Origin of the sequence: Micromonospora sp. NPDC006431 (assembly GCF_042870725.1) — a bacterium.
Lineage (GTDB): Bacteria > Actinomycetota > Actinomycetes > Mycobacteriales > Micromonosporaceae > Micromonospora.
This window is the reverse complement of sequence record NZ_JBIAHQ010000014.1, coordinates 1-57,671: the sequence shown is the minus strand read 5'-3', so window position 1 is coordinate 57,671 and position 57,671 is coordinate 1. Positions and strand designations below refer to the sequence as shown.

The following is a 57,671-nucleotide window of genomic DNA, read 5'->3' as shown; positions in this document are numbered from 1 at the left end:
TGCTCGTTAAGTGCGTTCTGCTGCCCTCGATAGTGGTCCATCAGCCACAGGAGGCGTTGACCCACCGAAGCCGGTTCCTCTCGCATGCCGGCGACGCTACCGCAGCAAGCGCGTGGTTACGAGTGTCCGGTAGATACTTCAACAGTCTCCGCAAACACTCCTTGACACGAGTTTCGGGGAGCCCGAATAATCGGCGGCGGACGCGGGCGGTGCACGCCGTACCGGTCCGCCGGGAGGCCCCTATGACAGCCGTTCGCGCGCCACGGGTCAGCTTCGACGTCTCGGACCCGCGGCTGCTGGCCGACCCGTTCCCGACGTACGAGCGGCTGCGCCGCACCGGTGCCGTGCTGAGCAACGGGCCGGGGCAGTGGGTGGTCCCCGGCTACCGCGAGGTGGCCGCCCTGCTCAGGGACCAGCGGCTGACCAAGACCCTGCCGGAGCAGTACTACCGCTTCACCGTCGGGGACCCGGACCTGAGCGGCTTCTTGTCCGGGCAGAACCTCGGCCAACGCAACCGGCTCGCCAGCCGGGTCCTGGTCAGCTCGTTCAGCCCCGGCCTGGTCCGGCGGCTCGGCGAACGCATGACCTCCCTCGTGGACGACCTGCTCGAACCCGTTCTGGCGACCGGCCGGATGGACCTGGTCGCCGACCTCGCGCTGCCCTTCCCACTGATGGTCATCTGCGATCTGCTCGGGGTGCCGGCGGCCGACCGGGCCCTGCTGTGGCCGCACGCGGCGCAGCTGGTCAGGGCCTTCAGCGACGTGGCGTTCCGCAGCGACCGCGACGTCGGCGAGGCGGTTCGCTCGCTGCGCTGGCTGCGCGCGTACCTCGGCGACCTCGTCGAGGACGGCCCCGGCGGCGACAACCTGCTGACCCGGATGGCCATGACCGAGTCGGACGGGCAGCGGCTGCGCCGCGAGGAGATCGTCGACAACGCCATCACGGTCTTCTACGCCGGCTTCGAGACGTCGATGGGCATGATCTCCAACGGCATGGTCGCCCTGCTGGAGCACCGCGACCAGCTTGCCCGGCTACGGGCGGGTGCCGCCAGCACCGCCACCGCGGTCGAGGAGATGCTGCGCTACGAGGCGCCGATCCAAGTGACCATGCGCAGCCCGGTGGAGCCGGTGGAGGTCGCCGGCCGGACGGTCCGCCCCGGCCGGGTCCTCTACCTCCTGGTCGGGTCGGCCAACCGGGACCCGGAGCAGTTCGGCGAGCCGGACCGCTTCGATGTCGGCCGCCGGCCCAACCAGCACCTCAGCTTCGGGGCCGGCGTCTACCACTGCCTGGGCGCCGCGCTGGCCCGCGCCGAGGGCGTCGCCGTGTTCGACCGGCTGCTGCGCCGCACCAGCGCCATCGAGTTCGACGGCGAGCCGGCACGCCGGCCCCGCTTCAACTTCCGCACGTACGACCACGTGCCGCTCGCGGTGCGCGCGGCGTGACGGTGACCAGCCCGCGGCGCCCGAACCCGGCCGCCAGGAAGCGAGGACGGCGTTGAACCTGCACGACGACCCGGCCGAGGCCGCGTTCCGCGCCGGGCTGCGCGAGTGGCTACGGTCCCGCCTGCCGGACGACGACCCGTCCCGTACCTGGAGCACCGCGCAGCTGCGCGAGTGGAGCCACGACCTGTCCGAGGCCGGCTACGCCGGCATCACCTGGCCGAAAGAATATGGCGGCCAGGGCCTGACCGCCGCCCACCAGGCCATCTTCGCCGAGGAGACCGCCCGCGCCGGCGCGCCGGACCACATCAACATCATCGGAATGAACATGGTCGGCCCGACGCTCATCGCGCACGGCACCGACGAGCAGAAGGCGCGCTACCTGCCCGGCATCCTGTCCGGTCGTACCCTGTTCTGCCAGGGGTTCTCGGAGCCGGAGGCCGGCTCGGACCTGGCCGCGGTGCGCACCACCGCCCGGCGGGCGGAGCCGGACGGCTACCTGCTCGACGGCGAGAAGGTCTGGTCCTCCTACGCCCACCTGGCCGACCACTGCCTGCTGCTGGCCCGCACCGGCCCCGCCGAGCCGAAGCACCAAGGGCTGACGTGCTTCCTGCTGGACATGCGGGCGCCGGGGGTGAAGGTGTCGCCCCTGCGGCAGCTCAACGGCGACACCGACTTCAACCAGATCATCCTGACCGATGCCCCGGTCGGTGACGCCGACGTCGTGGGCGAGGTCGGCAGGGGCTGGTCGGTGGCGCTGTCCACGCTGGCCCACGAGAGGGGAACGTTCGGCGTCACCCTCACCGCCCGGTTGGTCGCGCAGTTCGACCGGTTGCTGCGGCTGGTGCGAGAGGTCGGCGCCGACGGCGACCCGGCCGTCCGCCGCGAGCTGGCCACGCTGCACGCACGGTTGCAGGGGCTGCGGTACACGGGCTACCGGTCGCTGGCCGCGCTGCGCCGCTCCGGCGAGCCCGGCGCGGAGGCGTCCATCCTCAAGCTCGAATGGTCGCTGCTGCACCAGCGGGTCTGCGCGCTCGCGCTGCGCGTACAGGGCCCGGCGGCGCTGCTCGACAGCGGTGACGCCGCCTGGCACGGGTACTGGCAGCGGCAGCGGCTCCGCAGCCGGGCGAACACGATCGAGGGCGGCACCTCCGAGATCCTGCGCGGGATCGTCGCCGAACGCGTGCTGGACCTGCCCAGATCCCGCCAGTGACCACCGGCCGGCGACGACACGGAGAAGACCATGGATTTTGCCCTCACCGATGAGCAGCGGGAGATCCGCCGGGCCGCCCGCGACCACCTGGCGCGACGCTACCCGGCGACGCGGGTGTGCGCGCTGGCGGAGGGCCCCGGCGGGAGCGAGGCGGGTGCCTGGCCCGAGCTGATCCGGCAGGGCTGGCTGGACGACGACCTGGGCATGGTCGAGCTGGCGCTGCTGGCCGAGGAGAGCGGGCGGTGCCTGCACCCGACGCCGTGGTGGACGACGGTCGCTCTGGCCGCGCCGTACGCGCGGGCCGCCGGGGAGCCCCTGACCGTGCCGGCGACGTTCGCCGACGGCGCCCCGGACGGCGCCGCGCCCGCCGGCGCCGGGACCGTGCGGGCCACCCGCTCGCGTCGGGGCTGGTCCCTGACCGGGCAGGTGCCGGCGGTGCCGCAGGCGGGCGCGGTGCGCTGCGTCGTGGTACGGGCCCGCACCGAGGAGGGGCCGGCCGTGTTCGCCTGCGACACCGGGTCCCCCGGGCTGGTCGTGGAGGAGCTGTCGACGCTGGACACGCTGCGCCGGATGGCCCGGCTCCGGTGGGACGGCACGCCGGCGCGGCTGCTCACCGAGCCGGCCCGCACGCCGGAGGTGGCGCGGCTGGCCCGGCTGCGTGGCGGCGCGCTGCTGGCCGCCGAGGCGGTCGGGGTCGCGGCGGGCGCGCTGGACATGGCCGTCACCCACGCCCGCCAGCGGGAGCAGTTCGGGCGGCCGATCGGCAGCTTCCAGGCCGTGGCGCACCAGCTGACCGACGCGTACGTCGGCACCGAGCTGGCCCGGTCGCTGGCGTACCGGGCCGCTTGGCTGGTGCAGCACGATCCCGAGGGGTCACTGGCGTGTGCGCAGGCGGTGGACGAGGCGGTGCTGGTGGCGCGCGACGCGGCGGTGCGCACCTGCGAGACCGCCGTGCAGACCACGGGCGGGATGGGGGTGACGTGGGAGTACCCGCTGCACCGGTGGCTGCGCCGGGCGCTGTGGCTGGACGCCTTCCCGGGGTCCGGCGACGATCCGCACGGTCGGGTGGCCGAGCGGCTGCTGCGGCGCGGCGAGGCGGGCGGGATCACCCCGACCACGCTGGACGAGCGTTAGCGTGAAGCCGTCCGTCGACAACCGAGGAGGTCGGAGTGGTCAGCCCCGAAACCGTCAGCAGCATCGCCCTGTCGCTTCCCGGAGCGCACCAGTCTGCGCACTTCGACGTGACCGACTTCCGCGTCGGCAACAAGATCTTCTGCACCCTTCCCAAGCCCGGGGTGATGGGGATGCGCATCGACGTCGCCGAGCAGGCGGCGCTCATCAGCGAGGACCCGGCGACCTTCTCGGCGCCGGACAACAGGTACGGGCAGAACGGCTGGACGTTCGTCCAACTGGCGACGGTCGACCCGGCGCAGCTGCGAGAACTGATCACCGATGCGTGGCGCCGGCTGGCGTCCAAGAAGTTGCAGGCCGAGTTGGACGAGGCTGGCGCTTCCTGACGCCCCGCCACGCGACTCCGGTGGCCCGGGGCCGCCGGAGCATCACGCGAAGGGACGGAGACACCCTTGGGCACCAGGCGCACCATTGACGCCGAGTCGATCTTCAAGCTCCTCGAACTCGGTGACTACCTCCTGCCGTACACCATCCGGGCAGTCTGCCTGCTCGGCGTGGCCGACCACCTGGTGGACGGGCCGGTGCCGATGTCCCGGCTGGCCCGGGCGACCGGGACCCACGAGCCCACCCTCCGCAAGACGCTGGAGTACCTGGCGACCCGGGAGCTGTTCGAGCTGGTGGAGCCGGATGGCGTGGCGCTGACCCCGCTGTCGGACCTGCTGCGCGAGGGGCACCCGTACTCGGCGCGTGACATCTTCCTGTCCCCCGTGGCGTGTACCCGGGCGATGGAGGGGCTCGCCGAGTCGATCCGCACCGGCGGCCCCGCGTTCGACGTGGTGCACGGCCGGTCCATGTGGGAGCACCTGAGCGCCCAACCCGAGGACGGGGAAGCGTTCGACAAGGTGATGAGCGGGGTCACCGGGATGGAGCTGCTGGCGGTGCTGCGGGCCTGCGACTGGCGGCGCTTCGCCAGCATCGTGGACGTGGGCGGCGGCAACGGCGGTTTCCTGGCCAGCCTGCTGCGCCGGGTCCGGGGCGCCCGGGGCGTGCTGTTCGACCTGCCAGGCGTCGTGGCCAACGCCCCCGAGGTCCTGGCCGCCGCAGGGGTCGCCGACCGGGTGGAGGTGGTGCCGGGCAGCTTCCTGGAGGGGCCGATTCCGCCCGGCGGCGACGCGTACGTGCTCAAGCGCATCCTCTACAGCTGGACCGACGACGAGGTGGTGGGCATTCTCGGCCGGGTCCGGGCCGCGATGACGCCGCACAGCCGGCTGTTCGTCATGGAGGCCGGACGGCAGGACGCCGAGGTGCCGACCCTGGCGCGTCGCATGGACCTGCTCATGCACACCCTCACCGCGGGCGGCGCGCGGACCCTCGAGCAGCAGGGCGAGCTGCTGGGCCGGGCCGGGCTACGGCTGGTCCGCAACGTCTCCACCCCCATGTTCCCGATCATCGAGGCGGCGCCCGCGTGACCGGCCCGCTCGGCTGGCTGGACCGGCCCGACGAGCGTCGCGGCATCCGGTTCGCCGAGCCCGACGGGTCGTGGCGGCTGTGGTCGTACGCCGAGCTGGCGGACCTCGTGCGCCGGTACGCGGGGGTGTTGCGCGACGCCGGGGTGGGCGCGGGCGACGTGGTGTCGATCGTGGAGACCACCGGCCCCCGGTTCGTGGGGCTGCTGTTCGGCACCATGCTGGCTGGCGCCGCCGCCTCGCCGGTGGCGCCACCGCCGCCCTTTGGGGACCGGGCGCGCTGGGCCGAGCACCTGCGCGGCGTGCTGGGGGCCAGCACGCCGCGACTGGTCGTGCACGACCCCGCGCTGTCCCTGGTGGCCGACGTGTGCGCCGGGGCGGGCGTGCCCGCGCACGACGGCGAGGGGTTGCTCGCCGCCGCCGACGGCCGCTGGGCGCCGGCGCCCGGGCCGGCCGGGCTGGCGCTGGTGCAGTTCACCTCGGGCAGCAGCGGCCGGGTGCGCGGGGTGCGCGTGCCCCATCCGGCGCTGGCGGCCACCGTCGCCGGCATCCAGCGGTGGCTGCGGATGACGCCCGACGACCCGACCGCCTCCTGGCTGCCGGTGCACCACGACATGGGCCTGGTGGGCTGCCTGCTGGCGCCCGTGGCCACGGGGTCGGACCTGTGGCTGATGTCGCCGGGCGACTTCGTCCGCCGGCCGCTGCGCTACCTGGAGTGCTTCGGCCGGCGGGGCGCCCGGCTGACCGCGATGCCGGCCTTCGGACTGGACCACATCGTCCGGCGGGTGCCCCGCGAGGCGCTGGCCGGGATGGACTTCTCGGCGTGGCGGGCGGTGATCGTCGGCGCGGAGCGGATCCCGCCGGCGCTGCTGGCGGAGTTCGCCCGCTTCGCCGCTCCGCACGGGCTGCGCCGCGAGGCGCTGCTGCCCGCGTATGGGCTGGCCGAGGCGACGTTGTCGGTGACTGGCGTGCCGCTGGACACCGGCTGGCGCACCGCCACCGTCGACCGGGGCGAGGTCGTGGGCTGCGGACGCCCGCTCGCCGGCGCCCGGGTGACGGTGGTGGACGACGACGGCCGAGCCGTTCCCGACGGCGTGGTCGGCGAGATCGTGGTGCGCGGCCCGTCCGTGGCGGCAGGCTACCTGCCGGCGGTCGCGGACCGCACCGTCAGCGGCACCCGGCTGCTCGATGGCGAGGTGCGCACCGGCGATGCGGGTTTCCTCGCCAGCGGGGACCTGTTCGTGCTGGGCCGCCTCGGCGACGGCGTCAAGGTGCGCGGCCGGATGCTGCTCGCCGAGGACGTCGAGGCGGCGGCGGTTTCGGCCTGCGGGGCGCCGGCCGGGCGGATCACGGCCCTGCTCGGGCAGGTCGGCGACGCGCCTCGGGTGGTCCTGCTGCTGGCCCGGCCCGAGCCGGGCTGGCTGCCGGCGGCGTGCGACGCGGCCACGGCCGCCGCGGACGGGCTGCCGGTGGAGCCGGTGGTCGTGCCGGTGGGCGCGGTGGCGCGCACGAGCAGCGGCAAGCCGCGCCGCCGGCTCATGTGGCAGGACTACCTCGCCGGCCGGCTCGACCTCGGCGCGCCGGCGACGGACCACCGACCGGCGGGGGTGCCGGCGGCGACGTGACCTGCGGTCAGCGGGGCTGGCCGGCGGGCAGCCCGAGCGCCTCGCTGACGTGGTCGAGCACCTCGGCCTGCCGGTCGATCAGGTAGAAGTGGTGCCCGGGGAGCACCCGGAGCTGGAATTCCCCGGTGGTGCAGCGCCGCCAGTCGGCGACCTCGGGCACGTGCGCCTCCGGGTCGTCGTCGCCGGTGATCGCGGTGACCGGCACCGACAGCGGCGCGCCGAGGGTGGGCCGGTATGTCTCGACGAGGCGGTAGTCGGCCCGCAGCGTGGGCAGCAGTGCGTTGCGCAACTCCGGGTGCGCCAGCGCCTCGTCGGTGGTGCCGCCGAGGCGGCGCAGCTCGTCCCACAGTTCCTGGTCGCTGCCGAGGTGCTTGACGCCCGGCCGGTGGTGCTGCGGGGCCGGGCGGCCGGAGACGACCAGCCGGCGCGGCGAAACGCCGAGGCCGTGTTCGAGCCGGTGCGCCACCTCGTACGCGACGGCGGCGCCCATGCTGTGGCCGAACAGGGCGAAGTCGGTGTGCAGCAGCGGTTGCAGCGCGGCGACGATCCCGTCGACCATGGTGGCCATGTCCCGCACGCACGGCTCGTGGATACGGTCCAGCCGGCCGGGATACTGCACCGCGACGACCTCGACCTCGGGGGACAGCCGCACGGCCCACTGCCGATAGAAGGTCGCGTTGCCGCTGGCGTACGGGAAGCAGACCAGGCGCCGGGTCGCGGCCGGACGCGGCCGGTAGCGGCGCAGCCAGGACACGGCCGCCACGGTCGCCCTCACGGCCGCGCCGCCTCGTCACCAGCGGCGGCGATGGCCTTGAGGTCGTCGTCGGTCAGCGGCCGGGGCGGGGTGGACGACAGCAGCTCCGGCGGCCCGAGCCGCAGCGTCAGGTCCTGCCACAGCTTGCACAGCGACAGGTGGTACTGGCCGCGGCGCAGCGGGTCCTGCCGTTCCCGGACGGCCTGGTACAGCTCGGTGAGGGCGTGCGCGATGCCGGCCGGCCACAGGCTGCGGAAGATGTGCCGGTACGACGGCACGGTGCCCGGTCCGAGCACGACGGCGCTGGGCGCCTGCGCGTCGTCCGGCATGGTGGCGTAGTGGGGGTCGGCGTTCGGGTCGGCGACCTCGCGGGGGAAGTCGGGGCGGGCGGACCAGACGACCGGCCCGTGGGTGTTGACCAGGGTCAGGTTGCCGGCCTCCGTGCCGATGCTGATCCGGTGCATCAGGTGGGCGTAGTTGTCCGGGTCGGCGGGGTCCATCTGGTTCTGAATACGCAGGGTGGCGGGTACCCCGGCCAGCACCCCGTCGAGGCTGCGGAACGGGATGTCCAGGGTGGTCGCGGCGCGCACCGGGGGGGCCGACTCGGGCAGGTCGCCGAAGGCGAACGGCCGCACCCCGCCGAGGGCCTGCCCGAGGATGTCCAGCAGGGAGTAGGCGAGCTGGAATCCGGCCGCCGCATCGACGTGGAGCGGGCGCTGCCGCCGCGTCAGCTCCTGCGCCGCCGCCACGAACCGGCGTACGGGGGCGACATGGGTATAGAACGGGTTCAGGTGGTAGACGACGCCGTGCCGGCGGGCGGCCCGCAGGTTCTCCGCCAGCTCGTCGTGGTGCAGGGGGTGTTCCTGCAGCACGTGGATGCCGCGGGCCATGAGCGCGCGGGCCAGTTCCGAACCCCGGCCGCCGAGCAGGCCGCCCCGGATCACCACGCACGCCATGTCGATGTCGTCGGGCAACTGCTCCGGGTCGGTGTACAGCGGCGCGTCGTAGCGGCGGGCGCAGGCGCGGGAGCGTTCGCTGCCGGCGCCGAGCACTCCGGCCAACTCGAAGGGCAGGTCGGGGTTGCGGAACGCCTCCAGGTAGACCTGGCCGAATCGGGCGCCGCAGACGACGACCCGGGGACGCTGCGTCAAAGTGCCTCCTCCACGTGGCCGCCGGCGTGGGCGGCTTCGCCGTCGAACACCGTCAGGCCGCTCACCGCGGCCGAGCCGGCAAGCAGGTCTACCGCGAGCTGCGGGTCGAGCGCCTCCCCCGCGTGGTGCAGGCCGGCGGCCAGGGCCCCCTCGGTGAGCGCCGCCACGGCGACGGCCGCGAACGCGCCAGTGAGCGAGCTGGCGCTGTCGCCGCGCAGCACGAGGGTGTGAGCGGCACCGGCGACGGTGGTCAGCTCCACGACGATCAGCTGGTAGGTTGCGCGCCCGAAGGCGTCCAGCTCGGCGGCGCGGCGCAGTGCCTCGGGGGCGTTCCCGCCGGCCGGGGGCTGCCGCAGCACCTGCGCGACGTGCGGTCCGGCGAAGACGGAGTGCCAGGTGGCGTCGGCGATGCCCAGGACCCGGGCCACCCGTTCCAGCTCGGTGCTCAGATACGGCACGGCCGTGGCCGGCTCCGGGAAGAACGGCAGCTCGACGTCGGTGCGGGTGGGCAGCGGGTGCCGCGCTCGCACGCCCCCGGCCAGCGCCGCCCCCGCCTGGCCGAACCCCTCTCCCACGCGCAGGTAGTCGGCCGCAGCGGTGGCGGTGAACCGGTCGCGACCGCCGAGGTAGCCGAGCAGCGCGCGCGGCGGGTCCAGCAGGGTGGCGGCGAGATAGCGGGGTAGCAGTGCGCTCAGGCCGGGCATCATGCCGGCGGAGATCACGGCGGTCCGCCCCGGCGCCCGCGCCAACAGGGCCCGCGCCTGCTCCCACAGAACGTCGTCGCCAGCGGCGTCGACGTAGTCCGCGCCGGCGGCAAGCGCCGCCCGCGCCACCCGGTCCTCGACGAGGTACGCCGGGCCGGCGCAGTTGAGCACGACGTCGCAGCCCGCGCAGTAGCGGTGCAGCGCGTCGGTGTCGGCGATGTCGAGGACCTCGGCGGTGGGCGGGGAACCGCCGGTGGCGGCGAGCCCGTGGCACAGCGCGTCGAGGGGGGCGCGGCGGCGGCCGGCGAGGCGCAGCGCGTACCGGCCCCGACGGTGCAGCTCGGCCACGGCGGCGGCGCCGACCGCGCCGGCCGCGCCGACGACGCCCACCACGGGGGCCGGCCCGGTCACCGGGAGCCCTCGCCGACCGCGCCCACCACGGGGGCCGGCCCGGTCACCGGGAGCCCTCGCCGACCGCGCCCGGTGTTGTGGAACCGCCGGGCCCCCGGGGCGGCCCTTGGGGGCCGCGGGGCACCGGGCAGCTCATCGTGCCGGGTCCAACGCGGCGGCCAGGACGGCGGGCTCCGCCGACCAGCGCAGCCGCTCCGCCGGCAGATCCGTGTCGACCACGTCGACGCTGCCGAGGCACAGGTCCTCCCAGAACTCGATCTCCGCGTCCCGCGCCGGCTGCACCAGGGTGATGTCCCCGGCGTAGATGGCTGGCTCGTGGCGCGCGAGGGCGTCGCGCACCGGGGTGGCGGGGTCGTCCGCGGTGCCGGGGTCGGGCCGGTGGCCGGCGACCAGGCGCAGCCCCTCGACGAGCACCCCTCGTTCGGTCAGGTTGCGTGCCACCTCGACGGCGAGGACCGCCATCGGTCCGTGGGCGAGCAATTCCACCTGGGCCAGGTCGGCGTCGACGACCGCCTGGGCGTACGCGGCGGCGACGTTGTCCACCGAGGGCAGCAGCTCCAGCCCCGCACCGGTGAACACCCAGGCGGGGGCGGCGGGGCGCAGCGCCGCGGCGAGCGGCGCGACCCCGTCGAGCGACCCCGACTCGTCGGGCAGGAAGATCCGGGGTACGCCGGTGCCCTCGGCGTGCACGGCGACGAGCAGCTCGGCCGGCCGCTCCTGGCCCGTCTCGTGCGGCTGCTCCCCGGCCTCCGCGGCGGTGGTCAACCACTGCGCGAGCCGGGCGACGGTGGCCAGTTCGAGCAGGTTGCGCAGCACCTCGTCGAAGAACAGCGTGCGGGCCGGCGGCAGTTCCTCGATGATGCGCCCGGCCAGCTGGGCGGCGACCAGCGAGTCCCCGCCCAGCTCGAACAGGTTGCCGTCGCGCCCGACCGGCGTGCCCAGGGCCTCGCTCCACAACGCGACGAGGTTCCGTTCGAGCTCGGTCTCGGGTGCCGCGCCGGGCAGTCCGGCCCGCGTCCCGCCGTGCCGGCGGCCCAGCCCTCCCGCGAGGGACCGGCGGTCGATCTTGCCGTTGTCGGTGACCGGTAGCTCGTCGAGGATTTCCACGGTGCCGGGCACCATGTACTCGGGCAGCCGGGCGCGCAGGTGATCGGTGAGGGCCCGGGGGTGCGCGGGTGCGCGGTCGGCCTTGAACCGGGCGGCGAGCACGCACATGCCCATCCGCCCGACGAAGGTGCCTTCCGCCGGCAGGCAGACGCTGGTGTCGGCGCCCGCCCGGTCGAGGATGTCCCGCCACCGGTCGCGGGCGAGGAAAACCGTCCCGGTCCCGGCGCGGTCGTCGGTGAAGTCTCCGGTGGCGTCGTCGAGCCGGACCAGCAGCTCCAACGACGTCATGATCTGGTAGTGGTCCCGGGTCATCTCCAGGGCCACCAGCCATCCGCCGGGGGCGAGCAGCCCGCGCAGCCGTTCCAGGACCCGGTCGACGTCGGCGGTGGCGTGCAGCACGTCCCCGGCGACGACCAGGTCGAAGGAGTTGGGCGTGAGGCCCTGCTCAGTGGGGTCGGCGTCCAGGTCGTACAGGCCGAACCGGACGCCGGGCACGTCGGCGAAGCGGGCCTGCGACTGCCCCGCGAAGTAGGGCGACAGGTCGGTGCACAGATAGTCGATGTCCTGCCCGGCGAGCGCGTCGAGCACCGCGGCGGTGGTGCCGCCGCCACCCGCGCCGACCTCCAGCACGCGCAGCGGCCCGGGGTGCCGGCGGCGGGCGCCGAGGTCCGCCACGACGGCACCGGCAGCCCGGTTGGCCCAGCGGTTGAACACCGCCTCCTCGTAGAGTTGCTGGGAGACGTCCAGCCGGCCCTCGGGGAAGAGCAGCCGGAGCGGGTCCTCGTCGCCGCGTAGCAGGGCTGGCAGGTGGCGGATGCTGGCCCGGAAGTAGTCCAGCAGGCGCTCCTCGCTCGGCAGCGCCGCCGCCTCCACCGCGGCCCATGCAGCGTCGAGCGCGTCGGGTCTGACGGCGCCGGCCAGCCGGTAGCGGTCGCCGTCGATGGCCAGCAGTCCCTCGGCGACCAGGGCGGCGAGCCAGCGGCGCAGCAGCCGGTGGTGCCGGGGCGCGGCGTCGGTGGCGGCCACGATCTCGGCGGCGGTGTGGCGGTCGTCGGGCGAGGCGAACATTCCGGCGCGGCGGAAGGTGTCCAGCATGGCGGGCAGGGCCACCTGGTCGAGCCGGTGGGCGTACTCCAGGTAGCGGTCCGGGTCGACGCCGGCGAGCGCGGCGTCGCCGGCCCGGGCCGCGACTGCCGCCAGGTCGGCCACGTCGCCGGCCGGCGGCATCGCGGCGGCGGGCTGCGCGAAGGCGACGAGCGTGCGCTCCAGCGGCTGGTCGCCCGCGACCAGCACCGCCGCCGCGGCGACGTCCGGATGGCTCTGCAGGGCCGTCTCGATCTCGGCCAGTTCGATCCGGTGGCCGCGGATCTTGACCTGCTGGTCCTCCCGGCCAAGGAACTCGATGTCGCCGTCGGGCAGGTACCGGCCCAGGTCGCCCGTGTGGTACAGGCGTTCGCCGGTGACGGGGTGCACGATGAACCGCTCCGCCGTGCGCTCGGGGTCGTGCAGGTACCCGCGCGCGAGGCCGACGCCGCCGATGTACAGCTCTCCGGTCACCCAGTCGGGGCAGGGCCGCAGCAGCGGGTCTAGTACGTGGAAGGTCTGGTTGGCCAGCGGCCGACCGTACGGGATGCTGGCCCAGTCCGCGCCGACCGCCCCGACGGGGTAGTGGATCGACCAGATGGACGCCTCGGTCGCCCCGCCGAGGCTCACCACGCGGAGGCCGGGCACCTGGGCGCGGATCTGCTCGGGCAGGGCCACCGGGATCCAGTCGCCGGAGAGCATCGCCAGCCGCAGGGTGGGCAGCGCGGTGCCGGCCACCCCGAGGTAACCGGAGAGCATCTGGAGCTGGGCGGGAACGGAGTTCCACACGGTCACCCCGTGGGTGGCCACCAGGTCGGCCCAGTGCGACGGGTCCGCACGCCGCTCGGCGTCGGGGACGACCAAGGCCCCACCGACGGACAACGGGCCGAAGATGTCGTAGACCGACAGGTCGAAGCCGAGCTGGGACAGGCCGAGCACCCGGTCTCGCTCGCCGACGGCGAACCGGGCGTTGATGTCGAGAACGGTGTTCAGCGCCGCCTCATGGGTGATCATGACCCCCTTCGGCGTCCCGGTGGAGCCCGAGGTGTGGATGACGTACGCCAGGTCCTCGGGCCGCGCCCCGCCCGGTTCGCGGGGCGGGTCGGCCGGCGGCACCTCCTCCAGCGCCACGACGACGACCCCGGGCGGCCAGGGCCCGGCGGCCAGCTCGCCGGAGGTCAGCACGTACCGCACGCCCGCACCGGTGAGGATCGTCTCGCGCCGGGCCGCGGGTTGCACGGTGTCCACCGGCACGTACACCGCGCTGGCGAGCAGCGCGCCGAGGACGGCCACGACCTGCCCAGAGCCGCGTTCCAGGGTCACCCCGACGAGGTCGCCGGGTACGCAGCCCGACTCGACGAGCCGGGCGGCGACGCCGGTGGCGCGGGCGGCCAGGTCGGCGTAGCTGAGCGTGGTCGTGCCGTGGATGACCGCCGGGGCGTCCGGGGTCCGTCGGGCCTGGGCGAAAACCGCGTCGTGCAGGCGGGCGCGGGTCAGCGGGGTGGCGGTGGCGTTGACCTCCTCGCGGCGGCGCCGCTGCCGCTGCGGCAGCAGGCTCGACGGAACCCGCTGCCACGCCTGGTCATCGGTGGCGAGCTGGCGCAGCAGCTGCTCGAACGCGGCGAACATGTCCTCGGCGACTCCGTCGGGCAGCACGCCATCGCGCACGTCCCAGTTGGTCGACAGCCCGCCGTCGCGCTCGGAGTTCTGGCAGTCGATGACGACCTGCGGGGTCTGGCTGATGCCGTAGCCGAGCCGCCCGTGCGACGCCGCTGCCGGGGCGCCGGCTTCGCCCAGGCCGATCGCGCTGGTGAAGACGACGGGGAACAGCGCCGCGTCGGCACCGCGTCGGCGGGTGATCTCCCGCATCACCTCGATGCCGGAGAACGCCCGGTGGTCCATGTCCTGCCAGAGCTGGGCCTGTACGGCCCGGGCCCAGCTGTCGAAGGTGTCCGCCCCGCTCTGGCCGACCGCGAGCAGTTCCACCCCGGTGAAGTCGCCGACGACGGCGGGCACCTGGGGGTGCAGGGGCAGCCGGTTGAGCAGCGTGACGTTCAGGGTGAACGTGGGGCGGCGGCTCCACGCGGCGATGACGTGCGCGTACGCGGCGAGCACCGCGCAGGACGCGCTCACGTCGTGCTGGCCGGCGTGCTTGCGCAGCCCCTCCCACAGCTCGGGTTCCAGCGTGGCGGCCAGCCGGCGGAACCGGCCGTCGGTCTGCCGGGCGCGGCTGGTCAGCGGCAGCTCCGGGCCGGGCGGCAGGTCGTCCACGCGGCGCAGCCAGTAGTCGCGGTCGGCCTCTCGGTGGCTCGCCGTCCAGTTCCGCTCGGCCTGCAGGTAGTCCCGGAAGCCGATCTCCAGTGCGGGCAGCTGCTCGTTGCCGTGGTAGAGGTGGTGCAGCTCGTCGAGGATGATCTGGATGCTGACGAAGTCGGCGATGAGGAAGTCCACCGAGACGTGCAGCACGGCCTCGTCGTCGCCGCGGGTCACGCGTGCCTCGAACAGTGGCCACGCGTCGGGCCGGAACACCCGGTGGTCCATCTCGGCCCGCACCTCGGCCACCCCGCGGTCGAACTCGTCGCGTTCGCGCCCGCGCAGGTCGTGTACGGCGACGTGGTAGTCGTCGACGTGCGGCAGCACCCGTTGAGAACCGTCGATGTCGATCACCGCTCGGAGCATGTCGTGCCGGGCGATGAGCGCCCGCCAGGCGCGGGTCATCCGCTCCGGGTCCAGGTCCGGGTAGTGCAGCTCGCCGTAGCCGTGGCAGGCGACGCCGCCGTAGGCGAAGGTGGATCCGCGGCCCAGCAGGTACGCCGACTGCACCTCCGTCACCGGGAACGGGTCGTGGCGGTGCTCCGGATCCGGCACGACCCGCGGCAGCCGGCCGTTGGCCAGGTGGGCGAGAATCTCGTCGCGGCGGGACCGCAGTTGCGCGCGCCGCTCGTCGGTCATGAAGCCGGCGGGCGCGCGGAACTTCAGCGTGCCGTCCTCGGCCCACAGCCGCAGTCCGGCCCGTTCGAGGTCGGTGACCAGCCGCTCGACGGGGATGCGGGGGTCGTTGCTCATATGACACCTTCCTCGACGTCGTCGTTGGCCGACGCACGGAGCTGCTCGTCGACGGCGGCCGCGAGCTGGGCGAGCGCGGGCACGGCGAACAGTTGTCGCAAGGTCATGTCCACGCCGAGCCGCTGGCGCAGCGCCTCGAGCAGGCGGGTGGCCAGCAGGCTGTCTCCGCCCAGGGCGAAGAAGCTGTGCCGGCGGTCGACGACCGGCTGGTCGAGCAGCTGCGACCAGAGCCCGGCGAGGAGTTCCTCGGTGGGCCCCTTGGGCGGCTCGGCCGTGTCGTCGAGCGGGTCGGCGCGCAGCAGCGTCGCGAGCCGCTGGCGGTCGACCTTGCCGTTGGCGGTCAGCGGCAGCCGCTCCAGCGTCACGACGTATTCGGGCACCATGTACGCGGGCAGTCGCTCGGCCAGCCAGCCGGCCAGGTCCGGCTCCGTACCTTCGGTGGCGGGTACGACGGCGAGGCCGATGTGCTGTGCCGGCGCCTGGCCGACGACCAGCGCCACCGCCCGCCCGACGAGCGGGTGGGCCTCCGCGTTGGCCTCGATCTCGCCCAGCTCGATGCGGTGCCCGCGCACCTTGACCTGGAAGTCGACCCGGCCGAGGAACTCCAGCGTCCCGTCCGGCCAGTACCGGCCGAGGTCGCCGGTGCGGTACCAGCGCCGGCCCTCGTCGTCGACGCCGAACTGCCGGGCGGTCAGCTCGGGGGCGTTGCGGTAGCCCAGCGCCACCCCGGCGCCGCCGATGCGCAGCTCCCCAGGCACCCAGTCCGGGCAGTCCCGGCCGCGCGAGTCGGTCACTCGGTAGCGCTGGTTGCGCAGCGGACGGCCGTACGGGATGGAGCGCCAGTGCTCCGGCACCGCCGCGACCTCGCACGCGTTGGACCAGATCGCGGCCTCGGTGGCGCCGCCGAGGGCGACGAACCGGGCGTGCGGGGCGAGGCGTGCCAGCCGGCCCGGCAGGTCGAGGCCCACCCAGTCACCGGAGACCAGGGCCAGCCGCAGGCCGGCCGGCGGGTGCTCGCCGGCCGCCACGAGCAGCATGTCCAACAGCGCGGGCACCGAGTTCCAGACGGTCACCCCCCACCGGTGGGCCAGCCACGCCCAGCGGCGGGCCTCCCGGCGGTCCTCCTCGGCCAGCACGACCAGCGCCCCACCGGCGGCCAGCAGCCCGAACACGTCGTAGACGGACAGGTCGAAGTCCAGCGCGGAGACCGCCAGCACGCGGTCCTCCGGGCCGACCCCGTACCGGGAGTTGACGTCGGTCACCGTGTTGACGGCCGCCCGGTGGGTGATCTCCACCCCCTTGGGCTCCCCGGTGGAGCCGGAGGTGAAGATCGTGTAGGCCAGTGCGTTCGCGGCGACCGTCACCGGCCCGCGCAGCGGGGGCCCGTCCACGTCGGGGGCCACTGTGGGCAGGTGGTGCGCGCCGGGGCGGCCCACCACGGCGGTCACCTGCGCCTTGGCGTAGATCCGATCGCGGCGGGCGGCGGGCTGGTCGACACTGACGGGCACGTACGACGCGCCGGCGGCCAGCACGCCGAGCACCGCAGCGACCTGTTCCGGCCCGCGGGGCAGGGTGACGGCGACCGCGTCGCCCGGTTCCACCCCGGCGCGTAGCAGCGCCCCGGCGATCCGCAGCGCCCGTGCGGCCAGCTCGCCGTAGCTGATCGACGTCTCACCGTACGCGACCGCGAGCCGGTCGGGGTCGCGGGCGGCGTGGGCGAAGAACGGCTCGTGCAGGGTGTGCCCGGGCGCCGGGGCGTCGGTGGCGTTGACGGCGGCCCGGACGGCACGCTGCCCCGGCGGCAGCATGTCCGGCAGCGGCCGGTCCCACTCGCCCTCGGCGAGCCAGCACAGCAGCCGGTGGTAGGCGTCGAACATGGCGTCGAGCAGCCCGTCGGGGAACAGCTCGTCGACGCTGTCCCAGTTGAAGGTCAGCCCGCCGTCGCGTTCCATGACCTGGTTGTCCAGCCACACCTGTGGGGTCTGCGAGATGCCCCAGGTCAGCTCGCCGAACGGGAACCGCATGTTGACCAGGTCCGCGGCCACGCCGAGCGCGCTGGTGAACACGATCGGCATGCTGACCGTGCCGCTGTTGCGCCGGCGCGCCAACTCCCGCAGCACCCACAGGGCGGAGACGTCGTTGTGTTCCAGCCCGGCCCACAGGTCCTGCTGGAACCGGTGGGCGGTCTCCCGCCATGGCTCTCCCGCGCCCCCCCGGTAGCCGACCAGGACCAGCGAGGTGAAATCGCCGAGGATCGCGCCGATGTCCGGGTGCACGTCGTGGCGCTGGAACATGGTCAGGTTCAACGTCAGCTCGTCCTGCCCGCTGTACGCGCTGAGCACCTCGGCGTACGCGGTGGCGAGGACCGCGGCCGGGGTGAGCCGGTGGTCCCGGGCGCGGCGGGTGATCGCCGCCCACTGCTCGGGGGTGAGGCTGCGCTCGCGGCGGACAAACCGCGGGGCGACCAGGGTGTCGGGGTCGACGGCCAGCGGCAGCGCGGCGGCCGGGGCGATGTCGTCCAGGCGCCCGCGCCAGTACGCCCCCGCCCGGTCCACCGCCTCCGGCGGTGGCGCCGCGCCGAGCACGTAGTCGCGGAACGACACACCCAGCGGGCGCAGTTCGGCGCCGGGGTCGCGGTAGAGGGTGGACAGCTCGGCGAAGAAGATGACGATGCTCAGCGCGTCGAGCACGATGTAGTCGAAGCTGAACGCGACGCGGGTGCCGCCGGGGTGACGCACGGCCTGGATGTCGATCAGCGGCCACCGGGACGGGTCGGGGACGCGGTGGGACAGCCGCTCGCGCAGCGTCGTCAGGTGCTCCTGCCCCTCGTGCACGGTGATGGTGAACGGCGGCACCTCCGGCAGGATCCGCTGGTCGCCGTTGTCGTCGAAGACGGCGCGGAGCATCTCGTGCCGGGCGATGAGCGTGTCGACCGCCTCTCGCAGCCGGTCGAGGTCGACGTCCCGACCGTCGAACTCCCAGTACCAGTGGGAGCCGACCCCGCCGAGCGCGAAGTCGTCGGCGCGCCCCAGCCAGTACGCGCGCTGCACGTCCGTGGGCGGGAACGGCTCGTGCCGGTGGGCCGGGTTGGCGGTCAGCTCACGCCGCTCGGTGGGCGTGCCCGCGTCGCCGGCCGTACCCTCGGTGCGCAGCCGCGCCGCGAAGCCGGCCAGGTCGCGGGCGTGGAACAGGTGGTGCAGCTCGGCGCGGGCGATGCCGGCCTCGCGCAGCCGGGCCAGCAGCCGGGTGGCGACCAGACTGTCGCCGCCGAGGGCGAAGAAGTTGTCCTCCCGGCATACCTCGGGCACGCCGAGCAGCTCCGACCACAGGGCGGCCACGGCGGTCTCGACGCCGCCGCGGGGCGCGGTGCCGGTGGCCGCGGGTCGTGCGGCGAGCAGCTCGGGCAGCCGGGCGCGGTCGATCTTGCCGTTGGCCGACAGCGGGAACGCATCGAGGACCACCACGACGGCCGGCACCATGTACGGCGGAAGCTGTTCGGCGGCGCGCTGGCGGATCGACTGGGGGTCGGCCCCGATCCGGGTGACGGTGACGGCGGCGGCGAGGGTGTCCCGCTCGACGACCTGGGCGACCGCCCGGGAGACGTCCGGGTCGCGTTCCAGCGCGGCTTCGATCTCGCCCAGCTCGATCCGGTGTCCCCGAATCTTGACCTGGAAGTCGGTGCGCCCGAGGAAGTCCACTGTGCCGTCGGGCCAGTACCGGGCCAGGTCGCCCGTGCGGTACCAGCGCTGCCCGGCGTGCGCTACGAACCGGTCGGCGGTCCGCTGCGGGTCGCCCGCGTAGCCGGCGGCGACCGATCGCCCACCGATCCAGAGCTCGCCGGGAACCCAGTCCGGCCGGTCCCGGCCGTGCTCGTCGACGACCCGCATGAGCTGGTTGCGCAACGGCACGCCGTAGGGCACCGACCGCCAGTGCGGCGGCGGGTCGACGGGGGCGGGCTGCACGGTGGAGTGGATCGCCGTCTCGGTGGTGCCGCCGAGGCCGTACAGCCGGCTGGCCGGGGCCAGCCTGGCCAGCCGGCCGGCCAGGTCGAGGCCGACCCGGTCGCCGCCGAGCACGGCGAGCCGCAGCGGCAGCGGGCTCTCCCCGGTCGCGCCCGACGCCTCGGTCTCGGCCTGGGTCAGCAGCAGGTCGAGCACGGCCGGGACGGACTGCCAGACCGTCACCCGGTGCTCGTGGACCAGGCGCAGCCAGGCGGCCGGGTCGCGGCGGCTGTCCTCGGTGACGGTGACGACGGCGCCACCCGCGCCGAGCAGGGCGAACATGTCGAACACGGACAGGTCGAAGTCAAGGGCCGAGACCGCCAGGACGCGGTCGTCCGGGCCGATCGCGAACCGCCGCACGAGGTCGTCGAGGGTGTTCCTGGCCGCCCGGTGGGGCACCCGCACCCCCTTCGGCACGCCGGTGGAGCCGGAGGTGAACAGCAGGTAGGCGTCCTGCTCGGGGTCGACCGCCAGCGCGTCATCGCGCAACGGCACACCGGTGGCGGGGACGGTGAGCATCGTCGAGGAGTCGGCGGGCGACCCGGCCGCGGCCCCGGCGGTGGTGACGGTGAGCCGGACCCCGGCGGTGGCCCGGATCAGCTCGCGCCGGGCGTCGGGCTGGTCGACGCCGATCGGCACGTACACGCCGCCGGCGCGCAGCACGCCGAGCACCGCCACGATCTGGTCGGGGCCCTTCGGCAGGGTGACGGCGACGGCGTCGCCGGGGGCCAGGCCGCGGGCGGTCAGCTCGTCGGCCAGTGCCTGCGCCCGGCCCGCCAGTTCGCCGTACGTGAGCACGCCCGCCCGGTCCGGTCCGTGCAACACGGCCGGGCGGTCGGGCTCGCGGGCTGCCCGGGCGAAGACATCGCGGTGCAGCGGCCCGTCGTCGGTGGGGCCGGCGGTGTCGTTGGCCGCCGCCCGCGCGGCCAGGGTGCGGGCGGGCAGCGCGATCGGGGCGCGCCGGGACCAGTCCGTGGCCGGGTCGAGCAGCCAGTCGACGATCCCCAGATAGGCGGCGAACATGTCGTCGACGAACCCGTCGGGGAACAGCTCGTCCACGACGTCCCAGTTGAGATAGAGGCCGTCCTCGCGCTCCGTGATCTGGTAGTCGAGCCAGACCTGGGGTGTCTGGGACATGGTCCAGCCGGGCGGGCCGAAGCAGTCGCGGACGGCTGCGTCGAACAGCTCGCCGAGGTTCAGCGCGCTGGTGAAGACGACGGGCGCGCCGACTGGCTGGCCGGTCCGGGCGCGGGACAGGTCGCGCAGCACTTCGACTCCGCTGTACGCCGAGTGGGCGGCGTCGCTGCGCAGCCGATCCTGGTGCCGGCGGACGAGGTCGACGAAGCCGGCCGAGCCGGTCGTGTCGATCTCCAGCAGAATCAGGTTGGTGAAGTCGCCGACTACCGCGCCGACTTCGGGATGGACGGGGCGCCGGTCGTACATCGGCAGGTTCAGCACGAACCGGCCGCTGCTGCTCCAGGCGGCCAGCACCTCGGCGAAGGCGGTGAGGAACACCATCGACAGGGTGACTCCCGCCGCCGCCGAGCGCCGTCCCAGTTCCGCCTGCTGCTCCGGGGTCAGCCAGTGGTACCGGCGGACCACCCGGTGACCCTGCACGGTGGCCGGGTCGACGGCGGTCGGCAGTTGGGGCGGGCCGGGCAGCGTGGCCAACCGCTCGCGCCAGTACTCGCGGGCCCGGTCCCGAGCCGCGTCGGGCCGGGCGGCGATGGTGGCCAGGTACGCGGGATAGCTGAGGCCCACAGGGGCCACCTGCCGCTCCGGGTTCCGGTAGAAGGCCGCCAAGTCCGACAGGATGAGCCGGAAGCTGTGGGCGTCGGCGACCAGCATCTCGACGTGCACGTGCACCCGGGTGGCACCACCGGGCAGCAGGGACAGCTGGATGTCGAAGGTCTCCGCCTCCTCCACCCGCAGCCGGCGGTGGGACAACCGGTGGCGCAGCCGCGCCAGCTCCTCCTCGCACCGGCGCGGCGACAGCTCACGCAGGTCGTGCACCGTCAGGCCCGGCCACGGGCTCTCCGGCCGGATCTGCTGGGTGCCGTCGGCGTGGAACTCCGCCCGTAGCATGCCGTGCCGGTGCAGCACGGCGCGGACGGCGGCGTCGAGCCGGTCCGGTTCGACGCCGGCCCCGTCGAACTCGTTGTAGAAGTGGGCGCCCACGCCGCCCAGGGGCTGCCCGTCCGCCCGGCCGATCCAGTACGCGTGCTGCATCGTGGCCAGGCCGAACGGCGCGGACTCAGCCACGGCCACCGGCGGCAGCTGCGCCGGGCGGGCCTCGGCGTGACGCTTCGCGACCAGGTGCCACCACTGCGCGAGGGTGCGCCACTCGACGAGCTCGCTGAAGGTGACGGGGACGCCTCGGCTGTGCCAGCGGCTGGCCAGCCGCATGACCGCGATCGAGTCGAGGCCGAGCACCAGCAGATCGTCGTCGTCCCCGACGAGTGACGGCGGGCACTCGAGGGCCTCCGCGACGTCCTCGCGCATCCGGTCGAGGGTCAGGGTTGGATCGGTGTCGACGGCAACGTCCAATGTCGCGTCTCCTCAGTCAGCCTCTACCACGTCTCCGGTCGGCTGGCGCTAAGCTATCAGCGACTTACGACTTGGGTCTAGAGACAGTCGATGATACTCGGAAAGACTCGTCAGACAGGCAAGAGGAAAGGCGACGCGGCGGCGGACGGAGGAGCGGTGTGGGCGAGCGGCTCGGCAGCGGCGAGTGCCTGGTGTGGCGGTGCCCCGCCGGGCCGGTCCCCGAGCGGCTGCACGCCCTGCTTGACGACGCCGAACGCGCGCGGGCGCGGCGGCTGGGCCACGACGCGGCCCGTACCCGCTTCGTGGCGGGCCGCGTCGCGGCGCGGCTGCTGGCCGCCCGGCACGCCGACACGACGCCGCGCGAGGTCGTCTTCTCCTCGACGTGCCGGCACTGCGCCGGCCCGCACGGCCGGCTGGAGGTGCACACCGGTGCGGGCGTGCTGCACGTGTCGGTGTCGCACTCGGCCGAGCGGATCGTGGTGGCGATCGCCCGCGACACGGTCTGCGGCGTCGACATCGAGCGGGTGGCCCTGCGTGGTGGCCGGATCCCGGTCTCGGCACTCTCCCCCGCCGAGCGTCAGGTGCTGGCCGGCCTGCCGCAGCCGCGGCGACTCGCCGCGTTCATCCGGTACTGGTCCCGTAAGGAAGCCATCCTCAAGGCGACCGGGGACGGCCTCGTGCCGTCGCCGGCCGACCTGACCGTCAGCGCCCCGGATGCCCCCGCGCGCCTGCTGAGCTGGGCAGACCGGCCGCCGCCGCACATCAGCGTGCACCTGCGCGACCTGGCCGTCGGCGACGACTACCGCGGCGCGCTGGCCACGCTCGGCCGGCCACTGTCGGTTGTCGAGCATGATGTTGACCCTCGCGCAGAGGCGAGTCACCTATGATGAACCACACCGGACGGATTGACTCCATACGAGAAGAGGCTTCATGTCAGAACGTTCGTTCTCTCCGGTCATCCCCTTCCTGCGCTACCAGGACCCGACGGCTGCCGTTGACTGGCTCGTCAACGCGTTCGGCCTGGAGCGTTTCGACGTCACCGAGGTCGACGGCAAGGTGGTGCACGCCGAGCTGAGCTGGGGCAACGCCACGATCCAGCTCGGCGGCGGCGGCCCGAACGACTCGCTGGGCATGGTCAGCCCACGCGAGCTGCCCGCCACCAGCGGCGGCATCTACATCTGCGTCGGCGACGCGGCGGACGTCGACAAGCACTACGAGCGGTCGGTGCAGGCCGGCGCCAAGCTGGTCTACGAGCTGCATGACACCTCGTACGGCTCCCGCGACTACGGGGTGTACGACCTCGAGGGTCACGTCTGGAGCTTCGGCAGCTACCTGCCCCGCGAAGCGTCGGCATAGGGTTTTCGGCAAACACGCGTAAACACTTGCCCGGGCAGCGGGTCCGGGCCAAGACTGGCAGGCATGGATGCCTCCGGTCTGCCGCCCAGGTTCGACGCGCTCGACCCCGCTGTCCTGCACGATCCCTATCCGACCTATGCGCGGCTGCGCGAGGCCGGACCGCTGTGCCGGTTCGGCCCCGGCAGCTGGGGCGTCACCCGTCACGCCGACGTCGTGGCGTTGCAGCGTGACCCGCGCCTCGGCAGCGAGTTCCCCGAGGCCTACCACCACCTGTCGGTGGGCGAGGGACCGGCCAGCCACTTTTTCCAGCGCATCATGCTCTACCGCGACCCGCCTGACCACGTCCGGCTCCGGCGGCTGATGAGCGGCGCCTTCACCCCGGCCGTGGTGCGGCGGATGCGCGGCTACATCGAGCAGACCGTGGACCGCCTCCTGACCCCGGCGCTGGAGTCCGGCACCTGCGACGTGGTGCGCGACCTGGCGTACCCGCTGCCGGTGCTGGTGGTGTCCACGTTGATGGGCATCCCGCCCGAGGCCCACGACGACGTCCGGCAGCACGCCATGCGTCTCGGACGGGCGTTCAGCGCCATCGTTCCGGAGGCGGCCCGGGGCGCGGCGCACGAGTCCGTGGAGTGGCTGCGCAAGTACATCGGCGGCCTGCTCGACGAGCGCCGTGCGGCGCCCGGGGACGACCTGCTGTCGACGCTGTTGCGGACCGAGAACGACGGGGACCGGCTGACCCACGACGAGATCGTGGACAACACCGTCTTCTCGTTCTTCGCCGGCTTCGAGACGACCGTCCACCTCATCACCAACGGGTTCGCCGCGCTGCTGCGGGCGCCGGACCAGTTCGCCCTCCTGCGCGCCGACCCCGGCCTGGTGCCCGGCGCGGTGGAGGAGTTCCTCCGCTTCGAGGCGCCCATCCAGGGCACCGCCCGGCTGGTCCGGGAGCCGGTGCGGATCGGCTCGCGCACCGTGCGCGCCGGACGCGTGCTGGTGCTGATGCTGGGCTCGGCGAACCACGACGAGGCGGTCTTCCGCTTCCCCGACAGGCTGGACGTCACCCGCAGCCCGAACCCGCACGTCACCTTCGGCGGCGGCGGGCACTTGTGCCTGGGCGCGTTCCTGGCCCGCACGGAGGCGCAGGTCGTCTTCGACTGGGTGCTGCGTCGCACCCGCTCGGTCGAGCAGGCCGGCGACCTGGTCCGGGAGAGCGACACGCCGTTCCGCGCCTTCGCCCACGTGCCGCTGGCCGTCCGGCCCGCCTGACGCCGGTGGCGTCCCGCCGCGGCCCCCGGTCGGCCGGGCCGGGCGGGCGCGGCCGGGCCGCCCATCGGTGGGCGGTCGAGCCCGCGTACGGCCCTCGGGCCGCCCGGTGGGGGTCGGATCAGGCCGGCGTGGCGGCGAGGATGGTCAGCGTGGCGGTCGGCCGGACGGTGTCCAGCCGCAGCCCGGCACGGCCGAGCAGGGCCTCGGTTTCCTCGGCCGTGCGGTGGGTGCCGCCGGTGAGCACCAGCGTGTGCACGTCGTACAGCTTGGCTACGTCGTAGGTGTCCCCGGCGGGCAGGACGGCCTCCAGCAGCAGCAGCCGGCTGTCCGGCCGCATCGCCTCCCGGACCCGGCGGAGCACCGCCACCACCTGGTCGTCGCCGAACCCGGGCAGCACCGTCTTGAGCAAGTACGCGTCCGCGTCGGCGGGCAGCGGGTCGAAAAAGCTGCCGGGGACGATCTCGCACCGGTCCCGCACCCCCGCCTCGGTCAGGACCCGGTCGGCCGCCGCGACGACGTGCGGCAGGTCCAGCAGCGTGCCGCGCATCGCGGGGTACCGTCCGAGCAGGCCGGCGAGGAAGCCGCCGTCACCGCCGCCGACGTCGACCACGTGGGACAGCTCCCCCCACGGGTGGCAGGGCAGCACGGTACGCAGATGCAGCCGGGTGACGGCGTGCATCCAGTGGTCCACCCGCCGGCTTTCGTCCGGGTTCCCGGCCAGGTGGCTCCAGTAGTCCGTGCCGTGTGCCCGGTCGAAGGCGGCCTCGCCGGTGCGCAGGCTGTGCGGCAGCATCGCCCACGCCTGCACGTCGGAGGCGAGCAGCGTGTAGACGGCGCGCATCGACAGCGGATGGTCGCTGCGCAGCGGCTGGGCCAGGGGCGTCAGGGCGAACACCTCCGGCTCCGGCTCCGTGAAGATGCCCTTGGCCGCCAGCGCCCGCAGCGCCCGGCACAGCGACCTCTCGTGCGCACCGACGGCGGCGGCGAGCTCGGCCACGGGCCGGGGCCCGTCGATGAGCAGGTCGGCGATCCCCAGGTCACTGACCGCCCGCACGGTCATCGGCACGATGACATCGGCCAGCTCCGCCAGTCGCATCAGCGACGACAGGTCCATCGGCGGCCGCTGCCGGACGCCCGTTCGCTCAACCACCGCGCCTACCCTCCACGAATTGGATCAGATCCAGCCGGGCGAGGCCGTCCCGCACGCGAGGGGTCATCAGCCCGATCTGGTCCAGCGCCCGGCCTACCCGGGAGAAGATGGCCTGCCGGTAGGCGACCATCAGCTCGTTGCGGGCGGCGAAGTCGAGCCCCTCGGCCATCGGGATCTCCATGCGTTCCCAGATGTCACCGAGCAGGAATCGGCGGCGGATCAGGGCGGCGGCCTCCAGCACCAGTTCCTCCCGCTCGGCCCGCTCGCGTAAGGTCATCTCGTCGTACAGGCCGCGCAGCGACAGCACGCCGAACGACACGTGCCGGGCCTCGTCCCTCGCCACGAGACCGGTGATCCGCTTGATCAGCGGGTCGTGGAAGGTGCTGTGTGCCAGCCGAAACGCCGCCATCGCCAGCGCCTCGACCATGATCTGCATGCCCAGCGAGATGACGTCCCAGCGGTTGTCCTCGAGGATGTCGGCCAGCAGCAGCGCCAGCGGCTCGGAGATCGGGTACGGCCGCTCGATCTTCTCCCTCAGGTAGCGGGAGAACACCTCCACATGGCGCGCCTCGTCCACCGCCTGAGTCGCCGCGTACTGCTTGCTTTCCAGTCCGGTGACGATCTCCACCAACCGGGCGGCGACAACCATGGCCGCCTGCTCGCCGTGCAGGAACTGGCTGACCATCCACACCTGGAGTTCCCAGCGGAACTCGTCCCAGGCCGGCCGGCCGCGACGGGCCAGCGGGGACGCGGCGAACGCGGCCATGGCGAAGGCGGAGTCGTCGGGCAGCGGCGCCCCGAAGGGCACGTCGAGGAGCCAGTCGATTTCCTCGACGCTCCACTGCGCCTGCTTGGCACGCTGGTAGAGCAGGCCGGTGCGGGAGTCCGAGGGTTCGTAGTTCCAGTTGAGCCGGGCGTCCTGGGTCGAGCGCACTACCAACTCGCTCATAGCAGCAAAGACTAGTTCGCCACACGCGCAAAGCCAATGGAAAGACTATCCTGCCGTTGTGGAAGCACTCGAAACACCCGCCTCGGTCTCCCAGCGCCTGCTGTGGATGATCAAGCACTACCGGTCGGACTTCGGCGCGCTGAACTGCCCGGTCGTCTGCCGCATCGTGGGACGCCTGGACGACCGGGCGTTACAGGCGGCGGTGGACCAGCTCGTGGTCCGGCACGAGTCGCTGCGGACGACCTTCCACGGCCGCGGCGCACGCCTCGTGCAGCGCGTGCACGCCCCGCGCCCGCAGCCGCTGGTCTGGGCCGATGCGGCGGCAGCGGGCGAGTCGCCGGACGCGGCGCTGGCCCGGGAGCTCCAGACGCCGATCGACCCCGGGCAGTGGCCGGCGCGGGCCAGCGTCTGGCGGGTCGGTCCGCAGGAGCACCTGTTCTGCCTCAACCTGCACCACCTCGTCACCGACGCGTGGTCCACCGGCATCCTGCTGCGCGACCTGGTTGCCTGCTACGACGCCGCCTGCGGCGGGGCCAGCGTCCCCACGCCCGTGGGCTGGCAGATGGCCCGCTTCGCGCGGGCGCAGCAGGAGCTGCTGGCCTCGGACCAGCTCGCCCGGTATCAGCGGTACTGGCGACGGCAGCTCGAGGGCAGCCAGATTCCCCGGCTCGACGCGCTCTATCCGGCCGCGGACGCCACCGGCGCCGCCACGGCGGCGACCCGATCCGTCGCGGCGGAGCTGCCGGCCGCGACCGTGGCCGGGCTGCGGGAGCTGGCGAGGCGGGAGAAGACGACCATGTTCACGGTGCTGCTCGCGGCCTTCCACGCCCAGCTGCACCGCCTGACCGGCCAGCCCGACCTGGCGGTAGCGTCGATGTTCGCCAACCGGTCCCGGCCCGAGGTCCGCGACACCGTCGGCCTGCTCGCCGGCATGGTGCTGCTGCGCGCCCAGGTCGCCCGTCAACGCAGCTTCGCGGACCTGGTACGCCACGTGCACGTGGCGGTGATCAGCGCGTTCGCGTACCAGGACCTGCCCTTTCATCTGCTGCCGACCGGCATCGTCGACACCGGCGGCGGGCGGGCCGACGACGTGATGTTCAACGTGATGTCGCCCCTGCGGCATGACCTGACCGGCGGCGGCGCGCGATTCGAGCTGGTGGTTCCCACGGAGATCGGCAGCCGATTCCCGTTCGAGCTGGCCCTGGCCCCGGTGGGCGAGCACCGGGTGCAGGCCGTGCTGTTCCGCGCCGGGGGTTGGGCCGACCCGGCGCTCGGGCAGGACTTTCTGGCCGGCTACCTGGATGTCGCGGCGGCGGCAGCGCGCCGTCCGGACGTCGCGCTGGCGTCGCCGGGCGGTGACGGGTCGCGGCAACGCCAACGGTATTGACAGCGTCACAGGCATCCTGAGAACCTCTCAACACATACTCGTAAATGCACGTGGATAGCAGGAAAGGCAAGTGCTCACCGGGATAGCAGGTCAATCCGGGGCCGGTCGGCCGGCCCGAGGCGGAAGGGACCGTTGATGACGCTGCGACTGCACTGGTTCCTGCCACTGCACGGCGACGGCCGGGAGGTGGCCAAGAGCGCGGACGGGGCGGACGGGACCAGGAACATCCGGCGCGAGCCGGAGCTGAACTATCTCAGCCAGGTCGCCCGGGCCGTCGACGGGCTCGGCTTCGCCGGCGCGCTGGTGCCGACCGGCCTGTTCTGCGAGGACCCCTGGCTGCTGTCCACCGCGCTGTCGCAGCAGACCCGCAGCATGCACTTCATGATCGCCTGCCGGCCCAGCGCGCTGCCGCCGATGGTGTGCGCCCAGTCGGCCGCGACGTTCCAGCGGCTCTCCGGCGGCCGGCTGATGCTCAACATCGTCACCGGCGGGGACGCCGACGAGCAGCGGCGCTACGGCGACTGGCTCGACCACGACGAGCGCTACGCCCGCACCGAGGAGTTCCTCGACGTCTTTCACCGCGCCTGGCACGGCGAGCCGTTCGACTTCCACGGCGACCACTACCAGATCAAGGCCGGGATACTGACCCGGCCACACGACGTGCGGCCGACGATCCTGCTGGGCGGCTCCTCGGCGGCGGCGCAGCGGGTGGCCGCCGCCCACGCCGACGTCTACCTGGCGTGGGGCGAGCGACCGGACGGGCTGGCCGCCCTCACCGGCCGGGTCGCCGAGCTGGCCGCTGCCCGGGGCCGCAGCGTCGAGTTCGGCACCCGGTTCCACGTCATCAGCCGGGATACCGCGCAGGAGGCGTGGGCGGTGACCCGCCGGCTGCTCGACGGCATGGACGCCAGCCGTATCGCCGACGCCCAGCGGCGGTTCCGCCGCACCGACTCGGAGGGGCAACGCCGGATGGCCGCCCTGCATGGCGGTCGGGTCGACGACCTGGAGGTGTACCCGAACGTGTGGGCCGGCTACGGCCTGGTCCGCCCGGGCGCCGGCGCCGCACTGGTCGGCAGCCACGAGCAGGTGGCCCAGCGGATCGAGGAGTACCACACGCTGGGCATGAACCATCTCATCCTCTCCGGGCAGCCCCACCTGGAGGAGGCGTACAACTTCGCCGAGGGCGTGCTGCCGCTGCTGCGGCGCCGGGGCCTGCTCGGGCTGGAGGCGTCGTGAGGGACCGGAGCGCGCTGGTGCAGACGACGCTGCTGGTGGGCAGCCCTCGCAAGGGCTCCCGCACCGGCGGGATCGCCATCCGGCTGATGGAGGAGCTGTCGCTAGCCCTCGCCGCGCAGGGCGTCGAGCTCGCCCGACCGGACATCGTCGACCTCGCCGACGTCGGTGCCGCGCTGCCGCTGCGCGCCAGCCGCAGCGTGCCGTTGGGGCCGGAGATAGAGCGGTCCCTGGGCCTGGTCCGCCGGGCCGGCCTGCTGATGGTGGTCAGCCCGACGTTCAAGGGCACCTACACCGGCCTGCTGAAGCTGTTCCTGGACATGCTCCCGATGGACGGGCTGGCCGACTGCGTCGCCGTCGGGGCGATGACCGCCGGCTGGGCCAAGCACCGCGGCGCCGGGGACCAGTACCTGCGCCCGCTGCTGACGGAGCTCGGCGCGACCGCGCCGGTTCCCTGCCTGTCGATCCTCGAGGAGGAGTTCGAGGACGTGCCAGAGGTCGTCGCGGGGTGGTCGCGCCGCTGGGCGCCCGCGCTCGGGGCGGTGGTGCGCCACCAGCACCAAAGTGCTCCGCCGCTCGTTTCCCACCCGCTGACCGGCGCTCGGGCCTCCTGAGCGTCCCCCACCCAACCGTCACGCCAGCAGCACGGAGGAGATCGACCATGACCGAGCAGACCGCTCCCGCCCGCCGTACCGAGGAGGAGATCCGCGCTACCGTGGCGGCGATCATCTCCGACATGGCGCCGAAGGAAAGCGTGGAGGCGACCGCGGACTCCCACCTCATCAAGGACCTGGGCTACCACTCCCTGGCCCTGATGGAGGTGGCGTTCGCCATCGAGGACGAGTTCGACCTCGACCCCATCGACGAGGACACCGCACGCAAGATCACCACGGTCGGCGCCGTGCAGGACCTGGTGGTCCAGCGGCTCGCGGAACGCGAGGGGGCCTGAGCACGAATCGGGGCAGGGTCCGGGTCGCCCCGGACCCCTCCCACACCACTTGACGGGCAGGTCCGCATCCGGCCGTCGGGGGCAGCACCACCTCGTCCCCAGCGGACTGCCGCGGCCGAACGAGTGCCCCTCCCGGGCGCGCCTGCGCGGTCAACCCGTCAGTCGGTAGAGCCGGTGGAAGCGGTCGTTGACGGCGAGGACTGTCATTCCCGAGAAGCCGGCCTTGACCGCCAGCTCGCGCACCATCCCGGGGCGCAACACCGTGCCAGTGCCCGTCGAATCTTCCCCGATAAGGCTCGCGGGCAGGCAGTGCAGCACGCTCGTGCCGTACTGGAACCGCTCCACGTCGTCGCCGGGGGCCGTGAAGGCCGGTGCGACCTTGGCGTCCATCACGAGCACGGCGCCGTCGGCGGCGCGCAGCTGCCGGCACGCCTGGAGCACGGCGACCGGTTGGGACACCTCGTGCAGCGCGTCGAAGAGGCACACGAGGTGGTACTCGCCCGCCAGCTGGGGGTCGGCGGCGTCGCGATGGGCGAAGCGGACCCGGTCGGCGACGCCCGCCTCGGCGGCGTGCCGCTCGGCCTGCCGCAGGGCGGCGCCGTCGAGGTCCAGGCCGGTCACCTCGGCACGCGGGTACGCCCGGGCCAGCGCGATGCTCGACCAGCCGGTCCCGCAGGCGACGTCGGCGATGCGCTGCCCGGGCGCGTCGAGCCGGGCGTGCACGTCGGGCAGTTGCTCGGCGATCCAGCCGGCGAGCTGGTGGGCGAACAGGGCCCGGTTGGCGCCGGAGTGGCCGTCGCGCCAGTCCACGCCGAACACGTCGTCGGGCACGCCCGCGCCGCTGCGGTAGGCCGCCAGTAGGTCCGGCAGGGCGGCGGCGACACCCCCGAGGGGCAGCACGGCGAGGGAGGCCAGGGACATCGGGTCGTCCGAGACCGTCAGGACGGCGGCGTGCCCGGCGGGCAGCCGGTACGCTCGCCGCTCGGCCGGCAGCCGGGCGTCGTCGGTCTCGACGATGCCGCAGACGGCCTGCTGTTCCAGCCACTCTCTGGCGTACCGGGGGGCGACGCCGGCGGCCCGGGCCAGCTCGTCCGGGCGCAGCGGCCCCGACGCGGTGGCCAGCGCCTCGTACAGGCCGAGCTTGACCCCCAGGTACGCCGACAGCAGCTCCTGGGTGGCGAGAAGAGACTTCCACATTCTCATCGCGAACACGTGTGTCTGCGCGTCAGACGCCGTCATGAGGTACCTCCCCAGCCAGTTCGGCTGCGCTTTTCAGAGTGTCTACACACAACAGTCTCGTGTCTGTTGCGACGATACAGGCAGACAGTACGATGGTCATCGGTCGTTCCGGGGCGCCTGGGTGGATCGAGCGAGCGCGGCCCCGTATTCGGACCGGCACGCCAGACCGGAGGGCGAGGATCGGCATGACGACGACTCTGCAAATGGTCCGTGATCTCCTTCCGGAGATCGTCAAGCACGCCGACGAGGTCGAGCGGGTGCGGGGGCTTCCGGAGCAGCTGCTCGACGGACTGCGCGCGGCGGGTTGCCTGCGCATGCTCGCGCCCGTGGAGCACGGCGGCGCCGGCCTGAGCGTGCCGGACACGCTGCGGGTCGTCGAGACGCTGGGCACGGCGGACGGGTCGGTGGCCTGGATGGTCGGCCAGGTTGCCCTGTCCCAGCTCATCATCGGGTGCGCGCCGGCGGCGACCGTCGCGGCGATTTTCGCCGACGGCCCGGACGTCTACGCCGCCGGCGCGGTGGCCCCGAAGGGCCGGGCCACCGAGGTCGACGGTGGGTGGCGGATCTCCGGTCAGTGGCCGTTCGTCACCGGCTGCGAGCGCGCCGCCTGGGTGTACCTCAACTGCGTCCTGGTGCGGGGGCGCGCGGTGGCGTTGGACGGGGACCGGCCCGCCACCCGGATCATGCTGCTGCCCGCCGCAGACGTCACGGTGGTCGATACCTGGCACACCCTCGGCCTACGCGGCACGGGTAGCCACGACCTCGCCGTCTCCGGCGGCTTCTGCCCGGCGGAGCGGGCCGTGGAGCTGGTGCCCGGGTCGGCGACAGCGGCGCGGGCGGCGATGAGCATCGCGCAGTCCAGCCTCATCATCGCGGCGGCGGCACTGGGCGTCGCCGAGGCGGCCCTGCGGGACGTCGTCGAGCTGGCGGCGGGCGGCAAGCGGCCGGCGCTGAGCGCGAAGCGGCTGGCGGCCTCAGCCGCCTTCCAGGAGCGGCTGGGCGAGGCGCGGATGGTGGTGCAGGCGGGTCGGGCGCTGCTCTACGACCAGGGCCGCGATGAGTGGGGTGGGTACGCGGGCCCGGATGCGGCGCTGCGGCGAGCGCAGGTGCGGGCAGTTGCCGCGCAGGCGACCGCTCTGGCGGTCAGGGCGACCGACGCGGCCTTCGAGTTGGCCGGCGGGACAGCGGTGTACGACTCTTCTCCCCTGTCCCGGCGGCTGCGGGATGTCAACACTGCCCGCCAGCACTTCGTGGCCAGCCGCAACTCGTACGCGGCCTTCGGCGCACACCTGGTGGGCGAGGGGGGTGACGGCGGCCCGCTGTGACTCGCGGGCCTCGACGTCACTTGACGCTGGGGATGACACCCTTGCGTCGCAGCCGGGTGATCCACCCCTGCGCGGTGTGGGTGGGCACGTCGTAGTGTTTGGCGACCCCGGTGACAGTGCGGTTCTTGAGGTAGATGTCCTTGAGTTCGCTCGGGTCCGGCATACGACGGTAGGCGCGGTCTGGCTTGGTGGCCCGGCTCGGTGCGGCGATACGGTAGGGCCTGGCGGTGTCCAGGCCCTCGGCCGGCGCGGCGGCGGCCGCGGGACGCTTGGCGGCGAACGCCTGCATCAGCAGGTCGAGGTCGACCTGGAGCAGGTCGGCGGCAGCGAGCTTGACGTCCTCGGCGACGCGGACGGTCAGCTCCTTGATGTAGACCTGGCCGTCCTCGGCGAATACGCGCATGGTGGTGCGGGAGGACTCCTCTCCCGCGCCTTCCTCACCAAGCACCGGTGTGATCGTGACGATGTACTGAGCCATGTTTCCGCCCCTCTCCCTACTCAGCATCCGGCGCCCGCAAGACACTAAGACACTGTCATACGTTTCCGCACGTTCACTTAGTCGTTCCGGACGTGATCAGAAGGTCACCCGTCAGGTCAGGGTGAGGTCATCATAACGGCTGGTGACGCCACACACGCCCATCAACGCTGATGGTTATCGAAAGACCACGTTGTGTGTCACCACCATGCAGACCATGCCCCGAAAGACACTTCTCGTGTTACCAAGATCACCCTACCGGTGGCTGCGTTCAGACTGGTATCCACACGTTCTTCGGCCGGAGGAACTCGCGCAGACCGGCGAGGCCGCCGATGCGCGCGGAACCGCTCTGTTTCACCCCGCCGAACGGGGCCGACGGCATCAGGCCCGGCGCCCCGTTCACCCATACGCTGCCGGCCGCGACCACCCGGCTGACCCGGTGGGCGCGGCGCAGGTCGTTGGTGTGCAGATAGGCGCCCAGGCCGTATCGCGTGGCGTTGGCCAGCCGCACCGCCTCCTCCTCGGTGTCGAAGCTCGACACCGCCAGCACCGGCCCGAAGACCTCCTCCTGGGCAAGCTCGGCGTCGCAGTCGACGTCGGCGAAGACGGTGGGCTCCACGAAGAAGCCGTCAGCGAGGTCCCCGCCGCAGCGCCCGCCGCCTGTCAGCAGCCGCGCGCCGGCCTCGCGGGCCCGGTCGACCACGCCGAGGATGCGGTCGCACGCCTGCCGGGACACCACGGGACCCATCACGGTCGTCCCGTCGGCCGGGTCGCCCACCCGGACCCGACGCAACCGTGAGGTCAGCGTCTGGAGCACCTGCTCGCGGACGGCGGAATGCACCAGCAGCCGGGTGCCGTTGGCGCAACCCTGCCCCGACAAGGCCACCACGCCGCTCATCGCGTACCGCGCCGCCGACCGGACGTCGGCGTCGTCGAAGATGACGTGCGGGGACTTGCCGCCCAGCTCCAACGCCACCGGCGTCAGGTTCCGGGCCGCCTCGGCGAGCACCTGCCGGCCGGTCGCCGCACTGCCGGTGAAATGCACCTTGTCGACGCCAGGGTGTCCCGCCAGGGCCGCCCCGGCCGGCGGCCCGCCGGGCACGACCACCACCACACCCTGCGGCACACCCGCCTCCACCGCGATCTCGGCGAACCGCACGCCGACGAAGGGCGCCAACTCCGACGGCTTGACCACGACGGCGTTGCCGGCCGCCAGCGCCGGGCCGAGCAGTTGCGCCATCGACATCAGCGAACCGTTCCACGGGATGATGCCGGCCACCACGCCGTACGGCTCGTCGAGGGTGTAGTCGAGGCTGCGCCCGGGCCAGGTGGGCACCACCTCGCCGCCGACCTTGTCGCACCACCCGGCGTAGTACCGCAGGTGGTCAGCCGCCAGCGCCGGCAGCCGCCGCGCCAGTTGCGTCGGCAGGCCGATCTCCAGGCTCTGCAGCGCGGCGAGGGACTCGGCGTGGACGAGCAGCAGGTCGGCCAGCCGCAGCATCGCGTCGCGCCGGACCTCGGCCGAGCTGTCCCGCCACTGCGGCAGGCTCTCTCGGGCCAGCGCCACGGCCTGGTCGACTTCGGCCGGGCCGGCGAGCACCACCTCCGTCGTCGGCCGCCCCGTCGCGGCGTAGACGTGTTCCGTCCGCCCGCCAGACGACTCCACCACCCGCTCCCCGCCGATCCACAGCGCCGGCTCGGGCAAGAGATGGGTGGCCGGTTGAGTCATTCCCATCGCGCGCTCCTCACGTCGAGGCTTCCCACCGGTCGTGCGTGTCTCTCAAGAATCCCATCGAAACCTCGTAGGACACTAGAGGCGTCTTTGATGGACACTGCTACACAGCGTAGATAGCCTGTTTCCCAGCAGCCGAGGCGGCAGAGGTGTTCGCGCTGGTCGCCCCGGCCGGTCAACGATCCGAGAAGCGATCATGGAAGGTACGGCGAATGACACGACCGAGGACGCGACCATCCCCCAGCCCTGCAGAGACCCCTGCGGAGCCACGTCCGATTGCCGGTCGAGCGCGGACCATCGCGCTCTTCGCCGTTCTGGTCGGCCTGCTGCTCGACCTGCTCGACATCGTGATCGTCAACGTAGCCCTACCGACCATCCAGGAGGACATTGGCGCCTCCAGCGCCAATATGCAGTGGATGGTGGGCGGTTACACCCTCGCCTTCGCCACCATGCTGGTGACCGGTGGCCGTCTCGGCGACATCTACGGCCGCAAACGCATGTTCCTCATCGGCATGACCGGGTTCGCCGCCGCCTCGCTCGTCGCGGGGATCGCGGTAGCTCCCGAACAGATGATCGTGGCCCGTTTCGTGCAGGGCGGCATGGGTGCGCTCATGGTCCCACAGGTGCTGTCGATCCTCCAGGTCATGTACCCGCCCAATGATCGGGGACGCGCGTTCTCCGCGCTGAGCGTTGTCTTCGCCGTCGGCACGGTGGGCGGTCCCGTCGTGGGCGCCTTGCTCACCGCCTCCAACGTCGGTGGTCTCACCTGGCGCACGATCTTTCTGGTGAACCTCCCCATCGCCGTGGCTTGTCTGCTGATCACCGCGAAGCTGGTGCCCGAGTCCCGAGGGGAGTCCGCCCAGCGGCTGGACGTCAAGGGCGCCGTCCTGGTGGGTCTCGGCATGCTGTTGCTGGTGTTCCCGCTCATCCAGGGCCCGGAGCAGGGCTGGCCGGCGTGGACCTTCGTCAGCCTGGCCGCCTCGGTGCTGGCCTTCGCCGCGCTGGTGGCGGTGCAGCGACGTCGAACGGTGTCGCCGCTCATCCCGATGTCACTGTTCTCCCACCGCTCCTTCCGCGGCGGCCTCGCCGTCTCCCTGTTGTTTATGAGCGGCGTCATGCCGTTCTTCCTGGTCAACACCCTCTACCTGCAGTTCGGGCAGGGCTTCTCGGTGATCAAGGCCGGCCTGATCGGCGTGCTGTGGGGTTTCGCCGTCCCCCTGTTCACCGCCATCTCCGCGCGCCGCATCACCCCGAAGCTCGGACGGCTCGGCCTCCAACTCGGGCTGGTCATGCTGATCGCGGCGATGGTCATCCTGATCACCGTGGTCCACCGCTTCGACACTGCCACCCCGTGGGCGCTGGCCCCCGGGCTCATCCTCGGCGGCGCGGGCATGGGCATGACCTTCGCCCCGCTGCTCACCTACACGCTCAACGACGTGCCGTTGGACAGCGCAGGCGCCGCCTCCGGGGTGTTCAACACCGTGCAGCAGATGGGTGCGGCCATCGGCATCGCCCTGAGCAGCATGGTCTTCTTCCTCGTCCTGGGTGCCCAGTCCCCCGCCGTCGGCGACGACCTCCGCGCCACGGTCAAGGAGGAGCTGACCGCCCGAGGTCTGCCGGTGGCGACCGTCGACGCCGCCGCCGGCAACGCCCGGGCCTGCTTCGGCGGACGGATCGAGGTCGCCAACCCGATTGCCGATCTGGACCCGTGCCGCGCCGTGTCGGCCCAGTCCGGGGCCGCTGACCCGGGCGTCGCTGACCTGCACGACAAGCTGCAGTTCCTGGCGAACCGCACCGCCTACCAGCAGACCACCGAACGGGCGCTGCTCTTCCAGATCCTGGTGTTCACGCTGGCCATCGCCGCCAGCTTCCTGCTTCCCCGCCGCGTCCAGCAGCAGGGTTGAGTCGCCTGCCCGGTGCCCGAGTCGGGTCCGCCGCCAGCCGTGGCTGCGGACCCGACAGGCATCCGGGCACCTGGCGGAGGCTGTCGGCGAGGCGGGGCACTATCGGCTCGGCGGCCTGCCTGCCTGCCTGCCTGCCTGCCTGCCTGCCTGCCTGCCTGCCTGCCTGCCTGCCTGCCTGCCTGCCTGCCTGCGGGGGACGGTAACGGTCTGCTCGTCGAGGGCGGCCAGGATCGCCGCGACCAGCGTCGTGCCCATGCGGGGGCGCGTTCTTGACCGCGATCGAGGTGAGTTTGCGCCGGCGCCGGTGTCGGCCCGCTGCAGGGTGTGGGGCACGGCGCGGGCCGCGTCGGCGATCACAGTCGCGTCGGGCGCCGGTCTACTCGGTGCCGGGGTGCAGGTCAGCGATCCGCCGCATGGCCACGTTACGAAGAGACCTCCCCGAAAGGGGCGGCCGGGTCCCTATCAGCGGTCCGCCGACGCCACCCGACCCGGCGACAACACCCCCCGGATCGTGCGTACGACAGGGGCAGTCAAGTCATACCGGGCCGGGCGACAGCGGGGTGCCCGGCTGGGGACGATCAAAGGTAACGAGGGTGGTACCCAGGCGGTATGAGGTCGCGGTGCGGCGGGCCGATCCGGAACGCCGCGGCCAGCCGCACGACGGTCTCACTCCGTGTCCACGCGGCCCGTGGCAGCCTTTTCTTCCACAGCCGTCTGTGCGGCCGCCTTCTGTTTCGCGAGCCGGGCACCGGTGGCGCGGCGCTGCACGGCGAGGTCGCCGCGGCGCTCGACCGGCACGTGAGACGTGCCCATCGCCAACCCGGTGGGCGACGGCATGTAGTCGTATACAGCCTCGTACTCGCCGGACCTGACGACGAAGGTCTCGTGCCAGACTCCGACGTCGCCGTTGTTCTTCATCCGCTTGAAGTATCGTGCCCAGACCTCGGCGTGCGGCTGCTGCGGGTCGTTGGCGAATCGTTCCAACTGCTCGACGCTACGGAAGTACCCGATCAGGATCGGCCCGCGGCGAGTCCAGGCGTGGTGGGCGCACAACGCGCCGTACTCAGGGTCGCTGAAGAGCGCCATCAAGATCTTGCGCATGTCGCGGAAGTTCGGGTACCACTGATGGATCTTCCAGTATCGATTGATCCGCATGCCGGTGATGAAAACGGCGAAGTCACCTTCGATCTCCGCGGTCATCCGCGGTCGCTGCTTCGGCTCATCGCCCATACCGGATCGCTCCCCTCGCTGGGTGCCGCTGGGCGGCAGTCGTATGTAGGATTTCAGGACAGCAGTAGAGAGTCGAAAACACAAGCTTTGACTGTGAAACACGTGGAAAGCCGCGTGATGTCGAGGGGGTTGGCCATGCTCGGGCCCGCACCGCGTTTCGCCCCGCCGAACGACCGGCTCACCTACCACCGCAGCGAGCGGTGGGTCCGCGGCAGCATCGGCGAGGTCACCGTCGTGGACAGCCGGCGACCGCTGCTGGTCTGGGAGCCCGGGCTGCCCGTGCCGTTCTACGCCTTCGCGCTGGCCGACGTGACCGGTGGAACGCTACGGCCCGCCGCGCGGCCGCCGGAGCCCGGCAGCCGGGCCGGCAGCAGCTTTTACGATCTGACCGTCGCCAGGCTGACCCTGCCCAACGCCGCGTGGACCTACCCTGGCGACATCTTTGCCGAGACAGTGTGCCTCGCCTGGCGGGAGTGGTTCGGCCAGGGCATCGAGCGGTGGTACGAGGAAGACGAACAGATCTTCGTGCACCCACGTGATCCGTTCTCTCGCGTCGACTCGCTGCCGAGCTCACGGCATGTGGTGGTCGAACATGACGGCGTCGTGCTCGCCGACACCCACCGTCCGGTGCTGCTGTTCGAGACCGGCCTGCCCACCCGCTACTACATCCCGGCCGACGACCTGGTCCAGGATCTGCTGCTACCCTCCGGCCATCACACCCGCTGCCCGTACAAGGGGGTCGCCTCATACTGGTCGCTGAGCGACCTACCCGGGCGCGACGGGCGCAACATCGGGTGGTACTACCCCGACCCACTGCCCGGCGTGGCCAACATCGCCGGATTGACCGCGTTCTACCAGGATCGGGTAACGATACTGGTGGACGGCGAGCCGGTGAGTCCGACGGTAAGCGCACGGACACGGGCCTGAGCGTGATCTCCACCGGCTCCGGCGACCGGTGAGGATCGAAGCGGCGGACGACCTCGGCAACCACCTTCCGCTAGAGCCCTGCGTTCGACGGGTAGGCACCAGAGACAGCGATCAGTGGCGAAGCGACCGGCGCTGTACGCGGACGAGCCCTGCCACTCAAGCCAGGTGCGGTTAGCAGTCGAACAGGCGGACGCCTTCTCTAATCGCCGCTATGGCAGCTCATCGCTGCGGGGCGGCCGTACCACGTCCACGTACCGTGGGTGGCTGGCCCCGTAGATGGCGAAGTTGAGCTGGGCGTCGCTCAGGCTGACATCCCCGTTGGGGCCGCCGGCCACCGTGCCGGCGTCCGCATCCCGCTGTCCGTCATCGGTCCAGAAGCAGACCGGGCAGGTGGTACACCCAGTCCGGTATGCGCAGCAGGGACAGCGGTCGAGGGATTGTTGAATCACGTTGGCAAGCCTTCCATGACATTCACCGATAGGCATCCTCGCCTCGCCTGACTCGTGCCACGGTGTGGCCGGTCTCTTCGTTGACCGCTCTGAACTCGTCCACCCGTGACCTACGTGTTCCTGCAGCGACTGCAGCGACTGCCCGCTCCCCGCCCGAAGTCCGTCAGACCTCACCGCCGAGAGGAGGGCAGCGGCGAGCAGGTATGGGCCGAGAGCGCGGTGGGGCTGGCGCCGCAGCGCGCGGCGCGTTGGCGCATCGGGAGCGGCGAGCGCGTACGACAACGGACCGCGGAGCACTGCCGGCCAGCCGGGAGTGCTCTCAGAGCCGCGCCGAGCAGCGCGGCCAGCCGGACCTGGCCCAGCCTCATCGGCTAGGCGCGGCGATGGTCAGGGCAGGTAGCCGCCGGTGGGTCCTTCGGCCGCCAGCATGGCGGTGATCGAGGTGTCTGCCTGGCCGGTGGCCACGGCGTGGCCGGCGAGGAGCCCGCCGACGGCGCGCGACACAGGGCGCATGATGAGTTGGGCTTCGACGCCAGCTGATCAAGAACTGGGCGGACCGCCGAGGGCTGAGGCGTTCGAGGTGGGTGCGTCGACCCTAGGATCGGGATGATGCAGGAGACACGGCTAACGGTTCGGCCAGCGAGCTCGGCGGATGTTGCTTCATTGGTGGAGTTGCGCCTGGCCAATGCTGAGGCGCACCTTGCTCTCGACGCTGCCACCTACCGCGTTCCACAGCGTGATGCGGTAGTGCGCCACTTCGTGGCCATTCTGGCCGACGAGGCCGGGCGGGATGGTGTCCTCGTCGCTGAGGCTCATGACGGCCAGGTAGTCGGGATGGTCGAGGTGCTGCGGCATTCCGATCCGCCGGAGCATCAGATCCTGCGTCCTGAGCCTTCGGCCCAGGTGCACACGGTTGTGCTGCCCGATGCCAGGGGACTCGGGGTGGGATCAGCGTTGCTGGCGGCGGCGGAACGGTGGGCAAGCGGCCGGGGGATCACGTACCTGTCGGCCGGCATCTACCACCGCAACGTCGATGCCGTGCGCTTCTATAGTCGGCACGGCTACACCGACGCCGGTCTCTCCCTCGGTAAAAGTGTGGATTAGCGCCCGCGGTGGCGGATCGTGGTCGGCGCACCCAGGCGTGCACGCTGGTCCACGTGGCCGTTGTGCTGCAGGTATCACGGACGCGTTCCCGCTGCTGGCCAGGCCTGCGGTTCGGTTCAGGGCCTTCGTTGATCGGCGACAGGGACGGGAACCCGGAGGGCTGGAGGGGGTGGGTTTGTCCCGCCCCTGTCGCCGTGGATGCCCGCACGTGGCATCCGTTTACATGCGCGGGGGCCACGCATTCGTGCATCCCGCATCTTTGGGCCTCGATGCTTCTCAAGCCGGCATCGGCCGCCGTTGATCGGCGGCCGATGCCACCGAGACGGGGTCAGTCCGCCGCAGTGGTGGCGGCGGGTCGACGCCGCCAGGCCAGCAGCCCGAAGGCCAGTCCAGCGAGGCCGGCGATAAGTCCGGCGATGCCGGCCGTCAGGGCCCACGTGGTGCGGCCGTCGTCGGTGTTGGTGGTGTCGCTGGTGCGGACAGTGGCGATGTTGTTCGAGTCGGCCGCAGGCGTGGCGGCTGCATCCTTGGCCGGGGCCTTGGCGAGCTTGAGGACGGGGGCCGGGTGTTCGGCCTCGGAGCCGTCGGTGCTGGGTTCCTCGATCCAGCGCACGATCTCGCCGTTGGAGTAGGTCTGCAGGGCCTTGAAGATCATCGTGTCGGCTTCGGGCAGCGGACCGGCGGAGATCTCGAACTCCTGGAACTGGCCCGGCTTGATCGCGTTCGCCTCGCCCTGGGCAGTCCACGTGATCTTCGACGGCGCCTCGGTCACCTGGCTGCCGTGCATCTCGATCGGCTTCGCGAGCGTGGTCTTGTCGACCTGCACCGTCCATCCGGCCATCGGCCGGACCGACACCGACGCCACCGGCGCATCGGCCGGCAAGGCGACTTCCAGCTTGATCGTGCTGGCGTTGTCCCGCTCGTTCGGCACCCGGAAAGCGAGTTTGGCGTAGCCGCCCTGGGTCGCCTCGCGGGGATTGACGGTGACGTGCGCAGACGCCACGCCGACTCCGATGGTCGCGGCGGCAAGCGCTCCGGCCACGGCTGCGGCCATCAGCCTGCCCACCGATCGTGCACGCATCAACAGACTCCTTGATCCACATATCCGCGCCAGCCGACCAGCGACCCGCACGAGGCGACCCCACGGCCACCGCCTCTGTTGGTCGTATCCGAGGGCGCTCGAGTTCCCGGAGATCCCCGACGGAGGACGTTTCGCTTCCGTCCGTCTTCGGAAGGTGCCCCGCAGTCGACCGCAAGGTCGTAGAACTCACCGCCGTTAGCCGGATCCCAGCGGCGGGATCGCCCGTACCCGCCGGTGCCGTACTCTGGCACGGGACTACTACAGGTCGTCGTTCTGACAGGCGGGCGACCGCTTTCGCGGATCCGGACACGGGGGTATCGGGGTGACTGACGACGCGGATATCACCGCGTGGGCGCTCGCCGCGGGCCGTGGTGACCGGGACGCGGCGGCCCGATTCATCGGCGCGACTCAGCACCCTGTGCGTCGCTTCCTGGCCGCGCTGATCTCTCCAGCGGAGGCCGATGATCTGGCGCAGGAGACGTATCTGCGGGCGATGCGGTCGCTGCCGTCGTTCGCGGCGCGCTCGTCCGCGCTGACGTGGCTGCTCGGTATCGCGCGGCGGGTCGCTGTCGACCACGTCCGTGCGGCGTCGGCCCGGCCCCGTACGGTGCCCATGTCGGACTCCTACGACATCCCCGATGCCTCGCGCAGTGGCTTCGATCGGCAGGTGGTGTTGGAGCGCCTGATCGCGGCGTTGCCTGCGGACCGCCGGGAGGCGTTCGTGGCCACGCAGGTCCTGGGCCTGTCGTATGCGGAGGCGGCGGAGGTGTGTGGTTGTCCGGTCGGCACGATCCGCTCCCGGGTGGCCCGGGCTCGTGAGGACCTCGTTGCCGCGATGAACACCCAGCCGGTCAGGCGGCGGCGGACACCGGGCGACGCTGCGGGCTGAACCGGGCCGGACCTGCTGCGGCGTGACCCGGGACGCACAGCATGCGGGAACCAATCGGGCTGCGGCCGCGACTACCGGTACATGCGGTGTGAGCAGTGGCGTGAGGTCCTGTCGGCACAACTGGACGGTGAGGCGACCACCGCCGAGCAGGCCGGGGCCGACGCGCACCTTGACGAGTGCGCCGGCTGCCGCGCCTGGCTGGACCAGGCCGCGGCGGTGACGCGGCGGTCCCGGCTGACTGTCACCGCCCCTGGGCCGGACCTGGTCGACACGATCCTCGCCGCACTGCCCGCGCCCGCCCACCGCGGTCTCCGGAAGCGGGTCGTGCTCACCCTGCGAGGCCTGTTGGGCCTCCTCGGCGCACTGCAACTGGTGCTCGGGCTGGCACAGGTCGGGCGGGGACCGGCCGGCGGTCACGACCACACGGGTGTGCTCGGCTCGGGGCATCTGTGGCACGAGTCGGCGGCGTGGAATGTGGCGGTCGGGGCCGGGTTCCTGTTCGTGGCGGCGCGGCGTACGCGACCGACCGGGCTGGTGCCGATGTTGAGCGCGTTCGTGGGCACGCTGGTGCTGCTGTCGGTCAACGACCTGTTGACCGGGCGGGTCGACACCACCCGCCTGGTCAGCCACGGCTTCCTCCTCGCCGGGTACGCGATCGTGGTGGCGTTGTCTCGGCCGCGCCTGCAGCCCGAAGGGCCGAAGGCGCGGGGGCGGGGCGACCGCCCGGGCTGGCGCCTGACCGTCGACGAGGCGCCCCAACCCGCCCCAGCGCAACTCCGGCTGGTCCCGCCATACCCCGGTTCCGCGCGGGCCCAGGGCCGCCGGGCGGCCTGAACCGGCCCCGCCGCGCATGGTTGGTGACATCAATCACTTTTGTCCCGGAACTTTCTATTTGTCGCGGTCGACCAACCAGCCGACAGATCAAACAGCGAAGGGACCATCCATGCCCCGCACCACCGTCGCCGGCCCGCGCCGACGCCCAGCCATCCTGCTCGCCACCGCCGCGGCATCCCTTGCGGTCGGCGTCGCCGGCTGCGGCTCGTCGGATTCGTCTTCGTCGGCGCAGCCGAGCCCGTCAGCGTCGGCGTCGGTGTCGGCGAGCGCCACGGCTGGGGTGCTCGGCATCCAGGACCCGTGGGTGAAGGCCGCCGACAAGGGCATGACCGCCGCGTTCGGCACCCTCGTCAACGACGGCGACACCGACGTGACCATCACCGCTGCGGCCACCGACGTGTCCCCCATGGAACTGCACGAGATGACCATGAAGGACGGAAAGATGGTCATGCAGCCCAAGCAGGGCGGCATTGTGGTGAAGGCACACAGCAGCACCGTGCTGCAGCCCGGTGGCGAGCACCTGATGCTGATGGACCTGAAGCAGCCGGTGAAGGCCGGCGACGAGTTGACCTTCACGCTCACCTTCGCCGACGGGAAGACCCAGACGTTCACGGCGGTGGCCAAGCCGTTCACCGGCGCCCAGGAGAGCTACGCCCCCGACCACGGCCAGCCAGCGGCATGACCGAGCGCCCCGCTGTCCGCCCGGTGAGCAGGCGTGGCCTGCTCACCGGCGGCGCCCTGACCGCAGGTGCGCTCGCCAGCGCCGCCGCCGTAACCCTCGCCCGCGCCGACAAGCCAGAAGGTCGGCCCGCCGACGCGGTGCCGGTCGCCGCCGTCGGCACCGCGGTCGAGCCGTTCCACGGCGCGCGGCAGGCCGGCGTCGCCACCGACCCGCAGTCGTACGCGGCGTTCGTCGCATTCACCCTCAAGCCCGGCACCGACCGGGCCGCGCTGGGTCGGATGCTGCGCCTGCTGTCCGACGACGCCGCCCGGCTCACCCAGGGCCGCCCGGCGCTGGCCGACACCGAACCCGAACTCGGCCTGCTGCCGGCGCGGCTGACCGTCACCTTCGGCTTCGGCCCCGGCCTCTACGCGGCGGCCGGCCTCGACGACCGGCGGCCGCCGTCGGTGGTCGACCTGCCGCCGTTCCGTGTCGATCGCCTGCAGGCCCGCTGGTCCGGTGGGGACCTGCTGCTGCAGATCTGCGCCGACGATCCGGTCACCGTCGCCCACGCCCAGCGGGTGCTGGTCAAGGACAGCCGCCCGTTCGCCACCGTCCGTTGGGTGCAGCAGGGCTTCCGCCGCGCCGCCGGCGCCGAACCCGGCCGTACCCAACGGAACCTGTTCGGTCAACTGGACGGCACCGCCAACCCCAAGCCGGGTGGGCCGCTGGAGGCCGCCGTGTGGGTGCCCGACGGGCCGGCCTGGGCGCGGGACAGCACCACCCTGGTCGTACGCCGGATCAGCATGAACCTGGAGACCTGGGACCTGCTCGGCCGCGCCGACCGGGAACTCGCCGTCGGCCGGCGCCTGGGCACCGGTGCCCCGCTCACCGGCACCGCCGAGCACGACGAGCCCGACTTCGCCGCCACCGGCCCCGACGGGCTCACCGTCATCCCCGACTTCTCGCACCTCACCCGCGCGCACGTCACCGACGACCGGCGGAAGATCCTGCGTCGCCCCTACAACTACGACGGCGTCCCCACTCCTGACGGCCACGCCGACAGCGGGCTGATCTTCGCCTCGTACCAGGCGGACATCACCCGCCAGTTCCTGCCGATTCAACAACGCTTGGCCGAACGGGACCTGCTCAACGAGTGGACCACCCCGACCGGCTCCGCTGTCTTCGCCGTCCCACCCGGCTGCCCCGAGGGCGGCTGGATCGGCCAGCAACTACTCGGCTGACCACCATCAACCCAGGGAAAGAAACACCAGTCATGCCCACTCGAATCCGCCGGCTGGGCGTCGTCGGCCTCGTCGCCGCCGTGCTGGCCGCCATGGCGGTGCTGCTGGCGCCGGCCACGCCCGCCGCCGCCCACAATTCGCTACAAGCTGCCAACCCCGCCCAGGACGCTCGTCTGTCCACGCCACCGACGCAGATCACCCTGAAGTTCCTGCAGAAGCTGGACCCGGCCTTCACCACCATCGTGCTCAGCGATGCCAGCCAGCGGAAGGTCCCCACCAGCGAACCTGCCGTTACCGCAGCCACGGGCAGGGTCACGATCAGCCAGCCGTTGTCCACCGGCACCTACACCGTCGCCTACCGGGTCGTCTCCGCTGACGGGCACCCCGTGCAGGGCTCGTACTCCTTCACGGTGGCTGCCCCGGCCGCCAGCACCGCCGCCCCGACCGCCAGCGCCGCCCCGGGCGTGGCCGCCCCCGCTGCCGCCGCCTCCCCCGCAGCGGCCAGCCCGGCGGCCTCGTCCCGCCGCTCCGACGGCTCCGGCCCGATCCTGCTGGTGGCCGGCGGGGTCACCGTCGCGGTCGTCGTCGCCGGGGTCGTGGTGCTGCGGCGTCGACGCCGCGCCACCTTCTGACCAAGACCGCGCGGGCAGGGTGTACGCCTCCCGCCCGCCCTCAACCTGCCAGGGGCATTGACATGCCAGAAACCCGTTCGCGCCAGGCTCACCCACACCATGTCCCGGACCGCTCTCGCGCCATTCGGACGCCGGCCGGACAGGGCCCCGAGACGCCAGGAACAGGGATCCCCTCCACCGGCCGGAAGAGCTCGGTCGTGGTTCCGATCGCGGCCGCGGTCTCGGCGGGAGCGGCACTCCTGATTGCCCTGCGAACTGGCGGCGCGCTCGCGGTCGCGATCCCCGGCCTGCCGGACCCCGGACCACTCACGACCTGGGCGTTGCCCCTGGTCCGGCTGCTCAGCGACGCGCTCGCCACGCTGACCGTCGGGATGCTGGTCACAGCGGCGTTCCTGCTGCCCGGGGACGGGCCGAGCGTGGCCCCGCACGGCTGGCTGCTGCTACGTCGCGCCGGCGCCCTGTCCCTCGGGTGGGCGGCCATCGCCCTGGCGCTGATCGTACTGACGGTCTCGGACCTGCTCGGCGTTCCACCGCAGCGGCTCAGTACCGCCGTGGTGGTCAGCTTCGCGTCCTCGATCTCCCAGGGACGGGCCCTTCTGCTGCAGGCCGGGCTGGCCCTGACCGTGGCGGTACTCGCCCGGGTGGGCGTGTCGCGCGGCCTCGCCGCCACGGCGACGGTGCTCGCACTGATCGCGGTGACACCGCCAGCATTCACCGGGCACGCCGCCGGAGCGGGCAATCACCAGATCGCGGTCAGCAGCCTCGTCCTGCACGTCCTGGCCGCCGCGCTGTGGATCGGCGGCCTCGCCGCGCTGCTGGCCGTCCGCCGCAGCCGGCACCTCACCGACACCGCCGGCCGATACAGCCGCCTCGCCCTGGGCTGCTTCACCGCCGTCGCAATCAGCGGACTCACCAACGCCGCCGTACGCCTCGGCACGCTGGATCAGCTGTGGCAGTCGAGGTACGGATGGCTGGTGGCCGGCAAGCTGGTCGCGCTGGTGATCCTCGGCGTCGCCGGCGCGGCGCACCGGTCCCGGACCCTGCCGGCCCTGCACGCAGGCAAACCGGGCGCGTTCCGGCGGCTGGCCGCCGGGGAACTGATCGTGTTCGCCGCCACCCTGGGGCTGGCTGTGGCGCTGTCGCGCAGCCCCACCCCGGTGGCGACCAACCCCGCCGACGCCGAGCCGCTGACCGAACTGCTCGGTTTCCCGATGCCCGCAGCCCCCACCCCGGGCAACCTGCTCGGCCAGCCCCTGCCGGACCTGTTCTTCCTCACCCTCACCGCCGGTGCGGCCGCCGCCTACCTCGCCGGGGTACGGCGGTTGCGCCGGGCCGGACACCGCTGGCCGATCGCTCGCACGGCTAGCTGGCTCGCCGGCCTGCTGGTCCTCGCCGCGTTCACCGGCCTCGGTGTGGCGCGCTACGCGTACGTGCTGTTCAGCGCCCACATGGCGCAACACATGGTGCTGTCCATGCTGGTGCCGATCCTGCTCGTCGGCGGCGCTCCGGTCACCCTCGCGCTGCGCGCCCTGCGCCGCCCGGCCGACCCGCAGGTCCGCGGCGCCCGGGAGTGGCTAATGCTCGCCCTGCACAGCCGGCCCACCAAACTGCTCACCCACCCACTGGTCGCGCTCGGCATCTACACCGGCAGCCTCTTCGGGCTCTATTTCAGCGACCTGCTCGGCACGCTGATGCGCTCCCACCTCGGCCACCTCGCCATGCTGGTCCACTTCGTGGCCTCCGGCTACCTGCTGTTCTGGGTGCTCATCGGCGTCGACCCGGGCCGGCCCAGAATCCCCCACCCGATTCTCGTGCTCATCCATCTGGCGGCGATGATGGCCCACGGGTTCTTCGGCCTGGTGCTCATGCAGACCACCACCGTCATCGCCCCGGACTGGTACACCTCCGTCCACCCCGCCTGGGCGTCTTCCCTACTGGTGGACCAGAAGCTGGGCGCGGGCATCGCCTGGGCGTTCGGCGAGATCCCCGCCGCCGCCGTCATGATCCTCCTCGTGCGCCAGTGGATCCGCGCCGACCAGCGGGAACAGGCCCGCCTCGACCGCGCCGCCGACCGCGCCGAGGCCACTGGCGAAGAGGACGAGCTGACCCACTACAACGCCTTCCTCGCCGCCGCCAGGCAGGCCGACCAAGAGCAGCACCGGCGGCAGCGCCCGTAGCCGACCCTGTCCCGCCCCTCCCGTTAGGCCACGTCGCAGCAGGTAGCGGTGCCCGCCAACCGCTTCATGGCTGGGAACCGGCGGGCCGCTTCACGTCATTGAAACGCCGCGGCCCGCGCGACGCGGGCCGTCTCCGGCGTCTGCAACGGCGACGCTCGGCCGACCGCTGCGAGGTTGCGGGCGGAGCGATGGCTGTCGCTGGCGGTCACTCGGTCCGGGAGGTGCGCTGCCGGTGGGCGGCCAGGACGAGGTCGACGAGCAGGAAGGCGAGGAGGCTGATTCCCAGCAGGGGCAGGAAGACCCCGAAGATGACGGCGACTAAGGCCACGGCCACCAGCCCGGGCCACGGCAGCGCCCGCAGACCACCACGCCGCACGGCCGGGCCGGGACGCCACCGGGCGGCGGTGGTGGGGCGCCGCTGCCACCACATCCGGTAGCCGAGCACCACCATCACGACCAGCCCCATGGCGAGGCCGGCGAGGGCAATCTGGTTCGGCAGTCCGAACAGGACGCCCATGTGGATGTCAACGCCCCAGCGGGCGAGCTTGGCCATGAACGGGTAGTCGGCAAAGCGCACGCTGTCGGTGACGGCCAGGGTGGCGGGGTCGACGGCCGCGGCGTCCACGGCGGTCGGGAAGGCGCGGTGGACCTCCGTGACGGTCCAAGTGGCCCCCGCCCCGGCGGGTAACCCGATCTCGACCTGGTCGGAGGTGATGTCGGCCGCCCGCGCGGCGGCGAGCACCTTGTCGATGTCGCTGGCGTCCGCACCATGCGTCCCGCCGGTTGCGGCACCGTGGTCGGCGTGGCCGCCCGTGGCGTCCGCAGCCGAACCCAAAGCCGTCGTGGTGACCAGGGCCGGGGTGGACCAGCCCAGGCGAGACCGCAGCTCGGTGACGTTCTCCCCGGCAAGGCGCGACCAGGTCAGGCCGGTGGCCGACAAGGCCAGCAGGCCGAGCACCAGCCACACCCCCAGCGCGCCGTGCCAGGAACGGGTCCGGACCCGGCCCCGCGCGCCCGACTCTGGGACCAGAAGGGCGCGTGCCGATCGGCGAGCACGGACCCGGGCCACCCACAGCGTGAGCCCGCCCAGCGCCACCACCCACAGCCAGGACGCGGCGAGCTCGCTGTAGAGCCGGCCCACCTCCCCCAGATGCAACGACCGGTGCAACTGGTCGATCCAGGAGCGCACCGGCAGGGAGCCGCTGGTGCCGTACACCTTTTCCTGACCCAACACGGCGCCGGTCGCGGGGTCGACGAAGACCGCATGCCGGTAGGACTCCGCCATGGTGCCGTCGTCGAACAGCACCCGCGTGGTACCGCCCTCGGGAGCCGGCCGGACCGCGACCAGACCCCGCACCGTGCTCACCTTCGTCGCGGCGGCGACCTGCTCGGCCAACGGCACCCGCGCCGACGAGGAAACCGCCGGCGCTTCGAGCAGGTCGGCGTAGACCACCCGTTCCACCTGAGGACTGAGCGCGTAGAGCCCACCGCTGGCCGCTGCCACCAGCAGGAAGGGGGCAACGAGGACACCCGCGTAGAAGTGAAGACGCAGGACCAGGGGCCGCAGCAGCGACCACACCCCCCGCCGCGCGGGCCGCGCCGCGGTATCGGAAGTCTGGTCGATCGTGGTGTCGCTGTCCACGGTCAAGGCAGAACTCCTCGTTCAGGGTGCGACGGCACCGGCCTTACCGGCGCTGCCAAGGAGGGTCACGCACCGGTTGGATCAGTCATAGAGTCGTCCGCCGGTCCTCGCTGGTTCCCGGAACGCCGAAATATATTGACGTCGGTTGAGGGTTCCTCGCACCACGCGCACTGCTGACCGACGCCGGGCAACCGGCACCGGCTGCTCGCAGGTCAGTGGTACCGGCCCACCGCATGCCGCCGCAGGCATCACTCCGCTCAGGCCAGGTTGATCGTGTACTGCGCGGTGTGCACCTTCCCGTCGACCTGGAAGTCGAAGAACGCCCGATACCGGCCCATGCTCGGTGCCGTCAGCCAAACCTTGACCGCCCCGTCGACCAGTTCCTGCTCTGGGTGGACATGCACGTAGCCCAGATCGCCCTCGCGGACCACGACCAGGTGCCCGTACGCGCCCAGATAGCGCTGCAACTGGACCGGCCCAGGGGTGCCGGTGCGGCTGACCCGGAAGAGCATCGGCGCTGCCACCCCCACTGTGGGCGTGCCGTCCATCGACACCGTGAACGGCCCGGCCATCGCCTGCGGCTGCACCGGCGGCAACGCGGCCGGGGTGTACGCGCCCGGCACGTCGTGGTCGACGCCCAGGACCAGCGGCAACGGGCCGCCGTCGGTCCCGGTCAGGGAGAAATCGGCGTAGACGCGGTATCCACCGGCCCGGGCCAGCTTCAACGGGACGCTCCAGGTGCCGTCGGGCGCCATGGTGGGGTGCAGATGCTGGTATCCGCTCAGGTCGCGACCCACCACGATCAAGTGCAACGGCTTGTCGTGTACGACGGTGAAGCGCGTCGCCGCCTGCCGGTCAGCTCCGACGATCCGGAACCGGTAGTCCACGCTCACCCCGGCCGGCTGGGACCGCCGCATCGGCTGCAGCGTGTATCCACCGGCGCTGACCGTCGTCCCGGTCGCCTGCGTCTGGCCCGCGCTGCCGTCACCCGGATGTGAGTGCGCCCCGGTACCCGGCGCATGCTGATGCCCGTCCCCCGCCACCAGTGCCCGCTGCACGGCGGGCGGCCCGCCTGCGGTTGTCGTGAGCGTCGGCGCGCCGGTGGGGGTCCGCGCGTCGCCCGTACCGATCCGCCCGATCCCGAACCCGGCCAGCAACGCCACCACCAACCCGGCGACGAGCAATGCGGAACGCGTGTTGCTCAACCAACGCCCGAGCGTCAGGGCTGGGTCGGCCATGTCGGAAGCCCCCACCCGGCCGGCGGTCACGGGCCGCGCCGTGGCGACGGCGCTCGCCGATGTCGCCTCCTGTCCGGCCGCCGACGGCGCGGTCACGGCGATGCCAACCGCCCCGTTCTTCCGCGTCGCCGGGGCGGCGGCCCGTCGTCGCTTGCCGCCGGAGCCCGACGCGGCGGCCGTGCCGTTGGCGCCGGCGCGACCGGCCGCGCCCGTTCTGCCCTTGGAGCGGGGGCCGGCGCTCTGCCGGCGAGCGGCCGCGCCCGAGCTGCGGTCCCGGCCGGAGGCCCTGCCTACGGGAGCCGGGCGGCGGCGCCAGTTCACGATGCCGGCCACGGCCGCCGCGACTGCCACCGCCCAGCCGGTCCACGCCACCCAACCGAGGCCGCCCTCGTCATCCTGGGCCGTCGAAGGAGCGGCCACCGCGGGCGGGGACGCCGACAGCGATGGCGCGGCCGGCGGGGTCGACGGCACGGGTAGCGCGGCCGGCGCAGCCGACGAATGCCCCGACCCGTGCCCGGACGACGCGTGCTGCTCGGCGGCCGCCACCAGCGACGGATCCGGCTGACTGGTCGGCGGGCGCCATCCCGGCGCCGCTGCCGTCACCCGCCCCGTGTAGCGGAAGCTCATCGTGCCCCGCACAGGCTCACCGTCCGAGGCCACCGACAGGTAGCTCACCGAGTACTGCCCCGCCGCCGGCAGATGCGCCAGCGTCACCACCGCCGGGAACCCCGTCGAGTACTCGCGCGGCTCGAACTTCCCCGCGACCAGGAAGTACTCCCGTACCGGCTTGTCCAGCGGCTTGGGCGACCCATGGTTCCAGCCGTTGTCGACCCGTCCGCCACCCGGCGCGGTGATCGTGAAGTACGCGTTGTCGGCGACCCGCTCCGTGAAGTAGAGCTGCACTGCCGCCAGCGGCTCGTTCACAGTCACACCCTCGGCCGGTGTGGACATCGCCAAGGTGCCGTGAGCTGCCGCGGGCGAGGCGAACCCGAGGACCGCGACCGCTGAGACGAGGACACACGCGAGCAGGCCCGAGGCCGCGCGTCCAGGAGCCGGAGGGAGACGACGCATCAGAGCATCCTCGCGACGGGGAGGCTTTAGTCAAGGCATCGACAACTTTTTATTCAAATAGCAAAAGTTCTGCCCGCTCTGGCTCAACATACGAGCAGAGTCCACGAAACTTCCTCCGCCAGGACGCCGAGCTACCCAACCCCACTGCGGGGCGGCAGCCCCGAAAACATCCGCAGCGTGGAGGACCAGACGTGGACGACAACACACGGACGACCCGCTTGGCCCTTGCCGCCGGCGACGGCGACCAGGCCGCGGCATCCGCGTTCATCCGCGCCACCCAGCAGCAGGTATGGCGGCTCATCGCCCACCTCGCCGGGCCTAACGAGGCCGACGACCTGACTCAGGAAACCTACCTGCGGGCGCTGCGCAGCCTGCCCAGGTTCACCGCCGCCTCCTCCGCCCGCACCTGGCTGTTCGTGATCGCCCGACGGGTCGTCGTCGACCACCACCGCGCCGCAGCCGCTCGACCTCAGCCCTCCCAGCTGGAAGACTCGTACACCGCCACACACTCGAGAGCCGCCCGTGGCTTCCCGGTCGAGGACAAGGTCATTCTGCGACAGCTTCTGGACCACCTCTCACCCGAGCGGCGGGAAGCATTCGTCGCCACGCAGGTGCTCGGCCTCTCGTACGCCGAAGCCGCACAGGTCTGCGACTGCCCCGTCGGCACGATCCGGTCCCGGGTCGCCCGCGCCCGCGACGACCTCATCACTGCCATGGCCGACGCCGACATCACCGGCAGCCGGGAACGCCGCTCCAGCTGACCTGGCGAGGTCGTAGTTGGATGGCGCCGGAGCCGGGTCTACTGGTTGACGGGCAAATCGACGGTTCTGGTGGCCCAGCGGGCCAGCAGGGCCGGGTCGTGGGTGATCAGCAGGACCCCTGCGGCGTGCTGGCGTTGGTAGTCGGTGATGACGGCGGCAAGGTGGGCCTGGGTGGAGGCGTCGAGCATGGCGGTGGCCTCGTCGCAGATGAGGTGGGCGGGCTGGTGGACGAGGGCGCGGGCCAGGCAGGCGCGTTGCAGTTGGCCGCCGCTGACGGCGTGCGGACGCCGGGTGAGCAGGTCCGGGGTGAGGCCGACGAGGTCGGCCAGCTCCGCCGCGCGCCTGGACGCCTCGTGCGTGGGAGTGCCGGTGGCGCGCAGTGGTTCGGCGATAAGGTCGGCGAGGTTGAGCCGGGGGTCGGTGGCGGCGCGGGGGCTCTGGAACAGGATCGCGACCCGGGTCCGCAGGGCGGCGGGCAGCCGGTGCCGGACCCCGGTACGGGCCGGTCCCGACCGGCTTACGGTTGAACTCGGCGGTGTTGACGTCCTGACCGGCGAAGGCCTTTTGCTGGCACGATGCCCAGCGCCAACCGCTGCAGGAACGGCGCGTAGGCGTACTTGAGTGTGAACACCACGGTCGACGGGTCCGGCGCGGCGACCGAGGCGAGCATGTCCAGATCCGAGCGCAGCGTGGAGTCGACCTTCGGGTCCAGCACCGCCTGGTAGGTGAAGACGACATCCTGGGCGGTCAGCGGGCTGCCGTCGTGGAACAGCACAGGGTCGCGCAGCTTCGCCGTGACCGTCTCCCCGTCGGCGGAGACGGTAGGCAGCTCCCGGGCCAGCGCCGGCACCAGTTGGTTGCGGGCGTCGCGGGCCACCAGACCGTCGAAGATCAACGAACCGCCGTCGACGCCGTAGTTCAGCACGGGGTTCAGGGTGTCCGGCTCACCCGAGGTCGCCACGACCAGCGTTCCGGCACCGCGCGCGGCGTCCGTCGGCGTCGCCGGCGACGAGCAGCCCGCTGCGACCAGGACAGCAGCGGCCAGGACGGCAGCGGCCAGCGCCGCCACTCGGGTGGACAGAGGCTAACCGATTTGATTATCGATGATCAGTGACCATAGGTTGGCCTGTGTGGAACGTTTCGGCTTTCCAAGGCCGGGAAGCGTGTCGGTGTTCACCCCGTGCACGTTTGGGTTGGCTCGGGGAGGGTTCCGGTGGTGCGGGTCGGCGGTAGGGCCGGTTTTTGTGGATCGGTGTTGAGGCGTTGAATCGGTGAGCGGGAAGCTGCGGCTGGCCGAGGGTGAGGCCGCCCGCACCGCGTGTGCCCGCGCTGTGCTGCGCACCGGCGTGGACAAGGCAACCGGCGAGGTCCTGTCTCCGGCGGTGCTGGCGCGGCGGGTTGGTTGGTGTGCCGATCTGGTTGTCCCGCACCGGGTTTGATGGAGACATCGAAACCTGGGAGGAACACCTGCGATGCCCGCACCGAAGAAGTACAACGATGAGCTGCGTGAGCGTGCGACTCGGTTGGCGGTCGAGGCCCGCCGGGATCCGGCCAGCGCGGTCGGAGCGATCCGGCGGATCGCTGGTCAGCTCGGGGTTCATCCGGAGGCGTTGCGCACGTGGGTGAAGAAGGCCGAGACCGACGCCGGGCAGCGGCCGGGCACCACCAGCGGCGACGCCGAACGCATCGCCGCTCTCGAACGGGAAGTGCGTGAGCTGCGGCGGGCGAACCAGATCCTGAAGTCCGCGGCGAGTTTCTTCGCGGCGGAGCTGTGCGCCATGTAGCGCTGATTGATCGAGGAGGGGTGAGAGACCTTTCCCGCCGGGTCGTCGCAGCGGCCTGGTGAAGCCTGAGGGCAGCCTGATCCGTGCAACGGCGGTGAGGGTGGCAAGCGGCCCTGACGAGGGCGGGACGTGCCGGGACTGCCAGACGGTGCGGGCCTGTTCGGCGAGGCCAGACGGTGTAACGCGAGTGAACCAGTGGTTGAAGCTCCGTAACAGCGAAGCCGGCTCGAAACCTGGTGGATCTGGGCCGGTGTGCAGTGCACGACCGCCACGATCATGTGGTGGTCGACTCCGAAGCCGTGTAGCTCCAACGGTGGGGAGGCCGCGGTGAAGGTCTGCGGCGTAGCCGTGGCGATGCTGCCGGAGTAGAGCTGGGCACCTCGCTGGCCGATCGATCGATAAGTGAACGTGGGAACCGACCGGTTGTCCGCCCGCTGGCTGTCTATCCAGGACGGTCGCGGGCAGGTGAGTTGCCGCTGATGGGTGGCTGGTCGGGGCGGAGGCCTCGTAGTAGTCGCGGGCGTGACGACCCGCCGTCGGGGTCCGGGAGAGCCGGACGCAGGGCGAAGGGGGCCAGCAAGTCAAGCAGTACGGATGCCGGAATGCCAGGAGGTTGTCGCCGGTGAATACCGACGAGCTGGAGTCGGCCCTTCGTCGGGCCGAAGACCGGGTACTGGGGATCCAGACCAAGCTGCACCGTTGGGCTCGTGATGATCCTCGTCGCGTGTTCGACGACCTGTTCAACCTCGTCACCGATCGAGCGTTCCTGTTGGTGGCGTGGAATCGGGTGCGGAGCAACAAGGGCGCCAAGACCGCTGGGGTGGACGGCGCGACCGCGCTGTCCATCGTCGTGCGGGTCGGGGTCGAGGAGTTCCTCGACATGCTGCGGGCCTCGCTGAAGGATCGCAGCTTCCGGCCGGTGCCGGTGCGGGAGCGGATGATTCCCAAGCCCGGTGGCAAGCTGCGCCGGTTGGGGATCGCTACGATCACCGACCGGGTGGTGCAGGCGTCGATGAAGCTGGTGTTGGAGCCGATCTTCGAGGCGGATTTCCTCCCGTGTTCCTACGGGTTCCGCCCGGGACGCCGGGCCCATGACGCGGTGGCCGAGATCCGTTACCTGGCTACGAGACCACGCAGCTACGAGTGGGTCGTGGAAGGTGACATCAAGGCCTGCTTCGACGAGATCGACCACGCTTGCCTGATGGCACGGGTGCGTGGCCGTATCGCCGATAAGCGCGTGCTGGACCTGGTGAAGGCGTTCCTGAAGTCGGGCATCCTCGGCGAGGACCGCCAACTGCGGGAGACCAACGCCGGCACTCCGCAAGGGTCGATCCTGTCCCCGCTGCTGAGCAACATCGCCTTGTCGGTGCTGGACGAGTATGTCGCCCAGCGCCCTGGTGGCCCGTCCACCAGCAAGGTCGAGAAAGCTCGGCGGCTTCGGCACGGCCTGCCGAACTTCAAGCTTGTCCGGTATGCCGACGACTGGTGCCTGATGATCAAAGGCAGCCAGGCGGACGCCGAAGCGCTGCGGGACGAGATCGCCGGGGTCCTGGCCACGATGGGCCTGCGCCTGCCAGAGGCCAAGACTCTGATCACCCACATCGACGAGGGAATGGACTTCCTCGGCTGGCGCATCCAGCGTCATCGCAAGAGGGGGACCAACCGGCATTTCATCTACACCTATCCGGCCAAGAAGTCGCTCAAAGCGGTGATGGCCAAGGTGAAGACCCTGTGCCGGCAGGTCGAGGTGAACCAGCCGCTGGACGACCTGATCCGCAGGCTCAACCAAGCGGTACGGGGCTGGTGCGCCTACTTCCGGCCCGGCGTATCGTCGGCGACCTTCGCCTACCTCAGCCACTACCTGTGGCAGACGGTCTGGCGATGGCTCCGGCGAAAACACCGCCGGACCACCTGGAAGGAACTGCGCCGCCGCTACTGCGACGGCGGATGGTGGCCCCACGGACAACGGGAACTGTTCGACCCGGAGAAACTGAGCACCACTCGGTACCTCTACCGCGGCGCGAACATCCCCACTCCCTGGCCAACCACCTAACGACGAGACACCACGACCCCGCACGGGACTTGTGGAGAGCCCGGTGCATTGAAAGGTGCACGCCGGGTTCGGGAAGCGGCCCGCAGAAACAGACCGACCAAAAAAAAAAAAAAATCGGAACTGCGCTGCGGGCCGACTTCACGGACCGTCCGTCGCGATGAAGGTCGATTTCGTCGACTCCCAGAAGGCCGAGCACGGTGTCCAGCCGGTCCTGCAGGCGCTGCAAGACACGCCGGCACAGATCGCACCGTCGACCTACTACGCCGCCAAGACCCGTCCGGCCAGCGCCCGCTGCCGGCGCGATGAGGAGCTGACCGCGGTGATCGAGCGGATCCACGCGGAGAACTACGGCGTCTACGGCGCCCGCAAGATCTGGCATGACCTGCACCGCCAAGGGGTGCGGGTGGCCCGGTGCACGGTCGAGCGGCTGATGCGTGAGTCCGGGCTGCGTGGGCTGCTGCGCGACAAGTCGCCCCGCACGACCCGCCCGGCAGGCGAGACCAGCCGCCCTGCTGACCTGGTCAGACGGGACTTCACCGCAGCGGGCCCGAACCAGCTGTGGGTCGCGGATCTGACCTACGTGCGCACCAGCGTGGGCTGGGTGTACGCCGCGTTCGTCCTCGACGTGTACTCCCGCATGATCGTCGGCTGGCAGGTGTCTACGTCGCTCTACGCGGATTTGGCTCTCGACGCGTTGAAGATGGCGATGTGGCGCCGCGAGAATCAAGGCGCTGACCTGGGCGGACTCGTCCATCATTCCGACCGGGGAGTCCAGTATCGAGCGATTCGCTACAGCCAGCGGCTGGCCGAGGCCGGCGCCGTCGCCTCGGTCGGCTCCAAGGGCGACTCGTACGACAACGCCATGGCCGAGGCGTTCAACTCCCTGTACAAGGCCGAACTCGTCCGGAACAAGGGCCCGTGGCGCGGGCTCGACGACCTGGAGATGGCCACCGTCGAGTACATCGACTGGTACAACAACCGACGCGTGCGCCACGAGGCGCCGTATCACCGAGTGGAGGTGAGAGACCTTCACCGCCTGGCCGTCGCAGCGGTCGGGTGAAGCTGGGGGCAGCCTGAGCCGGGGGACGCCGGGGAGGGTGGCAAGCAGCCCCGACAACGTCGGGACGGTCCGGAACTGCCAGACGGGCCGGGTCCGGCTAGCAAGGCCAGCAGGCGTAACGCGAGTGAACCAGCGTCTGAAGCTCCGTAAGGGTTGTACCGGCTCGAA

The 57,671-nt window shown here is 72.2% G+C and carries 46 protein-coding genes (1 of these 46 running past the window's edge); 28 read left to right on the top strand and 18 right to left on the bottom strand.

The genetic code is table 11. The features are described 5' to 3' along the window. Window positions 1-86 carry the beginning of a condensation domain-containing protein gene (locus ACFYM6_RS22970; RefSeq protein WP_387278510.1) on the bottom strand. The gene continues 1,189 nt to the left of window position 1, outside the view, so the window shows 86 of its 1,275 coding nt (coding positions 1-86); the start codon lies at window positions 84-86; its stop codon lies off the left edge, out of view. A gap of 156 nt (window positions 87-242) precedes the next feature. Between ACFYM6_RS22970 and ACFYM6_RS22965 the strand changes: the two genes are divergently transcribed. The 6 genes from ACFYM6_RS22965 (at window position 243) to ACFYM6_RS22940 (ending at window position 6,874) form a co-directional block, all read left to right on the top strand. Then, complete coding sequence (locus tag ACFYM6_RS22965) at window positions 243-1,442, top strand: cytochrome P450 (RefSeq protein ID WP_387278509.1); 1,200 nt, start codon at window positions 243-245, stop codon at window positions 1,440-1,442. A 52-nt stretch (window positions 1,443-1,494) separates the two neighbouring features. Further along, a complete protein-coding gene (locus ACFYM6_RS22960) occupies window positions 1,495-2,652 on the top strand; it encodes an acyl-CoA dehydrogenase family protein (RefSeq protein WP_387278507.1) in 1,158 nt (385 codons plus the stop codon). A 30-nt stretch (window positions 2,653-2,682) separates the two neighbouring features. Further along, window positions 2,683-3,786, top strand: coding sequence for an acyl-CoA dehydrogenase family protein (locus tag ACFYM6_RS22955; protein ID WP_387278505.1), 1,104 nt, complete (start codon window positions 2,683-2,685; stop codon window positions 3,784-3,786). 35 nt (window positions 3,787-3,821) lie between these two features. Next, the gene (locus tag ACFYM6_RS22950; RefSeq protein ID WP_387278503.1) at window positions 3,822-4,169 is read left to right on the top strand and encodes an MmcQ/YjbR family DNA-binding protein; all 348 of its coding nucleotides are present in this window, start codon (window positions 3,822-3,824) and stop codon (window positions 4,167-4,169) included. Window positions 4,170-4,235: 66 nt separating this feature from the next. Continuing rightward, a complete protein-coding gene (locus ACFYM6_RS22945; protein WP_387278501.1) occupies window positions 4,236-5,252 on the top strand; it encodes a methyltransferase in 1,017 nt (338 codons plus the stop codon). Continuing rightward, entirely contained in the window at window positions 5,249-6,874 is a 1,626-nt protein-coding gene (locus ACFYM6_RS22940) for an AMP-binding protein (protein ID WP_387278498.1), read from the top strand. The genes ACFYM6_RS22945 and ACFYM6_RS22940 overlap by 4 nt, the downstream gene beginning before the upstream one ends. Window positions 6,875-6,881: 7 nt before the next feature. On the opposite strand, the gene ACFYM6_RS22935 is transcribed toward ACFYM6_RS22940, so the two are convergent. The 5 genes from ACFYM6_RS22935 to ACFYM6_RS22915 form a co-directional block, all read right to left on the bottom strand. Next, the gene (locus ACFYM6_RS22935) at window positions 6,882-7,649 is read right to left on the bottom strand and encodes a thioesterase II family protein (protein WP_387278496.1); all 768 of its coding nucleotides are present in this window, start codon (window positions 7,647-7,649) and stop codon (window positions 6,882-6,884) included. After that, window positions 7,646-8,779, bottom strand: a complete 1,134-nt coding sequence (locus tag ACFYM6_RS22930; protein ID WP_387278494.1) for a Gfo/Idh/MocA family oxidoreductase — start codon at window positions 8,777-8,779, stop codon at window positions 7,646-7,648. Before ACFYM6_RS22930 ends, ACFYM6_RS22935 begins: the two co-directional genes overlap by 4 nt. Next, entirely contained in the window at window positions 8,776-9,894 is a 1,119-nt protein-coding gene (locus tag ACFYM6_RS22925) for a saccharopine dehydrogenase NADP-binding domain-containing protein (protein WP_387278492.1), read from the bottom strand. The genes ACFYM6_RS22930 and ACFYM6_RS22925 overlap by 4 nt, the downstream gene beginning before the upstream one ends. Window positions 9,895-10,026: 132 nt before the next feature. Then, window positions 10,027-15,150 (bottom strand): amino acid adenylation domain-containing protein, encoded by a 5,124-nt coding sequence (locus tag ACFYM6_RS22920; protein WP_387278490.1) that lies wholly within the window; start codon window positions 15,148-15,150, stop codon window positions 10,027-10,029. After that, window positions 15,147-21,698, bottom strand: a complete 6,552-nt coding sequence (locus ACFYM6_RS22915; protein ID WP_387278488.1) for an amino acid adenylation domain-containing protein — start codon at window positions 21,696-21,698, stop codon at window positions 15,147-15,149. The genes ACFYM6_RS22920 and ACFYM6_RS22915 overlap by 4 nt, the downstream gene beginning before the upstream one ends. A gap of 158 nt (window positions 21,699-21,856) precedes the next feature. On the opposite strand from ACFYM6_RS22915, the gene ACFYM6_RS22910 reads away from it, so the two are divergent. The 3 genes from ACFYM6_RS22910 to ACFYM6_RS22900 all read left to right on the top strand — a co-directional run bounded on the left by ACFYM6_RS22910 (window position 21,857) and on the right by ACFYM6_RS22900 (window position 24,323). Then, on the top strand, window positions 21,857-22,585 hold the full coding sequence (locus ACFYM6_RS22910) for a 4'-phosphopantetheinyl transferase family protein (protein ID WP_387278486.1): 729 nt from the start codon (window positions 21,857-21,859) through the stop codon (window positions 22,583-22,585). A gap of 43 nt (window positions 22,586-22,628) precedes the next feature. Beyond that, window positions 22,629-23,054, top strand: coding sequence for a VOC family protein (locus ACFYM6_RS22905; protein ID WP_387278484.1), 426 nt, complete (start codon window positions 22,629-22,631; stop codon window positions 23,052-23,054). Between the two features lie 63 nt (window positions 23,055-23,117). Beyond that, window positions 23,118-24,323, top strand: coding sequence for a cytochrome P450 (locus ACFYM6_RS22900; RefSeq protein WP_387278482.1), 1,206 nt, complete (start codon window positions 23,118-23,120; stop codon window positions 24,321-24,323). A gap of 118 nt (window positions 24,324-24,441) precedes the next feature. On the opposite strand, the gene ACFYM6_RS22895 is transcribed toward ACFYM6_RS22900, so the two are convergent. Together ACFYM6_RS22895 and ACFYM6_RS22890 are read right to left on the bottom strand one after the other, a co-directional pair. Continuing rightward, complete coding sequence (locus ACFYM6_RS22895; protein ID WP_387278676.1) at window positions 24,442-25,437, bottom strand: methyltransferase; 996 nt, start codon at window positions 25,435-25,437, stop codon at window positions 24,442-24,444. Between the two features lie 28 nt (window positions 25,438-25,465). Further along, window positions 25,466-26,422 (bottom strand): ferritin-like domain-containing protein, encoded by a 957-nt coding sequence (locus ACFYM6_RS22890; protein WP_387278480.1) that lies wholly within the window; start codon window positions 26,420-26,422, stop codon window positions 25,466-25,468. Window positions 26,423-26,480: 58 nt separating this feature from the next. On the opposite strand from ACFYM6_RS22890, the gene ACFYM6_RS22885 reads away from it, so the two are divergent. From ACFYM6_RS22885 to ACFYM6_RS22870, 4 genes are all read left to right on the top strand, one after another. Further along, entirely contained in the window at window positions 26,481-27,809 is a 1,329-nt protein-coding gene (locus ACFYM6_RS22885) for a condensation domain-containing protein (protein ID WP_387278479.1), read from the top strand. 135 nt (window positions 27,810-27,944) lie between these two features. Continuing rightward, window positions 27,945-29,045, top strand: coding sequence for an LLM class flavin-dependent oxidoreductase (locus tag ACFYM6_RS22880; RefSeq protein WP_387278477.1), 1,101 nt, complete (start codon window positions 27,945-27,947; stop codon window positions 29,043-29,045). Continuing rightward, window positions 29,042-29,656: an NADPH-dependent FMN reductase gene (locus ACFYM6_RS22875; protein ID WP_387278475.1), complete on the top strand. Its 615-nt coding sequence runs from the start codon at window positions 29,042-29,044 to the stop codon at window positions 29,654-29,656. The genes ACFYM6_RS22880 and ACFYM6_RS22875 overlap by 4 nt, the downstream gene beginning before the upstream one ends. 47 nt (window positions 29,657-29,703) lie before the next feature. Then, the gene (locus ACFYM6_RS22870; RefSeq protein WP_387278473.1) at window positions 29,704-29,991 is read left to right on the top strand and encodes a phosphopantetheine-binding protein; all 288 of its coding nucleotides are present in this window, start codon (window positions 29,704-29,706) and stop codon (window positions 29,989-29,991) included. A 150-nt stretch (window positions 29,992-30,141) separates the two neighbouring features. On the opposite strand, the gene ACFYM6_RS22865 is transcribed toward ACFYM6_RS22870, so the two are convergent. Next, entirely contained in the window at window positions 30,142-31,230 is a 1,089-nt protein-coding gene (locus tag ACFYM6_RS22865) for a class I SAM-dependent methyltransferase (RefSeq protein ID WP_387278471.1), read from the bottom strand. Window positions 31,231-31,415: 185 nt separating this feature from the next. Here ACFYM6_RS22865 and ACFYM6_RS22860 point away from each other — a divergent pair, with 185 nt between their 5' ends. Beyond that, a complete protein-coding gene (locus tag ACFYM6_RS22860) occupies window positions 31,416-32,555 on the top strand; it encodes an acyl-CoA dehydrogenase family protein (RefSeq protein ID WP_387278469.1) in 1,140 nt (379 codons plus the stop codon). A gap of 16 nt (window positions 32,556-32,571) precedes the next feature. Here ACFYM6_RS22860 and ACFYM6_RS22855 read toward each other — a convergent pair whose 3' ends face one another. After that, window positions 32,572-33,003 carry a hypothetical protein gene (locus ACFYM6_RS22855; RefSeq protein WP_387278467.1) on the bottom strand — a complete coding sequence of 144 codons (432 nt, stop codon included), beginning with the start codon at window positions 33,001-33,003 and terminating at the stop codon, window positions 32,572-32,574. Window positions 33,004-33,301: 298 nt separating this feature from the next. Continuing rightward, window positions 33,302-34,765: an aldehyde dehydrogenase family protein gene (locus ACFYM6_RS22850; RefSeq protein WP_387278465.1), complete on the bottom strand. Its 1,464-nt coding sequence runs from the start codon at window positions 34,763-34,765 to the stop codon at window positions 33,302-33,304. Window positions 34,766-34,974: 209 nt separating this feature from the next. On the opposite strand from ACFYM6_RS22850, the gene ACFYM6_RS22845 reads away from it, so the two are divergent. Next, window positions 34,975-36,666, top strand: coding sequence for an MFS transporter (locus ACFYM6_RS22845; RefSeq protein WP_387278463.1), 1,692 nt, complete (start codon window positions 34,975-34,977; stop codon window positions 36,664-36,666). 666 nt (window positions 36,667-37,332) lie between these two features. On the opposite strand, the gene ACFYM6_RS22840 is transcribed toward ACFYM6_RS22845, so the two are convergent. After that, on the bottom strand, window positions 37,333-37,866 hold the full coding sequence (locus tag ACFYM6_RS22840; protein ID WP_387278460.1) for a DUF4188 domain-containing protein: 534 nt from the start codon (window positions 37,864-37,866) through the stop codon (window positions 37,333-37,335). Between the two features lie 165 nt (window positions 37,867-38,031). Between ACFYM6_RS22840 and ACFYM6_RS22835 the strand changes: the two genes are divergently transcribed. Then, window positions 38,032-38,823 carry a DUF427 domain-containing protein gene (locus ACFYM6_RS22835; protein WP_387278458.1) on the top strand — a complete coding sequence of 264 codons (792 nt, stop codon included), beginning with the start codon at window positions 38,032-38,034 and terminating at the stop codon, window positions 38,821-38,823. A 209-nt stretch (window positions 38,824-39,032) separates the two neighbouring features. Here ACFYM6_RS22835 and ACFYM6_RS22830 read toward each other — a convergent pair whose 3' ends face one another. Next, window positions 39,033-39,308 (bottom strand): CPCC family cysteine-rich protein, encoded by a 276-nt coding sequence (locus tag ACFYM6_RS22830; protein ID WP_387278456.1) that lies wholly within the window; start codon window positions 39,306-39,308, stop codon window positions 39,033-39,035. 570 nt (window positions 39,309-39,878) lie between these two features. Between ACFYM6_RS22830 and ACFYM6_RS22825 the strand changes: the two genes are divergently transcribed. Next, window positions 39,879-40,376 carry a GNAT family N-acetyltransferase gene (locus tag ACFYM6_RS22825; protein ID WP_387278453.1) on the top strand — a complete coding sequence of 166 codons (498 nt, stop codon included), beginning with the start codon at window positions 39,879-39,881 and terminating at the stop codon, window positions 40,374-40,376. 328 nt (window positions 40,377-40,704) lie between these two features. Here the strand turns inward: ACFYM6_RS22825 and ACFYM6_RS22820 are convergent, their stop codons facing one another. Further along, window positions 40,705-41,430 (bottom strand): YcnI family protein, encoded by a 726-nt coding sequence (locus ACFYM6_RS22820; protein ID WP_387278451.1) that lies wholly within the window; start codon window positions 41,428-41,430, stop codon window positions 40,705-40,707. 349 nt (window positions 41,431-41,779) lie between these two features. Here ACFYM6_RS22820 and ACFYM6_RS22815 point away from each other — a divergent pair, with 349 nt between their 5' ends. From ACFYM6_RS22815 to ACFYM6_RS22790, 6 genes are all read left to right on the top strand, one after another. Beyond that, window positions 41,780-42,346: a sigma-70 family RNA polymerase sigma factor gene (locus ACFYM6_RS22815; protein ID WP_387278449.1), complete on the top strand. Its 567-nt coding sequence runs from the start codon at window positions 41,780-41,782 to the stop codon at window positions 42,344-42,346. Window positions 42,347-42,427: 81 nt separating this feature from the next. Continuing rightward, window positions 42,428-43,180, top strand: a complete 753-nt coding sequence (locus ACFYM6_RS22810; RefSeq protein WP_387278447.1) for a zf-HC2 domain-containing protein — start codon at window positions 42,428-42,430, stop codon at window positions 43,178-43,180. 109 nt (window positions 43,181-43,289) lie between these two features. Beyond that, window positions 43,290-43,862, top strand: coding sequence for a copper chaperone PCu(A)C (locus tag ACFYM6_RS22805; RefSeq protein ID WP_387278445.1), 573 nt, complete (start codon window positions 43,290-43,292; stop codon window positions 43,860-43,862). Beyond that, window positions 43,859-45,085: a Dyp-type peroxidase gene (locus tag ACFYM6_RS22800; protein WP_387278443.1), complete on the top strand. Its 1,227-nt coding sequence runs from the start codon at window positions 43,859-43,861 to the stop codon at window positions 45,083-45,085. Before ACFYM6_RS22805 ends, ACFYM6_RS22800 begins: the two co-directional genes overlap by 4 nt. Before the next feature lie 32 nt (window positions 45,086-45,117). Further along, window positions 45,118-45,717 carry a copper resistance protein CopC gene (locus tag ACFYM6_RS22795; RefSeq protein WP_387278441.1) on the top strand — a complete coding sequence of 200 codons (600 nt, stop codon included), beginning with the start codon at window positions 45,118-45,120 and terminating at the stop codon, window positions 45,715-45,717. Window positions 45,718-45,914: 197 nt separating this feature from the next. Next, window positions 45,915-47,894 (top strand): cytochrome c oxidase assembly protein, encoded by a 1,980-nt coding sequence (locus ACFYM6_RS22790; RefSeq protein WP_387278439.1) that lies wholly within the window; start codon window positions 45,915-45,917, stop codon window positions 47,892-47,894. A gap of 205 nt (window positions 47,895-48,099) precedes the next feature. Here the strand turns inward: ACFYM6_RS22790 and ACFYM6_RS22785 are convergent, their stop codons facing one another. Both ACFYM6_RS22785 and ACFYM6_RS22780 read right to left on the bottom strand, forming a co-directional pair. Next, window positions 48,100-49,536 carry a PepSY-associated TM helix domain-containing protein gene (locus ACFYM6_RS22785; protein ID WP_387278674.1) on the bottom strand — a complete coding sequence of 479 codons (1,437 nt, stop codon included), beginning with the start codon at window positions 49,534-49,536 and terminating at the stop codon, window positions 48,100-48,102. Between the two features lie 257 nt (window positions 49,537-49,793). Then, window positions 49,794-51,845 (bottom strand): copper resistance protein CopC, encoded by a 2,052-nt coding sequence (locus ACFYM6_RS22780; protein WP_387278437.1) that lies wholly within the window; start codon window positions 51,843-51,845, stop codon window positions 49,794-49,796. A 191-nt stretch (window positions 51,846-52,036) separates the two neighbouring features. On the opposite strand from ACFYM6_RS22780, the gene ACFYM6_RS22775 reads away from it, so the two are divergent. Continuing rightward, a complete protein-coding gene (locus tag ACFYM6_RS22775) occupies window positions 52,037-52,606 on the top strand; it encodes a sigma-70 family RNA polymerase sigma factor (RefSeq protein WP_387278435.1) in 570 nt (189 codons plus the stop codon). A 38-nt stretch (window positions 52,607-52,644) separates the two neighbouring features. On the opposite strand, the gene ACFYM6_RS22770 is transcribed toward ACFYM6_RS22775, so the two are convergent. Together ACFYM6_RS22770 and ACFYM6_RS22765 are read right to left on the bottom strand one after the other, a co-directional pair. Beyond that, entirely contained in the window at window positions 52,645-53,052 is a 408-nt protein-coding gene (locus tag ACFYM6_RS22770; RefSeq protein WP_387278672.1) for an ATP-binding cassette domain-containing protein, read from the bottom strand. A 71-nt stretch (window positions 53,053-53,123) separates the two neighbouring features. Then, window positions 53,124-53,675 carry an ABC transporter substrate-binding protein gene (locus tag ACFYM6_RS22765; RefSeq protein WP_387278433.1) on the bottom strand — a complete coding sequence of 184 codons (552 nt, stop codon included), beginning with the start codon at window positions 53,673-53,675 and terminating at the stop codon, window positions 53,124-53,126. A 202-nt stretch (window positions 53,676-53,877) separates the two neighbouring features. Here ACFYM6_RS22765 and ACFYM6_RS22760 point away from each other — a divergent pair, with 202 nt between their 5' ends. From ACFYM6_RS22760 to ACFYM6_RS22745, 4 genes are all read left to right on the top strand, one after another. Continuing rightward, window positions 53,878-54,045, top strand: coding sequence for a hypothetical protein (locus ACFYM6_RS22760; RefSeq protein WP_387278431.1), 168 nt, complete (start codon window positions 53,878-53,880; stop codon window positions 54,043-54,045). A 33-nt stretch (window positions 54,046-54,078) separates the two neighbouring features. Then, window positions 54,079-54,390: a transposase gene (locus ACFYM6_RS22755; RefSeq protein WP_387278429.1), complete on the top strand. Its 312-nt coding sequence runs from the start codon at window positions 54,079-54,081 to the stop codon at window positions 54,388-54,390. A 622-nt stretch (window positions 54,391-55,012) separates the two neighbouring features. Beyond that, a complete protein-coding gene (gene ltrA, locus ACFYM6_RS22750; protein ID WP_387278428.1) occupies window positions 55,013-56,443 on the top strand; it encodes a group II intron reverse transcriptase/maturase in 1,431 nt (476 codons plus the stop codon). 55 nt (window positions 56,444-56,498) lie between these two features. Next, complete coding sequence (locus ACFYM6_RS22745) at window positions 56,499-57,503, top strand: IS3 family transposase (protein WP_387278426.1); 1,005 nt, start codon at window positions 56,499-56,501, stop codon at window positions 57,501-57,503. Window positions 57,504-57,671: the final 168 nt, after the last annotated feature.

Excerpts from the sequence above, each read along its gene's own strand:
- ACFYM6_RS22965 (WP_387278509.1), top strand. The coding sequence starts at position 243 with ATGACAGCCGTTCGCGCGCCACGGGTCAGCTTCGACGTCTCGGACCCG.
- ACFYM6_RS22955 (WP_387278505.1), top strand. The coding sequence starts at position 2,683 with ATGGATTTTGCCCTCACCGATGAGCAGCGGGAGATCCGCCGGGCCGCC.
- ACFYM6_RS22920 (WP_387278490.1), bottom strand. The coding sequence starts at position 15,150 with ATGAGCAACGACCCCCGCATCCCCGTCGAGCGGCTGGTCACCGACCTC.
- ACFYM6_RS22905 (WP_387278484.1), top strand. The coding sequence starts at position 22,629 with ATGTCAGAACGTTCGTTCTCTCCGGTCATCCCCTTCCTGCGCTACCAG.
- ACFYM6_RS22900 (WP_387278482.1), top strand. The coding sequence starts at position 23,118 with ATGGATGCCTCCGGTCTGCCGCCCAGGTTCGACGCGCTCGACCCCGCT.
- ACFYM6_RS22895 (WP_387278676.1), bottom strand. The coding sequence starts at position 25,437 with ATGGACCTGTCGTCGCTGATGCGACTGGCGGAGCTGGCCGATGTCATC.
- ACFYM6_RS22890 (WP_387278480.1), bottom strand. The coding sequence starts at position 26,422 with ATGAGCGAGTTGGTAGTGCGCTCGACCCAGGACGCCCGGCTCAACTGG.
- ACFYM6_RS22880 (WP_387278477.1), top strand. The coding sequence starts at position 27,945 with ATGACGCTGCGACTGCACTGGTTCCTGCCACTGCACGGCGACGGCCGG.
- ACFYM6_RS22870 (WP_387278473.1), top strand. The coding sequence starts at position 29,704 with ATGACCGAGCAGACCGCTCCCGCCCGCCGTACCGAGGAGGAGATCCGC.
- ACFYM6_RS22865 (WP_387278471.1), bottom strand. The coding sequence starts at position 31,230 with ATGACGGCGTCTGACGCGCAGACACACGTGTTCGCGATGAGAATGTGG.
- ACFYM6_RS22860 (WP_387278469.1), top strand. The coding sequence starts at position 31,416 with ATGACGACGACTCTGCAAATGGTCCGTGATCTCCTTCCGGAGATCGTC.
- ACFYM6_RS22850 (WP_387278465.1), bottom strand. The coding sequence starts at position 34,765 with ATGGGAATGACTCAACCGGCCACCCATCTCTTGCCCGAGCCGGCGCTG.
- ACFYM6_RS22845 (WP_387278463.1), top strand. The coding sequence starts at position 34,975 with ATGACACGACCGAGGACGCGACCATCCCCCAGCCCTGCAGAGACCCCT.
- ACFYM6_RS22840 (WP_387278460.1), bottom strand. The coding sequence starts at position 37,866 with ATGACCGCGGAGATCGAAGGTGACTTCGCCGTTTTCATCACCGGCATG.
- ACFYM6_RS22835 (WP_387278458.1), top strand. The coding sequence starts at position 38,032 with ATGCTCGGGCCCGCACCGCGTTTCGCCCCGCCGAACGACCGGCTCACC.
- ACFYM6_RS22830 (WP_387278456.1), bottom strand. The coding sequence starts at position 39,308 with ATGCCTATCGGTGAATGTCATGGAAGGCTTGCCAACGTGATTCAACAA.
- ACFYM6_RS22825 (WP_387278453.1), top strand. The coding sequence starts at position 39,879 with ATGATGCAGGAGACACGGCTAACGGTTCGGCCAGCGAGCTCGGCGGAT.
- ACFYM6_RS22820 (WP_387278451.1), bottom strand. The coding sequence starts at position 41,430 with ATGGCCGCAGCCGTGGCCGGAGCGCTTGCCGCCGCGACCATCGGAGTC.
- ACFYM6_RS22810 (WP_387278447.1), top strand. The coding sequence starts at position 42,428 with ATGCGGTGTGAGCAGTGGCGTGAGGTCCTGTCGGCACAACTGGACGGT.
- ACFYM6_RS22805 (WP_387278445.1), top strand. The coding sequence starts at position 43,290 with ATGCCCCGCACCACCGTCGCCGGCCCGCGCCGACGCCCAGCCATCCTG.
- ACFYM6_RS22800 (WP_387278443.1), top strand. The coding sequence starts at position 43,859 with ATGACCGAGCGCCCCGCTGTCCGCCCGGTGAGCAGGCGTGGCCTGCTC.
- ACFYM6_RS22795 (WP_387278441.1), top strand. The coding sequence starts at position 45,118 with ATGCCCACTCGAATCCGCCGGCTGGGCGTCGTCGGCCTCGTCGCCGCC.
- ACFYM6_RS22780 (WP_387278437.1), bottom strand. The coding sequence starts at position 51,845 with ATGCGTCGTCTCCCTCCGGCTCCTGGACGCGCGGCCTCGGGCCTGCTC.
- ACFYM6_RS22755 (WP_387278429.1), top strand. The coding sequence starts at position 54,079 with ATGCCCGCACCGAAGAAGTACAACGATGAGCTGCGTGAGCGTGCGACT.